Origin of the sequence: Ornithinimicrobium pekingense DSM 21552, assembly GCF_000421185.1 — a bacterium.
Classification (GTDB): domain Bacteria; phylum Actinomycetota; class Actinomycetes; order Actinomycetales; family Dermatophilaceae; genus Ornithinicoccus; species Ornithinicoccus pekingensis.
Genome location: NZ_ATWJ01000008.1, coordinates 396,834 through 454,504, shown reverse-complemented (window position 1 = coordinate 454,504; position 57,671 = coordinate 396,834). Strand labels below are relative to the sequence as shown.

The following is a 57,671-nucleotide window of genomic DNA, read 5'->3' as shown; positions in this document are numbered from 1 at the left end:
CAGGGGGTTAGGGGTTCGAGTCCCCTCGCCTCCACCCATGACGAAGGCCCACCCGGTGATCCGGGTGGGCCTTCGTCATGCGGGTCAGGTCAGCACACGGCGTGACCGGCGGGCCACTCGAGCACGCCCGGGCCACCGGCCAGGCGGGACAGCGTGATCCCGAGCTCCTGGTAGGCGGCGTCGACCTCCGAGGGCCGGCACGAGGAGCGGGCGAGGACGACGGGGCCACCGTGCCGTGCGGCGAGCTGTGTGCCCACCATGGCGTCGACGGGGGCGTCGCCCGAGGCCACGACGGCGCTGCGGGCGCCGTCGAAGGCGTGCTGCGCCAGCTGCCCGCTGGTGGCGAAGCGGTTGGTCCCACCGACCCGCTCCACGGCGGCCTGCGGGAGCAGCGTGACGATCTGTTCCATGACGGCGGGGCTCAGGACCCCCTCGCCTCCCAGGACGACGACCCGGGAGGGGGCGAGGGCGAGCAGGGCCTTTCCGGTGGTGATGGGAAGGCGTCCGGACCGGGCGAGGAGCACGGTGCCGTCCTGCTCGGCCGCGGCCGCGGCGCCGCCCAGCGCGTCGATGAGCCCGACGCCGTCGGCGACGTAGACCGTGCCGCCGGGGCGCGGGTGCTGCGCCGCGAGCTGGGCGGCGGTGGCGTAGCGGTCCTCCCCCGTCACCCGGCGCACCGTGTAGCCGCGCGCCGTCAGGTCGTCGGCGATCGCCGGCGGGATGACGCCCTCACCACCCACCAGGGTGATGTCGCGTACGCCGAGGTGCTGCAGGGCCTGGAGGGTCTCCCGCGGCACGGCGGTGGGACGGGTCAGCAGCACGGCCGCACCGGTCGCGTCGGCGACCGCACCCACCCCCAGCGCGTCGGGCAGGGCGTGCCCCGAGACCAGGTATGCCGAGCGCGTCCCCTCCAGGAACGCCTCGCGCGCCAGGGCGGCGGACACGGCATACCGGTCCGCCCCGCCGATCCGCTGGACGGCGTCGGAGGACTCCCGCTGGTCGGTGACGACCCACGCCCGCAGGGTGTCCATGAGGGCGTACATGCTGTAGCCCGGGCACAGCGTCAGCCCGACGTCGCGGTGGGCGTGCACGACCGGCAGCGTGCGGGTCCAGCCCTCGTAGGCGTTGGTGTAGCGCACCGTCGTGCCCGCCGTGACCCCGTGGGTGTCCAGCGTCCAGGCGGTCAGCTCCGACAGCGCGTCGAGCTCGGTGCGCCAGACCTGCGCCGTCTCGTGGTTGCCGAGCACGGCGATGCCGGCCCAGTCACGGTTCATGCCGAAGGCGTGGGCGAGCTGGAGGTTCTCCTCCACACCGCCGGCCCGGCCCTCCCAGGTCCGCCCGTACTTGTCCACGAGCGCCGCGTAGCCGATGTCGCCCCACCCGAGGGTCTGCCCGTGGTAGTAGAAGATGCCCCGGATGATCGAGGGCACGTCGACGGCGGCGTAGTCGTTGATCCCCGCCGTGTGGTGGACCGTCACGCCGAGCTGGGGGGTGTCGTGCACCAGGTGGCGTGGCTTGGTCCCGCGCATCGACTCGTCGACGCCCCAGTCGGCGCGGGTGCCGATCGCGATCTCCTCGGTGGTGATCGGCAGCGCCTGCACGGAGGCGACGTCGGCGGAGGTGCGCTGGGTGGTCCACGCCTCCAGCGAGGCGTCGGTCGCCTCCCCCACGAGGCGCACCTGCACCTCGGCGGCACCCACCACCACGTCGCCGGTGGTCGCGCGCGGCGCCTCCTGGGTGCCGTCGACGGGTGCCCCCGAGGCACCCGTCGCGCTGCCCTGCGTGGCGGTCTCGACCTCGACGGTGAACGGCTCCGTGGGCACCACGTCGTCGAGCTCGGCCCAGTCGCCCCACTCGGCGCCGGGCTCGCGCACGCGCAGCTCGGCGGCCTCGGGCTGCGGGCCCTCCCAGCGCAGGCCCAGGACGTGCACGCCCTCGCCCAGGCTGAGGGTGGCCGTGCTGACCGGCTCCGCGGAGGCGGTCGCCGCCGCGTCGTCGGTGCCCGGCAGCTGGCGGGCGGACGAGGCTGCCAGGTCCTGCGCGAGCGGCACGCTGCGGTGGGCGGCCTGCGGGTCGGCGTCGTCCACGACCGGGGCGGCGGCCGCCCCGGAGACGGTGAGGGCGGCCGTGAGCAGCGTCACGGCCGGGAGGGTGAGGGCGGCCAGCAGGGGCCGGCGGGACGGGGGGTGGCTGGAAGTGCGCATCGGTCATCTCCGTCGGACGGCCCATCGGGACAGGAAGGGCCGGGGAAGGTATGGGACGAATGCACTGTAGTCACACCAGTCACACCGATGGCCACCCTTTCGGGTGAGTCGGAGTGTGCTGTCGCTCACCCCCGCGACACGGGGCAGCCCGTCCTCAGAGGAACTGGACCGGGTCGAACTCCTCGATCGGGATGATGCGCAGACGCGGCAGCGGGGCGTTGAAGGCGAGCGTGTCGTGCTCGAGGTCGTAGAACTGCATACCCCGGGCGACCAGGGCGGAGAAGCCGGAGTTGCGGAACTCCTCGAAGGCGATGAGCCCCACCCGCCGGCGGCCGTCGACCAGCGGCTCGACCGACTCCAGGAAGTCGCCGTCGTGGCTGACCAGCATCACGTCGTCGTCCCGCTCCAGCAGGGCGTCGAGGGTGCGCTGGATGGCGATGTCGACGACCTTCTCCTCCGCGGTGCCCGACAACGGCACGGGGGTGTAGCCCAGTGCCCGCAGCGCCTGGACGAAGGCCATCGGCAGCCCGCTGCTGGCGTTGAGGAAGAACAGGCCCTTGGCGGGCTGTCCCCAGGTCTCCTGGGTGAAGGTGAGCAGCCGGTCCCAGCGCGGGCGCTCGTCGGGGTGCGGGCGCCGGCCCAGGATCGAATTGCCGAGGGTCGCGTCGATGTTCTCGCCGTCGACCAGCAGGTATGACGTTGCCATGGTGGTGCTCCTAGTCAGATATTCGGGTGTATCGGATTATTCATAGACAAGCTTCTGCGGACCGGGGAAGATCCACGACAGGCCGTCCCGCAGCCGGTCCCGCCAGTTCTCCCACGAGTGCCCGTCGCGTGACTCGACGTAGCGCACCTGGGCGCCCGTGGACTCGAAGACCGGCACCATGGAGCGGTTGGGCACGATGAGCGGCTCGTAGATGCCGCAGTGCACGTACATCCGGTCGGCGATGCGCCGCGGCCTGGCCCGGTAGCGGTTCATGAACTTCACGACCGGGTCGAACGCCGGCCCTCCGCCGTGGTCGCTGCCGATGTCGGTGAAGACGAACGAGCCGGACTGCAGCAGCAGGTTGCCCCACGTGTCCGGGTGGCGGGCGGCCGTGGACAGCGAGGCGACGGCGCCGAAGCTGGCGCCCATCAGGCAGCGGGCCGCCGACCGGCGCACCACCGGCAGCTCCTCCTCGATGGCCGGCAGCAGCTCGCGGGCCAGGTGCCGCGCGTGCGGGGCGTAGTTGGGGTACTCGCGCAGCCGGTCGCCCGGGTTGGAGAAGACGACGATCGTCTCGGCCATGTCCAGGTCGTGGATGATGTTGTCCAGGACGGTCTTCATCGCCGCGTAGGTGATGTAGTCGTCGCCGTCGTGCACGACCAGCAGCGGGTAGGCGCTGCTGCGCCGGAAGCGCGCGGGCAGGTAGATCCGGTTGTGGACGGTGCGTCGCAGCGCCTTGGACTGCATCGTCCAGTCGACCAGCTCGCCGGGGCGGGCCTCGGGCCGGGGCTGCACCCAGTCCGGCGTCTCGTAGCCGGCCGCCTGCAGCACGCTGGAGGAGCCGACCGGCGAGTGCGCGACGAGGGGGTTGAGCGGGTCGTTGAAGGTCTCGACGGCACCGCCCGAGCGCACCTCGATCTGGTACTCCACCCGCGACTGGGCCGGCAGCTCGATGGTGACGTACCACAGGTCGGTGCCCTCGAGCCGGCGCATCGGCACGTGCTGGGGCTGGTTGACGATGCGGTGGCGCACCGCGACCGCGTCGACGTGGCCGCGGTAGAGGAAGGTGCACTTGGCGCCCTCCACGATCGGGACCTGGTGGCGCGCGAGGAACTCGTCGACCTTGGGCCCGTCCAGCGGGGCCGTGGCCTTGAGCGCGTTGATGGCCAGCTTGCCCTTGTGCCGGGGCGGGGCGGGGTATGACGTGGGCAGGCTCATGCGCTCTCCTCCTCCCGGGCGGACGCCTCCCCGTCCCGGGCCGGCGGTGCCGGCGGGGCGTAGGTCGTGACCGCACCGTCGGGGCCGAGGATCCGCGCCCCGGCCGGCAGGTGCCCGCCCGCGGTGAGCGTGACCTCGGCCTGCTCGTCGAGCAGGAGGGCGTGCGCCGGGGCGGCCCGGCGGACCAGGACCGACATCCGGTCGGGGTCGCGCATGGCCAGCCGCTCCTTGGGTGAGGGCAGAGCCACGATGCCCCGGGTCAGGCCCAGGCCGTTCATGAGCAGCTCGGAGACCGACGGGCTGGAGACCGCGTGGTCGTAGAAGAGCAGGACGCGCTCGGTCAGCACCATCGCCCCGGCCCCCCAGGCCAGCACCGGGCGCAGCAGCACCGGCGTGCCGTCTGCCCCCGCGTCCGTCACCGGAGGCGGCGCCGCCAGCGCCGGTGCCAGATTGAACAGGTGCAGCGCCCCCATGAGCACCCCGACGTGCCCGCCGGTGACGGCGATCGCCTCGCAGTCGGCGACCAGCCGGCCGACGTGGAAGCGCCCGTCGACCACCGCGTCGCGGTGCTGGGGCTCGTAGCGGGCGTAGAAGGAGTGGTTGAGGTCGGCGACGCGTTCGAGGTGGCGCGCGTCCATGCGGCGCATCACCTCCAGGACGTCCTCTACCGCCATGTCGACCACCCGCTCGTCGCGGGGGTTGTGCTCCCGGATCCGCCGGATGGCCACGACCGCCTGCTCCAGGCCGATCAGGTAGAGCTCCTGCATCTCGGTGTGGATCAGCCGCCGTCGGCGGTCGCCCTCGGCGAGCTCGGGGTCGCGCTCCCACACCCGTTGCATGAGGCTCCACAGCCCCAGGTTGACGGTGTTGCCGCCCAGCAGGTCGGTGAGCAGCTCGTCCTCGGACTCCCGGTCGCGCCAGCCGGCGGTGATGATCGCGAAGCGCCGCCCGCGCAGGCCCAGGCGCTCGGCCACCTTCGGGACCCGGGGCTCGCGCTGCGGCCCGAGGAGGGTGATGCGGGGGTCGGCGAACGGGTCGTCAGCCGGCATGGACCTGCACGGTGCGGCCGACGTCGTCGAGCATCTCCCGCAGGTGGTCGTAGTCCGGGTGCCGCATCCGGATCCACGCGTTGGCCATGAAGCCGGCCTCGACCGGCTGCGTGCCGGTGCCCTGGGGCGGGACGTGGGCGTCGATGATCCAGCGGCCGTAGCGGTTCTCGACGTCCTCCAGGCCGGAGTAGCCGGTGATCACCCCGTCGCGGTCCGGGCGCAGCGCGATGATCCCGGCGGAGTGGCTGCGGCTGGGATGCGAGGAGATGTGGCCGTGCACGATCGCCTCGGCCCAGGCGGCGTAGACGTCCATGTCGTTGGCCGCGCAGTAGAGGTCCCAGCAGCCCACGCCCGGGGGCCGGCAGCCGATCTCGCTGAACACCAGGCCCTTGGGGCCGTGGAAGAACTCCATGTGGGTGGCCGAGGTGCCGATGCCCAGCGCGGCGTTGACGCGGGCCCCCATCTCCCGCAGCTCGGCGTAGAGCGGGCCGGAGTCGATGCGGTTGGTCGCGACGAACTGGGGCGAGATCCAGCGGGTGCGCATCGCCTCCAGGACCCCCGGGTAGTAGTGGGAGGCGAAGTCGAGGACCGGCTGGCCGTCGATCGAGATCGTGTCGTAGAAGCCCTCGTGCCCCTCGATGAACTCCTCGACCGCGATCGAGCCGTGGCTGCCCAGGCCGGCCAGCGCGACGTCGAGCTCGGTGTCGTTGTCGACCCGGAAGGTGCCGGCGGCCCCTGCCGCGTCGCGCGGCTTGAGGATGAGCGGGTAGCCGACCTGGCGGGCGAAGCTGAGCACCTCGTCGGCCGTGTCGGCCCCCGTGGACCGGGCGACGGGCACGCCGGCCTGGCGCAGGGCGTCCTTCATGGACGGCTTGTCGCGACACAGCCACGTGGTCCGCACGGAGGTGCCCGGGATGCCCAGCGCCTCACGGACCTGCGCGGCGACCATCTGGTGGGACTCGATGGTCGACTCGAGCCGGTCCACCCAGACCATGCCCTGGACGCGGCGCACGGCGTCGGTCATCTGCTGCAGGTCGGTCACCGACCCCACCTGCTCGTAGTGGGTCATCCAGTCCCTGAGCTGGTGGTCGAGGTAGTCCAGGGGGGTCTCCCCGATGCCGATGACGTTGGCTCCCGCCTCGGCGAGCGCGCGCGGGAACTCGCGCTGGTTCCGGGGGAAGTGCGGCTCGACGAACACGATGTTCACGAGGTCGAGCCTGCCACAGAACGCCCCCGCCCACCTGTGCACGGGGACCTGGCGGGTATGGCGTGCACCCGCTCAGCGCCCGCGCCGCGCGAGCTCGTCGAAGGCGCGCGCGACGACCTCGGCATACACGTGCATCCCGTCCATGTCGGGGTGCACCTTGTCCGCCTGCAGCACCTGCGGCTGCTCGCTGATCGTGCCGTGCCAGTCCCCGACCACGGCGTTGGGGTGCTCGGCGACGACCGCCTCGATCGTCGCGTTGGAGCCGGCCGTGAAGCTGGCGTTGACGAAGAGGTTCATCACCACCACGTTGCGCTCGGGCCCGAACGCCTCGAGGGCGGCGCGCAGGCCCTGCTCGTCCACGCCGGCGTTGGTGCCCAGGTGCAGCACGACGTTGTCGCGCACGGCGCCCTCCGCCAGGGCCTGCTCGAGGACGGCGGGGGCGTCGCGCCACTGCCGGTTGGACTGCGCGACGTAGCCGATGCCCGGGAAGCGGTGGGTGAGGCCGTCCGCGCTCGTCACGACCAGCGAGTCGCCGAAGGCGGTGATCGTCTCGCCGGAGGGCACCAGCAGCCCGTCGACGTCGGGGGAGAAGGCCGAGCCGTTGACCTCGACCGCGTCAGCAGGAGCAGGTGCCGCCGGCTCCTCGGCATCGGCACCCTCCTCGGTCGGCCGGGCGTCGTCGGCTGCCGTGTCCTCGGACCCCTGCTCGGACCCTGCCTCGCCCCCCTCGGCGTCCACCTGGCCCAGCCCGAGGCCGGCGCCCGCCGCCCGGGACCCCTCCTCGGCGGCCGCCGCGTCGCCGGGCGCCTGTCCGAGCTCGGCCCCCGACCCGATGCCGTCGGTGCCGGCCTCCACGGCGGAGCCGGCACCCGAGGCGGCGGAGGTGCCGTTGAGGCGCGACTCGGTGTCCTCGATCTGCTGCTGGGTGCTCGACTTCTCCGGCGCGGTGGCCACCGCGACCCCGGTGAGCACGAGCATGAGGGCGACGACGGAGGCGACGACGCGGGGCGTGCGGCTCACCTGCCACGGGGTGCGCAGCCACCGCCCGAGGGACCGGACCGAGGCCCGCAGCCCGTGGCGGCGCACCGGCCGCTCGACCACCCGCAGCGAGAGCTCGGAGAGCAGCAGCGTGGTCACCAGGGCCGAGCCGAGCACGACCCAGCCGCGGGTCGTCCCGACCGCGTAGGGCACGAGGGCACCGGCCAGGATGAGGACCGGCCAGTGCCACAGGTAGATGCCGTAGGAGCGCTCGCCGAGCCAGCGCAGGGGGGCGAGCTGCATGGCCGTGCGCCACGGGCCCGGTGACTCCAGCAGCCCGGCGACGAGCACGACGGTGGCCAGCGACGCGAGCAGGATGCCGCCCCGGAAGGTCAGCGGCGACGACTCGTCCATCCAGCGCATGAGCGCCCCGAGGACCAGCAGCGAGCCGAGGACGGCCGCCCAGCGCCAGCGACGCCATACCGCGCTGCGCAGGCCGGCCCGGTGCGTCGGGTCCGCCCAGGCCAGCGCGAGGACGGCACCGGCCATCAGCCCCATGAGGTGGGTGTCGGTGCCGTAGTAGACGCGCGTGGCGTCGGTGCCGGGCGTGTGCAGGACCGCCATCGCCACGGCCGACGCCAGCCCGATGCCGCCCACCGCGTAGAGGCGCTGCCGCGTCGTGCGGGTCAGCGCCAGCGCCACGACCAGGGTCAGCGGCCAGAGCAGGTAGAACTGCTCCTCGACGGCCAGGGACCAGAAGTTGATGAAGAGGATCGGGGAGGTGGTGTGGAAGTAGCTGGCACCCGCCGCGATCTCGAGCCAGTTGGTGGTGAAGGTCAGCGCCCCGAGCGTCTGCCGGCCGATGCCCACGAGCAGGTCGCCACCGACGAGCCGCGCCGCGGTGACGCTGACGAGGACGACCACGGCCAGCGCGGGCAGCAGCCGTCGGGCGCGCCGCTTCCAGAAGCCGGGCAGGTCGACGCGGCCCCGCTGCGCCAGCTCGCGCAGAAGCAGCGTGGTGATGAGGAACCCCGAGACCACGAAGAAGACGTCGACGCCGAGGTAGCCACCGGGCAGGGCGGCGGGCACGAAGTGGAAGACCAGCACCGAGACGATCGCGATGGCCCGCAGACCGTCGAGGCCGGGGATGTGGCCCGGGCGGGGGTCGATCCCCTCGGGACCGCGGCCGCCGCGCCGGGGCCGCCTCCTGCCGGGCTGGCCGGCAGCAGCGGGTGCCGTGACGTCGACGGCTCCGCCGCGGGCGACGGCGGGCCGGTAGGTGCGGCTGCGTGCGGAGCGGTCGGGGTCGACCAGCGCGCGCTCCCCACGTCGGGCGGTGGCGGTGCGGGCGCGCGGTGCCGGGACGGGGTCGAGCACGTCCTGCCACGCCGCGTCGAGCGGGGCGCCGGTCCCGGGGCTCGGCTCGTTCGTGGGCTGCACCGACACAGGCGACCTCCTCCTGTGACCGCGCGTGGAGGACCTGCGTCGGACTCGCAGGGCTCGCGCACGCCGACGGTCGCCCTCAGCGTAGGGTCGCACCCCGCCGTCGACGCCCCGCTGTCGCGGTGTGTCGCCAGATGACCCTGTGCCGGATGTGACGGGAGGGGTTAGGGCGAGGCCGTCCGGGGAACGCCGACGGGCGCCATCCCCGGAGGGAGGACGCCCGTCGACGGTGCTGCGTCAGGCGCGCGGCGTGCCCGCGTCGCCGTCCTCGCCCGCTTCGCGGATCTCCTCGGTGGGGGACTCCCCCGGGGTCTGCTCCTCGGTGGTGCTCGGGGTCTCGGCGGCCAGGGCGTCGATCTCCTCCGACTCCAGCATGTGCGGCCCGTCGGTGGAGGAGGTAGCCGCACCGGTCGTCCCGGTGTCGGTCACCGCGGTCCCGGCGGCGGTGGTGCCGGCAGTGGTGCCCGTGGTCGCGGGGGCGGTGGGAGTGGCAGGGGCCGCCGAGGTGGCGGTCGTCGCCTCCGCCAGCGGGTCCGCGGCGCTCGTGGGCGTGCGGCTGGCCCACGGGTCGGCCCCGCCGGCCTTGCTGGCCCACGGGTCGGTCGCGCCCTCGCGCTGCTGCTGGTTGAGGTACCAGGCGATGCCGGCACCGGCCGCGGCGAGCACGCCGAGGGTGATCAGCACGCCGCCCTTGCGCCGGCGCTTCTTCAGCGTGCCGGTCAGCGCGGCCACGACGCCCTCGTCCTGGGTGAGGAGACGGTCCTTGCCGTGCTGCACGTCGCCGAGCATCTCCTGGATCTTCGGCAGCAGCTCGTTGTTGATGACGTCGCGCAGGTGGTCGACACGGGGCCCCATCGCCGCGACGCCCTCCTGGGCGCGCGGGACGGCCGAGTCGATCCCGTGGTCCATGCCCAGCAGGGCCCGGGTGCGGGTCTCGTCGGCCTTCTCCCGGGCGGCGGCGGCCAGGGCCGCGACGAGCGCCGCGCTGGCGCCGGCCTTCTCCTTGGCCGAGCCGGCCAGCGGTGCCGAGCGCTCCGCGGCGGCCTCCCGCACATGGGCCGCCTGGGCGCGCGCCTTGTCGGTCAGGTCGGCCGAGGACACCTTGTGCGCCAGCTGCGACCCGGCGACCTTGGCGGTGCCGGCGGCCGTCGCGGCGGCCCCCGCCACCGTGTGCCCGGCGGTGCCCGCCAGCGCGGCGAGGGTGCCCCCGGCGGCGTCGGCGCGCTTGTCGGCGACCGCGCGCCCGTGCTCGGCAGCCTTGCGGCTGTGCCCCGCGGCCTTCGAGGCGGCCTTGGACGCCGCCTCCCTGTCCTTGCGGGCTGCCTGCACGGCCTTCGCACGCGCCTTCTTCGCGTGCTTCTTGCCCTTGCGGTCGTCGGCGGGTGCGGTCACCTCGGCCAGGGTCGCGAGGACCGCCGCACCCAGGTTGCGCGCCCCCAGCGCGGCGTTGCTGCCGGCCTCCCCGGCGTCGTGGCGGGCCTTGGCCGCCTGGGCGGTCGCTCGATCGGCTTCGGTCTTGAAGAACACGTCAGGCTCCTCCTTGTAGTGGTCTGCTCCCCATCCTGCCCTGTCCCGCCGGTCGTCTCTACCGGGGGGCGCGGGCACCGCACACCCGGGGTATGCCGTGCGCCCGCCCTGCCCCGGGCGGACCCGGCCGTGCGCGGGCCCGTGCGAGACTGTGCCGCATGAACGTGACGCTTCACACCAACCACGGCGACATCCACCTCGAGCTCTTCGAGCACGCCGCGCCCAAGACCGTCGACAACTTCGTCGGCCTCGCCACGGGTGAGAAGGAGTACCGCGACAACGCCGGGCGGACCAACCCCCAGCCGTTCTTCGACGGGCTGACCTTCCACCGCATCATCCCCGGGTTCATGATCCAGGGCGGCTGCCCGCTCGGTGAGGGCGTCGGCGGCCCCGGCTACACCTTCGACGACGAGATCAGCCCCGACCACACCTTCAACCAGCCCTACATGCTCGCCATGGCCAACGCCGGCAAGCGCATGGGCAAGGGCACCAACGGCTCGCAGTTCTTCATCACCGTCGACTCCACGACCTGGCTGCAGGGCAAGCACACGATCTTCGGCGAGGTGTCCGACCAGGCCTCCCGCGACGTGGTCGACGCCATCGCGGCGGTCAAGACCGGCGCCAACGACAAGCCCGTCGAGCCGGTCGTCATCGAGCGCGTCTCCGTCGAGCGCTGACCCGGCACCCGTGAGCGCGACCCCACCCGGGCCGCCCGGGGGCGGGCCCGGCGGCCCGGGCGACCCGGGTCGCCCGGGCGGTGGCGCCGACCCGTCCGCCCCCTCCGCCGCCCAGCCCCCCACCTGCCCGCGCCATCCCGACCGGGTGTCCTACGTCCGGTGCCAGCGGTGCGGCCGCCCGACGTGCCCGGACTGCCAGCGGCCGGCCGCCGTCGGCATCCAGTGCGTCGACTGCGTCAAGGAGGGCTCACGGACCGCGCCGACCCCGCGGACCCGCTTCGGCGCGCCGGCGACGGCGGGCACGCCCTACGTCACGTGGACGCTCGTCGGCCTGTGCGTGCTGGTCTACCTCGGCCAGCGCGTCGTCCCGGGGCTGACCCGCGACCTGGCGTTCGTCGGGGTCCTGGCGGGCAGCGAGCCCTGGCGGTTCCTCACCTCGGCCTTCGTGCACTCACCGGTGAGCCTGCTGCACATCCTGTTCAACATGTACATCCTGTGGGCCTTCGGCCCGGTGCTCGAGCGCACGCTGGGGCCGGCCAAGTTCCTGACCGTCTACCTGCTGTGCGCGGTCGGGGGCTCGGTGGGGGTGCTGCTGCTGGCAGGCCTCGAGCCCGGCTGGTTCGTGCCGGTGGTCGGGGCGTCCGGGGCCATCTTCGGCCTGCTGTTCCTCTACGTCGTGCTGCTCCTGCGCCAGGGACAGGTGCCCACCAGCCTGCTGGTCATGATCGGGATCAACCTGGCGCTGCCGTTCTTCGTCGGCGGCATCGCCTGGCAGGCCCACCTGGGCGGGGCCGTCACCGGCGCCGCCGTCGGAGGGCTGCTCCTGCTCACGAGCACGCCGGGGCGCTCGGCCGAGGCGGTGCGCCGCCGCCGTCTCATCTGGCCGGCGCTGGCCGCCACCGGCGTCCTGCTGGCCGCCCTGGCGGTAGGGCGCATCCTGCAGGTGCTCGGTCCCACGGCGCTGGGTCTCGGCGTCTGACGACCCCGGCGCCCGCCCCACATCGATCAGCCCCTGCCGGGACACCGGCGGGGGCTGATCTGCGACCGGGGCGCGGCAACCTCCACCGGTTGTCCACAGAAACGAGTTACATCGGTGTGATTTGTCCCCAGCCTGGGGACAGGGTGTGGATAACTCCGAGGGTCAGCGCCACCGGGTGGCCATCACGAAGCCGGCCATGATCAGGCCCATCCCGATGGCGAGGTTCCAGTAGCGCAGCGCCTCGACGGGCCACTGGCCGGAGGTGATGTAGAAGGTTGCGACCCACAGGACGCCGACGATCATCAGCGTGCACATCACGGGGACGAACCAGGACGGGTTCGAGGGCAGCTTCTGGGTCTGGGGGGCGAGCTCGCTGGCGCGCTGGGCGCGCTTCTTGGCACCCTCGCGTCCGCGTGATTCGGGCACGGCTGTCTCCTTCGCAGTCGGTGCGGTCAGGATACGCGGATACCCTTGCGCCCATGTCCTCCGCACCCGAGACCGGTCGCGCCTCCGGCGCCTCCGGCTGGCGCGCCCGCAAGGGCGTCGTGGGGGTCACGGCCGTCAGCCTGCTGGCCGGCCTGCTCTTCGGCACGAGCGCGTCGCTGGCCAGCGACCGCCCGATCGGGGGCGGCGCGACGGACCTGGTCGGGCTGATCACCGCCCGTGACGACCAGGTGCGCGAGCTCAGCGAGCAGGCCGAGGAGCTGCGGGCAGAGGTCTCCACGCTGCAGGAGGCGGTGGACACCAGCGAGACGCGCCGGCTCGCCCGACGCGCCGACGCGGTGGCGCCCGCGGTGGGCCTGGCCCCGGTGACCGGGGCGGCCGTGCAGGTGACCCTCGACGACGCGGGCTACAGCCTCGACACGCTGCCGGAGGGCTACTCCGTCGACGACGTGGTGGTGCACCAGCAGGACCTGCAGGGCGTCGTCAACGCGCTGTGGGCCGGTGGCGCCGAGGCGATCATGGTCCAGGACCAGCGCATCGTCTCCACCAGCGCCGTCCAGTGCGTGGGCAGCACCCTCTTCCTCCAGGGACGGGTCTACTCCCCTCCCTACACCGTCACGGCCATCGGCGACCCCGCCGCGCTGCGCGCCGCGCTCGAGGCGGACCCGGTCGTGAGCACCTACCGGCAGTGGGCCCGCGCCATCGGCCTGGGGTATGTCGTGCAGGACGTCGGTCAGGTGGAGATGCCGGCGTTCACCGGCGTGTTCCGCCCGAGCTACGCGCGCGTCGCGGACGACGTCGTCCCGGGCACCGTCTCGCTGCCCGACTCCGGCTGACCTCTCGGTCCCTCAGCCGTTCCCCGGAGGGTCCTCCGGCGGGCCGCGCCGGTCGCTGGGCTCCGCCGGGTCGGTCCCGGTCGGTGTCGGCTCGTCGGTCGGGGTGGGCTCGGAGGTGGTGGGCGCGGGGTCGCTCGGCGGTGGCGTCGGTGAGGGGGCCGGCGCCGGCGGCGGCTGCACGGTGACCGTCTCGGTCGCCGTCTCGACGACGACCGGCTCGGCCGCCACGACGAGGGCGATCTCCTCGCCGACCGCGACGCGCTGCCCGGGCTCGACCGACTGCGTCAGCACCGTGCCCGGGTCGGCAGCGGCCGTGCGCTCCTCGGTGATGGTCCACTCCAGCCCTGCCTCGTTGAGCAGGACCACCGCGGCGTTCTGGTTCTGCCCGACGAGCTCGGGCATGTCCACCTCGCCGCTGGCGATGCTCAGCACGATCTCGCGGTCGGGCTCGACCTCCTCGCCCGCACCGGGGTCGGTGCTGACGACGTGGCCGCGCTCGACGTCCGGGTCGTCCACCTCCTCGGCGTCGTCGCGCACGTTGGTGAAGCCCTCCCGCTCCAGCAGGTCACGGGCGGCCTGCTCCTCCATGCCCGCCACGTCGGGGATCTCCCTGGCCTCGGGCCCGGCGGAGACGACGAGGCTGACCGTGCCCCCCTCCTCGAGCTCACCTGCCGGCGGGTCCTGCTCGATGACCTGCCCCAGCGGCTGGTCGCTGTTGCGCTCGGTCGCCTCGGGCACGGTGAAGCCCAGCGTGGTCAGCTCGGTCCGCGCCTGCGGCTCGGTCATGCCCACCGTGTTGGGGACGGTGACCATCACCGGCTCGTCCGCACCGCCGGGCCCCAGGACCTGGAAGAGGACCCAGGCCACGCCGGCCACGGCCAGCAGCGAGAGCGCGCCGAGCAGCAGGGCCGCCCCGCGGTGCCGCCGCTCGCGCACCGGCATCTCGTCGGTGCGCTCCCAGCTGTCCTCCTCCTGCGGGTATCCCGGGCCGTCGTCGTCGAAGGGGAGCGGGTCGCGCCGGCCGGAGGCCGCGTAGGCACCCGCAGCACCGGCCGCGGCGGGGCCGGCACCCCCTGCCCCCGCGCGGGGGACCGCCTGGGTCCGCTCGTCGGTGCCCCGCGACCTGGCGATCGCGGCGGCACCCGCCCCGGCCACGCCGAGCACCGCGTTGTAGCTCGCCAGCGCCCCGGCCGAGACCGGCTCGTCGGCGCGTGCGGCGTTGAGGTCGGCGCGGAAGTCGGCGGCCGACTGGTAGCGCTCGTCGCGGTTCTTCTCCAGCGCGTGCAGGGTGATCGCGTCCAGGGCCTGCGGCAGGTGCGACTGGTGGGTCGACGGCGCCTTCGGGGTCTCCCCCAGGTGCTGGTAGACGAGGGAGACCGGGTCGCCCTGGAACGGGGTCCGGCCGGCGAGCAGCTCGTAGAGCAGGCAGCCGACCGAGTAGAGGTCGGAGCGGCCGTCGACGTCCAGGCCCTGGGCCTGCTCGGGCGAGAGGTAGCGCGCGGTGCCCATGACCGCCTGCGTCTGGGTCATGGTGGCGGCGGTGTCCGCCAGGGCCCGGGCGATGCCGAAGTCCATCACCTTCACACCACCGGAGGGGGTGACCATGACGTTGGCGGGCTTGATGTCGCGGTGGACCAGGCCCCGTTCGTGCGCGTACTCCAGCGCCGAGAGCACCGCCGCGGTGATCCGGGCGGCCTCGTCGGGCAGGAGCTGGCGCTGCTCGTTGAGCAGCTCGCGCAGGGTCTTGCCCTCGACATACTCCATGACGATGTAGGGCACGTGCAGCGGCGCACCGCCGGGCTCGCGCATGAGCTCCTCGCCGGAGTCGAAGACCCCGACGATCGAGGGGTGGTTGAGACCGGCCGCGGCCTGGGCCTCCCGGCGGAAGCGGGCCAGGAAGGAGGAGTCGCGGGCGAGGTCGGTGCGCAGGATCTTGATCGCGACCGCCCGCCCGAGGCGCAGGTCGTGGCCGGCGTGCACGTCGGCCATCCCGCCACGGCCCACGAGCTCACCGACCTCGTAGCGGCCGCCGAGCACGCGTGGCTCCTCCGCACCCGGGGTGGCCGCGGGGTTGGCCTGGGTCGGGTCGTCGGTCATGGTTGCACTCCTGCCTCGAGCATGGCCCGGGCGACCGGCGCGGCCACCAGGCCGCCGGTCTCACCCGTCCAGTTGTCGGTCGCGGACTCCACGATCACCGCGACCGCGATCCGGGGGTCGTCCGCGGGGGCGAACCCGGTGAACCAGGCGTGCGCGCCCCCGCTGGCGCCGTACTCCGCGGTCCCCGTCTTGCCGGCGACGTCCACCCCCGGGAGCTGGGCACCCGTCCCGGACCCGGACTCGACCACCGAGACCATCATGTCCGTCAGCGTGTCGGCGGTCTCCGCCGACACGCTGCGCGACATCGTGCGCGGGTCGGTGTCCTCGATCACCTCGAGGTCGCGGTTGCGCACGGCCTCCACCAGGTATGGCGTCATCAGCTCGCCGTCGTTGGCGATCGCCGCGGAGACCATCGCCACCTGCAGCGGGGTGACCCGGACCTCGTGCTGGCCGATGCCGGTGAGCGCTACCTGGGCGTCGTCGGGGTCCTCGGGGTAGGAGGAGGGGGTGACGGTCATCGGCACCTCGAGCTGCTGGCCGAAGCCGAACCGCTCGGACTGCTCGCGCAGCGCGTCGGCGCCCAGCTGGTCGGCCAGCCACGCGAAGGAGGTGTTGCACGAGACCTGCACCGAGCGCGCCAGGGTGGGCCGGCCCTCGGGGTCGCAGGCGGCGCCGCCGAAGTTGGGCAGGCTGGTCTCCGTGCCGGGCAGGGTGTAGGTCAGGCCGCCCTCGAGCTCGGTGTCGGCGTCGTAGTCGCCGCTCTCCAGCGCCGCGGCCGCCACGACCAGCTTGTAGGTGGACCCGGGCGGGTAGAGGTCACCGGCGATGGCCCGGTTGACCAGCGGCTGCTCAGGGTCCTGCGTCAGCCGGGCGTAGGCATCGTCGACGGCCGACAGCTGGTGGCTGGAGAGGGCGTTGGGGTCGAAGCTCGGCCGGCTGACCATCGCCAGGATCGCGCCGGTCCGGGGGTCGATGGCGACCGCGGCCCCCCGCCGGTCGCCGAGCGCGTCCGCGGCGGCCGCCTGCACCTCCGGGTCGATGGTGAGCTCGAGGCTGGCGCCCTGGGGCGGCCGCCCGGTGACGACGTCGACGAGCCGCTGGTAGAAGAGGCTGTCGTCGGTGCCGGCCAGCACCGCGTTGCGCGCCCGCTCGAGCCCGAGACCGGCGCCGTAGGTGAAAGACCAGTAGCCGGTGACGTGGGCGTAGCGGGTGGCCTGGTCGTAGCGGCGCACCCACTCCAGGTCGGTGTCGGTGCGCTCGGACCGGGCTATCGCCGTGCCGTCGACGAGGATGGCGCCGCGCTCGCGGCTGTAGGCGTCGATGAGGGTGCGCCGGTTGCCGGGCCGCTCGCGCAGGTCGTCGGCGGAGACGAACTGGATCCACGTGGTCGCCAGCAGCAGCGAGGTGAACATCGCGATGACCACGTAGGCCAGCCGACGGATGGGGGTGTTCATGTCAGCGGACCTCCCGGGTCCGGGTGGTGGCCTCGTCCTTGGCGGAGCGCTGCTGCTCGGCGCGCCGCTCGGAGACGGGCCGCCGGGCGTGGTCGCTGATGCGCAGCAGCAGCGCGACGATGATCCAGTTGGCCAGCAGCGAGGAGCCTCCGGCGGACAGGAAGGGCGTGGTCAGGCCGGTGAGCGGGATGACCCGGGTGATGCCGCCGACGATGACGAAGACCTGCAGGGCGAGGGTGAAGGACAGGCCCGCGGCGAGCAGCTTGCCGAAGCCCTCGCGGGCGCCGATGGCCGTGCGCAGCCCGCGCTCGACCAGCAGGGCGTAGAGCATGAGCATCGCGAACAGCCCCACCATGCCCAGCTCCTCGCCGAAGCTCGCGACGACGTAGTCGCTGTTGGAGAAGTAGGTGATGTAGGGGAAGCCCTCCCCCAGCCCGGTGCCGAAGATGCCGCCGTGGGCAAGACCCATCAACCCCTTGGCCACCTGGTCGGACTGGTCGGGGGCGAAGGGGTCCAGCCAGAGCGTCACGCGCCGCTGCACGTGGTCGAAGAGCTGCCAGGCCAGGATCGCACCGCCGACGAAGAGGGTCAGGCCGATGACGATCCAGCTGGTCCGCTCGGTCGCGACGTAGAGCATGGCGACGAAGAGGCCGAAGAAGAGCAGCGAGGAGCCGAGGTCGCGCTGGAGCACCAGCACCATGACCGAGAGCATCCACGCCACGAGGATGGGACCGAGGTCGCGGGCCCGCGGGAGCTGCAGCCCCAGGATGCGCCGGCCGACCAGCGACAGCGCGTCGCGGGTGCTGACCAGGTAGCCGGCGAAGAACACGGTCAGCGCGATCTTGGCGAGCTCGCCGGGCTGCAGGCTCAGCCCGCCGACGCTGATCCACAGCCGCGAGCCGTTCACCTCCCGGCCGATGACCGGCAGCATCGGCAGCAGCAGGAGGACGAAGCCGAGCGCCATCGCCAGGTAGGTCCACCGCTTGAGCACGCGGTGGTCACGCACGAGCAGGAGCGTGCCGGCGGCCGCGGCCACCGCGAGCCCGGTCCACAGCAGCTGGCGCGTGGCCACCGAGCCGGTGCCGCCGCCGAGGTCGATGCGGTGGATCATCACCAGGCCCAGCCCGTTGAGGAGGGTGGCGACCGGGAGCAGGAGCGGGTCGGCATACCGCGCGCGCCAGCGCAGCACCAGGTGCAGGCCCAGCGCGGCCGCGCCGAGGATGCCCAGGTGCCACCACAGGTCGGGGGGCAGCTGCTCGCGCACCGCGAGCTCGACGTTGACGTAGGCGAGCCCCACGATGAGCAGGGCGAAGACGGTCAGCGCCAGCTCGACGGTGCGACCGCTGCGCACGCGCAGGCTGGTCACGGTCGAGGGGCTGGGGTTGGCGGTGCCGGCGCTCACGGGCATCCCTCCGGGTAGAGGACCTGCACGGTCGGGCGGGCGTCGTCCGCGGTGGCGGCGACGGAGTCGTCGGTGGCGCCGGCGGAGTCGTCGCCCAGGCCCACCCCGGCGTCGAGGGGATCGCGCAGGCCACCGGCCCCGGAGGTCGCCGGCTCCCCGGCGGTGGCGGTGGCGACGGCGTCGTCCGCGCCGTCACCGGCCGCGCCCGTCGGCACCGGCAGCGCGGCGCGGGCGGCCTCGTCGGGGTCCAGCGTGACGGCGACCGCACCCGGGGGGACCTGCGAGGTGCGCGTGCCGTCGGGCAGGACGACGACGGGGACGCACCGGCCCTGCGCGAGCTGGCGCAGCTCGGTGACGATCGTCTCGGCGCCGGCCCGGTCGTCCGCGGACAGCGTGCGGCGGACCTGGTCCTGGTAGAAGGCGGGCAGGGCGTCGACGCGCAGGTCGGTGAGGTCCTCGGCCGTGCTCAGCGAGACGGGCCCGAGGTCCTGGGAGACGCCGCGGTAGATCGTCACCACGCCGTCCTGCTCGCCGACGAAGTACTGCTGCTGGCTCCAGGCCCACGCCCCCCAGCCGGCGGCCCCGAGCACGACGACGAGGGCCGCGGCGACCAGGGAGCGTCGCAGCCAGCGCAGCACCGGGCTGGAGGGACCCTCCTCGGCGAGCACGGGAGGGTCGGCCAGGGTGGTGCCCGTGGCCTCCCGGGTGAGCTGGGCCGCCTTCTCGGCCGGGGTCAGCTGGCCGATGGTCTGGGCGCGGCGCCGTTCGCTGGCCGCCCCGACCACCTGCGGCTTGGTGGTGCCCTCCCGCGCGTGCACGAGGTCGGCGACGACCACCGTGACGTTGTCGCGGGTGGCGGCGCGCAGCGCCACCTGCACCAGCTCGTCGGCCACCTGCCCGGGGCTGCGGTCGTCACGCCGCAGCAGCTCGGCCACCGTGTCCTCGGCGACGTAGTCGGTGAGGCCGTCGCTGCACAGCAGGAGGCGGTCGCCGACGCGCAGCTCGCGCAGCGACAGGTCGGGAGTGTCCTCGGGACGGCCCGTCAGCACCCTGGTCACCAGGGAGCGCTGCGGGTGGTGCTGGGCCTCGTCCTTGCTGATCCGACCCTCGTCGAGCAGCTTCTGCACGAAGGAGTGGTCCTTGGTGATCTGGGTGAGGCGCCCGTCGCGCAGCAGGTAGGCGCGCGAGTCGCCGATGTTGGCGACCGCCAGCTTGGTGCCGGTCCGCATCATCGCGATGCAGGTCGTGCCCATCCCGTCGGAGTCGGGGTAGACCTCCATGACGTCGGCCAGGCGGGAGTTGGCCTCGTCCAGCGCGCGCTCGAGGATGTCCAGGGAGTCGTCGGCCCCGTGCGACTCGCCGTCGAGGTGGACGAGCTCGCTGACCACCAGGGAGGAGGCGACGTCGCCCGCGGCGTGCCCGCCCATGCCGTCGCAGAGCACGAGCAGCTCGGGCCCGGCGTAGGCGGAGTCCTCGTTGCGGGACTTGCTGCCGAGTCCGACGTTGGTGCGGGCTGCGTAGCGGAGGGCGACCATGGGTCAGCGGCGCAGCTCGAGGACGGTCTGGCCGATCCGGATCTGTGCACCCGGGTCGAGCCGCGCCCCCTCGTCGATCTTCTGGCCGTTGACGATCGTGCCGTTGGTCGACCCCAGGTCGTCGACGTACCAGGCGTCGGCGCCCGGGTAGATGCGTAGGTGGCGGCCGGAGGCGTAGTCGTCGGTGAGCACCAGCGTGCACTCGGGGTTGCGGCCGACGAGCAGGCCGCCCTCGTGCAGCGGCACCGAGGTGCCGCGCAGGCTGCCCTCGGTCACCACGACGTGCGTGGGGACGTTCTTGCGCGTGCGGCGGTCGCTGCGTGACTCCCGGGAGCGGGTCGGGCCGGCGTTGCGCGAGAGGACGCGGGTGCCGTAGAGGTCCCCGCGCAGCACGCCGACCACCGAGAAGACGAACGCCCACAGCAGGACGATGACACCCAGGCGGATGAGGTTGAGGGTCAGCTCACCCATTCACCCCTCCAGCCGGAAGATCAGGCTGGAGCGACCCATGGTGATGCGGTCGCCGTCGCGCAGCTCCTCGTCGCCGACCTGCTCGCCGTTGAGGTAGGTGCCGTTGGTCGACCCGAGGTCGCGCAGCAGGACCTGCAGGTGGGGCCCGTCGTGGCTGATGCGCACCTCCGCGTGCCGGCGCGAGACGCCGGGGTCGTCGACGACGACGTCGGCGGAGTCGTCGCGGCCGATGGTCGTCACCGCGGCCGAGAGCGGCACGGCACGGCCGTCGACGTCCAGGACGGGACGAGGTCCGCGTCCCCGGGGGGTGCGGCCGGCGGGCACCTCACGCGTCGCGCCCGCCTGCGGACGGGGCTCGGGCCGGGGGCCGGCCTGCCGGTCCGGACGGTATACGGCGTGCTCGTCGCGGTCCCGGCGCTCCGGGGCGGGCCGGGGCTGCGGGGCGTGCTCGCGGGGTCGGGCCTCAGAGGAAGGGCGGGCGCTGGCGGAGGCGCGACCGGCCCGGCCGTCCTTGGCGGCCGGACGCACCCGGAAGATGCCGGTCTCGAGGTCGTCGCCCGAGACGAGACGGACCTCGAAGGGGCCGGGCGCCACGTAGCGCTGGGCGTCGGCGTGGTCCTCCGCGGCAGCCACCAGCTCGTCGGTCAGGGCCGAGGAGTAGGACGAGAGCCGCTCGTAGTCGGTCTCGGCCAGCTCGATCGTGAAGACGTTGGGGACCATCGTGCGTCCCGGGCCCAGGACCGCGGCCCGGTCGTCCATCGCGCCCCGCATGGCCGAGGCGATCTCCACCGGCTGGACCTCGGCCTTGAAGACCCGGGCGAACGGCTGCTTGACGGCGCGCTCGAGACCACGCTCAAGACGGTCGAAGACTCCCACAGCCTCTCCTCTCCATTCCATCGAGCAGCGGACGAGCATGCGCCTTGCCCGCCGATCGTACTTGTCCGGACTGGCAGGACTCTGGAGGAAGGAGCGGCGGAGCGGCGACGGGTTCCCTTCTGCGCGCCGTCACGCGGGGACGTCGTGACCCTGTCTCGGTGATTTCGGCCCCACCGAGCCCCCGTGCTAGTCTTGCCCGGCACTCGCGCGAGTGGCGGAATAGGCAGACGCGCACGGTTCAGGTCCGTGTGCCCGAAAGGGCGTGGGGGTTCAACTCCCCCCTCGCGCACGCGATGTGATGACAGAAGCTCCCGGCCGGACGGCCGGGAGCTTCTGTCATGCTCCCTCAGTCGCGCAGGACCGTCCACATCCCGGTCAGGTCCGCGTCGTCCCAGCCCAGGCTCCGGTAGAGCCGGTCGGCAGCCGGCGTGGCGAAGAGCCCGACGAAGCAGTGACCGGGGGCCAGGTGCCGCACCTGCGCCGTCAGCGCCTCGACGATGTCGCGGCCCAGCCCGGCCCCCTGGTGGTCCGGGCGCACCACGACGTCCTGCACGTAGAAGTAGAAGGCTCCGTCACCGACGACCCGGCCCATCCCGACCAGCTCACCGCCGTCGTCATGGACGACCACCCCGCAGACCGAGCCGGCCAGCGAGGTCGGCACGGCGTCCCACCAGAACGCATCGCCCCAGCCCACCGACTCCGCCAGCTCGCGGTGCTCCTGCGGTGTGGGGGTGCGGGCGGTGATGGTGCACGACATACGAGGCCTTCCGGGGCGGGGGCGGGGCGGACCAGCGCAGTATGCAGCGCCGGCCACCTGACCTGGACGGGGGCGTCAGGCGGCGAGGAAGCCGTCGATCTGGTTGATGGCGGAGGTGGCGCCCTCCTCGACGCCCATGTCCAGCACCTGCTGCAGGGCCTCGGCCGAGGAGTAGGTCGAGGTGAAGACCGCACGGGTGCCCCCGTCGGCCGGCTCGAAGGAGTAGACGTTGTGCGAGACCGGCATGTCCGCCAGCGGCCGCAGGTCGGGGTCGGCGAAGCCGTCCTCGAAGGTGAAGCGGCGCGGTGCGTCGACCTCGCTGATCTGCCACCAGCCGCCGTAGCGCTCGCCGTCGGGGGCGGTCATGTAGTAGGTCATCCGTCCGCCGGCGCTCAGGTCGTGCTCGACGAACGTCGCGGGGTAACCCGGGGGGCCCCAGACCTGCTCGAGCTGCCGGGGGTCGGCGTAGAGCTCCCACACCCGCTCGACCGGTGCGGCGAACTGCGCGGTGATGGTCAGGGTCAGGGTGTCGGGGTCGGTGGTGAAGGCGGTGACGGGCATGGTCGGTCTCCTTGCAGGAAGGTGTCGATGCGGTCGATGCGACCGCGCCAGATGTCCTCGAGCTCGGCGAGCATCGAGGTGACGGAGCGGACGGCCTCGACGTCGCCGCTGGCGAGCTGCTCGCGCCCGCTGCGGCGCTTGGTGAGCAGGCCCGCCCGCTCCAGGACGGCGACGTGCTTCTGGACGGCGGCGAAGCTCATGTCGTAGCTCGCGGCGAGGGCGGAGACGGAGTGCTCCCCGGCCAGCACGCGGCGCAGGATGTCACGCCGGGTCCGGTCGGCGAGCGCGTGGAACATCGCGTCCGCGCGGTCCTCCCTCGTCCCGTCCACGCCACCAACATACAACCAATCAGTTGTATGTTGTCAAGGGGCACGTTGAAGGGCCCCGCCGCTGGGTGCGGCGGGGCCCTTCGGTCATGCCCTCAGGCGGTGCTCACGGAGCACCCGGCCTCACGGGCCGGCGGCCTCGGCGGCTGCCACCGCGGCGGTCGGGTCGGAGGGGTACGTTTCGACCGTCCCCTGGTCGTCGGTGTAGGTGACGACCACCCGGATGTAGCGGTTCAGGTCACCGTCCTGGACCGTGTAGCCCAGCTGGTTGGTGCCAGGGGTGACCCTGGTGGCCACGGTCACGACGCCGGACGTGAAGGCGGCGTCGGTCGCCGTCTGCCACTCGTACGTCATACCGGCCTCCACGGCCTCCTCCAGCCCGTCGGCGTCCGAGAACGGGCTCGGGACGATCGACTGGCCCACCCGCGGCGAGGTGTTCGACAGGGTCAGCCCCGTCGGGTCGTCGTTGATGTTGACGACCGCCAGGTTGGCCAGGTCGGGGTCAGCCTCGCTCCCGACCACCGGGGACACGACCTGCCGCAGCACGCCGTTGTCGTCCTCGAAGGTCACGACCAGCCGCAGGATCGCGCCTGCGTCACCGTCACCGGGCGTGAACGTCTGCTGCCAGGTGTTCGTCCCGGCCACCCGGGTGACCGGGCCGCCCTCGGTTGAGGACGGGTCCCAGGCCTCGGCGACCTCACCGGCCTGCCAGGAGAACCGCATGCCGCGCGGGGTGGTGACCGACGGGTCCAGGGTGACCGTGGCCGTGATGGCCGCGTCCTCCGTGGGCGGGTTGGTCTGGCCCGTGAAGGACACGGTCCCCAGCGAGGGGCACGGCGTGAGCTCGGTGGAGAGCTCGAAGCACCCACCGTCGCCGAACTGCAGCATCTCGATGTTCACCAGGATGTCGGCACCCTCGGACTCCTCGAACTCCGCTCCACCGATGTGGACGACCTCCCAGTAGCCGTCAGGCAGCTGGTTGATCTCGTAGTTCGGGGCGCCAGCCTCGTTGACGAAGGGGTCGACGTAGACCGCGGTGTCGATGTCACCCTCGGCCGACTCGTCCACCAGCTCGCGCACGATGTCGATGTCACCGGGGTTGATCGCACCGGAGAAGACCCGAGCCCGCAGCTGGGCCGCGCTGGAGAACCGCTCGCCCGTGGGGACGTGCACCAGCTGGACCCGGAGCGCCTTGTCACCGTCGATGAAGTCGTCACCGAACCGGCCTTCCATGATGTCGTCGCCGGCACCACCGAAGAGCAGGTTGGAGACCCCGTCGGTGTCCTGGAGCAGCGGGTTGTCCGACCGGACCCGCATCGAGTAGTCCTGCTCGTGGCCCGCCGGGCTGAGCAGTTCGCGCAGACCGTCGACCAGGTCGAGGTTCTCCGGGTCCATCTTGTTGACGGCGTCGGCGTCGAGGTCGTCCGGGGCTATGCCCAGACCACGGATGACGTCGTCACCGCTACCACCGGACAGCGACTCCACCTGGGTGAAGCGGTCCCGGATCGCCGTGACGTCCGGGGGCTGCAGCAGGTTGAAGTTGAGGTCCGCGTCGACGCCCGTGCTCGTCCCGTCGTAGGTGACGTAGTCGAAGCCGAACATGCCGTGGTACCTGTCCGTGCCGCCGGAGGTGGCGACCATGATGTCGTCACCGCCCTCGGCGTCGTGGTCGTCGGAGCCGGTGCCGCCGATGAGGACGTCGTCGCCGCCGTCCACGTCGTTCTGGAACTGCTGACCGTTGTCACCCATCAGCAGGTCCGCGTGCGGGCCGCCCTCCATCCAGTCGTCTCCCTCGTTGCCGAACGGGTTGTCCCGCCCGGTGCCACCGATGAAGATGTCGTCACCGGTGCCGAAGAAGCCGGTGGCTCCGTCGGAGTTGTCCGAGGGCTTGGCCACGAAGTCGTCACCGGCCCCGGCGAGGAGCAGGTCGATGCCGGGTCCGCCGTCGATCGCGTCGTTGCCGTCACCGCCCTTGATGTTGTCGTCGCCGAAGGCGTCGGTGAGGATGTCGTGACCCGGGCCGCCGACGATCGAGTCGTTGCCCGACCCGCCCTCGATCCGGTCGTCGCCGCCGTAGCCCCACAGTGCGTCGTCACCCTGACCACCGCGGATGCGGTCGGCCAGCGTCCGGTTGCCGTGGATCTCGACGTGCTCGTCACCGTCCCAGCGCCACGTGCCGTCCGCCATCTGGGTGAGGCCGGCCGGCAGCGGGGTGGGCAGGTTCTCCAGGTCGAACGTCGGCTCCTGCGAGCGGAAGATCTCCGCCGGCAGCAGCGAGGCGTCCGTGTTGCGCTGGATCAGCGAGGAGAACGAGTTGGCCTCGAGCGCCGCGAACAGCTGGTTGCCCTGGTTGCGGAACAGGTAGTAGAACCGGTCACCGAACTGCAGGTCCTCCAGCTGCTGCTCGAACACGTAGTTGAACGTGCTGCCGAGCATGCCGCCGAACGGGTCGAGCGCCTCCGCGAGACCGCCGACCCAGAAGTCGACGTCCTCCAGACCGGTGGTGCTCAGGCCCGACTGGTTGGCCCAGTCGCCCGTGCTGGTCATGAACGCCACCGCGTCGGCCGGAGCCTCCTGCGGCGGGAACAGCGCCTCGACCTGCGCCAGGGTGGTGTCCGACACCGCCCCGGGGCCGCCGAGGATGACCACCCGGCTGGGCTGCAGGCGCAGGAGCTCCGCCTGGACCGCGGCCGGGACCCCGGTCGTCTGGATCAGCAGGATCGGCGACTGCCGCAGCCCCGCGGGGGAGCCTGCGGCCAGGGCGTCCGGGAAGTTGGACCCCGTGGAGAGGTAGACCGTGCCACCGGGGGTGGCGAAGTCCTGGCTCACCGCGACGCTCGTCTCGTAGCGGTTGGTGCCGTTCAGACGGGTCACCGTCGCGCCGGAGACGAGCGACTGCAGCTCGGTCATCACCGCGTCGCTGACCGCGCCCGGCCCACCGAGGACCGTGATCTGGCTGGGTGCCAGACGCTGGAGCTGACCCGCGATGGCCGCCGGCACGCTGTCCGGACGGACCAGGAGCAGCGGGGCGCCCGCGGCCGCCGCGGCGGCGCTGCCACCGAGGGCGTCCGGGAAGGTCGCACCGCTGGCGATGTAGACCCGGTCCACGGCCGAGGCGTCGGTGAAGGCGCCCGCGACCACGGCGGCCGCCGTGCCGTACCGGTCGGTGCTCGACCGGCGCTCGACGATCGGTGCGTAGGTCCGCAGCGAGTTCTCGACCTGGGTGCTGACTGCACCCGTGCCACCCAGAACGACGACCTTCTGCGGCGCCAGCCGCAGGATCTCGAGCACGGTGTCGGCCGGGATGGCGTTCTGCTGCACCAGCAGGACCGGGCCACCCTCGTAGGCGGCCGCGGGGCCACCCGCCAGGGCGTCGGGGAAGTTGGTGCCGTTGGCCACGTAGACCGTGTCGGCCGAGGTGAAGCTGGCCGCGCTGATCGCCGCGGCGGTCGCGTAGCGGCTGGTGCCCGCGATCCGCTCCACCATGTCCATGGTCGGCGTGCCGTTGACCAGCAGGTCGGCGGCGGCGCGCTTGGCGTCCAGGGTGGGGGCGTCGACGATCGACGGGTGCTGGCCGTAGGCCGCGACGAAGTTCACCAGCGAGCTGGTGCTGTCACCGCGCCCGAAGTTCTCGCCGTTCTTCAGCGACAGACCGAAGTCGCGCCAGCTGGAGTAGGGCTCGAGCTGCGGGTTGCCGCTCTCGGCGAAGAAGGTGCGGCGAGCCTGCTGCAGACCCGGCACACCGGTGTCGCGACCGCGCAGGATGTTGATCGTCGCGAGGTCGAGCGGCAGGCCGAGCAGGTTGTTGCGCAGCGTGCTGGTGACCAGCTCGTCGACCTGGTTGGCGACCTGGTTGGTCGTGCCGTTGACGATCGCGCCGGCCGCCTCGTCCGGGGTCAGCAGGTCGGCCTCGGCGCAGCCGTTGTTGATGTCCGGCTGCACGCGGCAGTGGAAGGCCACCGGGTTGAGGAAGCCGTCGAGCAGGCTGGCCGACTCCGCCCCGAAGCCCTCGCGCAGGATGTCCTCGGTCAGCATCGAGTGGCCGAACCGGTAGACCACGTGGGCGAACTCCGCACGGATGGCGGCGTCGATCGTGCTGTCGTAGGCGTTCTCGTTGAACACGACGGCGTCGATCTGCGGCTGCACGGTCCGCGCGAACTCCTCGAACACGAGGTGCTGGTACTGCATCTCGTTGGCGAAGCGGGCGGCCTGGAAGACACGCTCGTTGTAGCTCCAGTCGTCGGCCTCGCCGCTGGTCTGGTACCTGGCCTGCAGGTCCGGGTTGGCCGCGAGGACCTCGTTGACGTGGTCCACCAGCCGGTTGTGCTCGCTGTGGAAGACGTGGTGCACGGCGGTCAGGCCGATGTTCTCGTTGCCGCGGCCGTCACCGGTGATGAAGTGCTGCCCCAGGGCCACGTTGTCGTAGCCGGGGATCAGTGGGCAGTCGCCCTCGGTGCACGTCGGGTCCGGCTCCGGGGGAGCGGGCGTCGCGCCGTGGGCGATGTCGTCCAGGAACGACTGGTTGAGCTTGATCGCCTCGGTCGACGCGACCGGTGCGGAGGGGTTGCCCTCCACCGAGCCGGACTCCGTGATGAGCTGCGGGAAGCCGTTGTCACCCGGGATGAAGTTGCCGTAGAGGTCCACCCCGACCTGCGGGACGTTGAGGACGTTCTCGTCGAGCAGGTCGATACCCAGGACGGTCCGGGCCTGCTCCTGCACGTCGTCCCAGGTGGCCAGGCCACCGTTGTCGCCGTCGAGCAGGTGTCCGGTCGCCTGCGGCCGGCCGTCCACGAGCTCGTACTCGCGGATGAAGACCTGGTGCGCCGGGTGGGAGGTGTAGGTCTGGTTCTGGTCGACCCACGGGGTGGTCCGGTTGGCGTGCTCGCGCACGTCGTCGGAGGTGCCGACGACGTTGTCGGGCCCGGCCTGGTTGGTGGCACGGCTCATCGCCAGCCAGCGCATGCTGGGCGGCGTCTGGGCCCACAGCGGGTCGTCCGGGCTGAGCGGCACGATGACCGCGTCGTCGGCGCTCTTCTCCACCAGGTCCAGCCCGTGGTCGAAGAACTGCCCGAAGAAGACGAACCACATGTTGACCGGGGCCGACAGCGCCTCGTCAGCCATCTGGTTGGGCAGGTAGAGCTCCCCGGTCACCGGGTCGATGACCGCACCCGGGTTGTTGGCGGCGGCGTCGGCCACCGTCGGGTTGTTGGTGCTGTTGTCGACGATCAGGTTGCTGATCTGCCGCGGCGAGGCGTCGTAGACGATGCCGTCGTGCTGCTCGTAGCAGGTGCCGGCGGGGTCCTCGCACATCGAGGTGTCACCGGCCGACGGCGCCTGTGCCGGAGCGGCCTCACCCTGGCGCCACCGGATCGGCAGCAGACGGGGCATGGTCTTGTTCGACTTGCCGATGGTGGTGTCGAACTCGATGTTGTTGAACGAGCCGTCGACGGTCCGCAGGCCGTGCGGCAGCTGCGGGTCACGGACGCACTTGCCGCTGGTGTCGGCGGTCGACTGGCACAGCAGCGAGTAGCTGTCGTCGCCGGTCTCGATCGCGTGGGCGTGCGCCTCGGAGATCTCGATCTGCTTGAGGATGAAGTCGAGGTCGCTGGGGATGAGCCGGAACGTCGGCTCGGTCTCGGTCGCCAGCGGCTCGAAGTTGAGGTGGTCGTCGGTGACCAGCGGCCCGGCGTTGCCGGCCGCGGCCGTGGAGACCACGACGGCGGCCGCGGCCCCCATCGCGGCGTGCTGGCGCCAATGACTTCGGCGCAGCGTCACTGCCAGTAGTAAGAGAAGGATCACGGCGCACACGGCACCCCAGATTGCAACCATTGAAGAAGCACCCCTGCTTGTGGTTGGTTCCCAGGCTCTTGCCAGGTAGGCCATTCATAGCGTGCGGCCCTCTACCACACAAGGCCCTGAGGGACGAAAATTTGACCGACACTTGACCTTTCCTTTGCCAAAGGTTGGTCAAAGGTGTTGCAGAGGTCACATTTCGGGGTGCTGACGCCCAGGCGACCGCCCTACGCACCCAGCGGACGGGTGCGACCGAGCACGGGCAGCGCCCGGGTGAGACGCCCGCGCCACCGCTCCGGCACGGAGGCGCCGGTGGCGGCGACGCCAGGGAGCTCTGGCGTCTCGACGTCGAGCAGGTCGTCGAACCAGCGCCGTGCGAGCCCCACCGCGGCGAAGGCCGTGCCCCGGTGGTCCACCGGGCCGACGTCGACCACCTCGGCGCTGCCGCCGCGGGCCCGGATGAGCCGGGCGGTCCGGGCGGCGTCCACCGGAGGTGCGTCGACGTCGCGGCTGCCCACGAAGAAGCGGACGGGGGCGACAGCGGCCACGTCACCGACGCTGTTGGCGGCCAGCCGCTGCGCGAACCATCCCTCCCCCGGGCCGATGAGGTCCTCGACCGTCTCGCGCGTGAGGACCTGCGTGGGGTCCCGGGGCAGCGCCTGCTCGATCTGCGCCATCCCGTGCGCGCCGTCCATCAGCAGGGGCAGCCGGCGGGCCCACCGCGGCCGCACGATGGAGGACAGCGGCTGGCGGTGCAGGCGGGCATAGGACGTGGCCAGGTAGGCCAGGTAGGTCGAGTGGTGGGCGGAGGCGCCCGAGAGGGTGTGCGGGCCGGCGCTCTCGAGCAGACGGTGCACGCCGGCGACGGATGCCACCCCGACGAGGTCCAGGTCGAGGTCCTCCGCCGTGGCCGACAGCGACTCCAGGGCGGCGAGCGAGGCGTGCCCGCCCTGCGAGAAGCCCAGCAGTGCGGTGCGGCGCGGCACCGCCGTGCCCGTCCGCTCCAGCACCTGTGGCAGGACCGCGAGCAGGTCGGTGACACTGGAGGCCTCGGTGGCGGCGTGCAGGTAGGGGTGGTGGCCGGTGCCGCTGCCCAGGCCCTGGTAGTCCGGGGCGGCCAGCGCGTAGCCCGCCCCGGCGAAGACCACCGAGGTCAGGACTCCCTCCAGCCGGTGCGGGGTGGACGGGACGTTGACCCGGTGGCTCTGCGTGGCGTGCTGGTAGCAGACGACGGCGTGCGGCTCGGCGCCGACCGGGGTCGCGACCAGCGCGGAGGCCACGGTGGGACGCCCGTCCGGACCGGCCGTCACGTAGAGCACGCGGCGCAGGGCCACACCGTGCCGGATCCCCAGGTCCCCGAGGCCGAGCAGGCGCAGCGCGGTCCGGGCCGCGGGCAGCGGGAGCCACCGCAGCCTGGACACGACCGGCAGACCGACCGGGTCCGCCCTCCCTGCCTTCATCGATACAGACGCGCTATCTGGTCACGGTGCGCCCGGCCCGTCACCGCTGTCAAGGGCTGCGCAGCACCGCCCTCGGGAGGGTGCGCGCCGGGGCGTCAGGAGCGTGGGATCGCCTGCAGCATCGCGGGCGTGGCCCGGTCCAGCAGGTCGGCCCACCCGTCGTGCTTGCGCACGTACCGGCGGACGTAGGGACAGACGGCGACGATCCTCAGCCCCTCGGCCCGCGTGGCCTCCAGCGCTCCCCGGACGAGGGTGCCGGCCAGGCCCTGGCCGGCGTGGCCGTCGTCGACCTCCGTGTGGAAGAAGACCCGCCGGCCGTCGACGTCGACGAAGCGGGTCAGCCCGACCGGCTCACCCTCCAGCGTGATCTCGTAGCGGTCCGGCCCCGACCTCCTGCTCACCTCGGTCTGCATGCGTCCACCCTGCCACCACCCTCCCGCCGGCGGCACCCGCGGAGGGCCGATCCCTGCCATGATCGAGCATGCGCAACGTGCTCGGACGGGAGCTGGAGGAGTGCGGCAGCGACCCGGTGACGGGCTTCACCAGGACGGGCCGCTGCGAGGTCACGCCCGAGGACGTGGGGGTCCACGGCGTCTGCGTGGTCATGACAACCGACTTCCTGAGTCACCAGACCGAGCTCGGCAACGACCTGGTCACCCCCCGCCCCGAGTGGGGCTTCGCCGGGCTGCGCCCCGGGGACCGGTGGTGCGTGGTCGCGGTCCGTTGGCTGCAGTCGGCCCGGGCGGGGCACGCCGCTCCCGTCGTGCTGGCGAGCACCTCCGACGCGGTGCTCGGCGTGGTGCCGCTGGAGCTGCTGCGCAGGTATGCCGTGGACGTGCCCGACGACGCGTCGCAGCTGCTCGAGTGAACAGCGGGCGGCTGGACTTGCCGCCGTGCTCCCCCGCGGGCACGGTGGGGGCATGACCGACCAGCCCGAGGACCGCCAGCCGATCACCTACGACGAGGACATCCAGGCCCTCGACCTCGACGCCGAGCAGCAGGAGCGGGCCGAGAACGACCTCGAGATGCCCGAGTCCGTCGACGACGTGCCATGGACCCCGCCGGAGCAGCGCCCCATGGGGGCCGAGCTCCTCGACGACGGCGACGACTCCGAGGGCGAGACCATCGACCAGCGGGTGATGCAGGAGGAGCCGGAGGCCGGCACCGCCTACGGCGCGCCGGAGACCGGCACCCAGGAGCGCGCCGAGCGGGGCGAGACCGAGATGGTCGGCGGCGACGACCCCGACGCCATCCCCGCCGACCGCGACGTGCTCGAGGGCCCCGCCTGACGCTGCGTCGCCCGGTACCGCATACCCTCGGCCGGTGCTGCGCATCGCGACCCTGAACATCAACGGCGTCCGGGCCTCCCACCGGCGCGGCTTCGGTGACTGGCTGGACACCCGGGGGTGCGACGTCGTCACCCTGCAGGAGGTGCGGGCGCCGATCGACGCGCTGCCCCCGCAGGCCTTCGGCGACTACCACGTCGTCTACGAGCCGGGGCAGATCCCGGGCCGCAACGGGGTCGCGGTCCTGACGCGCCGGCGGCCCGTGGCGGTCCGGACCTGGGACGCCGAGGTGCTGATGCGGGCGCCCGGGGAGGAGCACCTGCACACCGAGCCGGCGCCCGACGAGGTGCCGCTCGCGCGCGGCCTGGGCCGGTACGCCTCCGAGGGCCGCTACGTCGAGGTCGACCTCGCCGAGGCGCCGGTGACCGTCGCGAACCTCTACCTGCCCAAGGGCGGCCTGCCGGCGCACCTGCAGGTCCCGTCGCGGATGGGTCGCGACAAGCCCGACGGTGGCGCGCGCTACGAGCGCAAGATGCACTTCCTGACGGCCTTCGCCCGGCACCTGTCCCGGACCCGGCGCGCCGCGGCAGCCCGGGGCCGGCACTTCCTGCTCACGGGTGACCTCAACGTGGCCCACACCCGGCTCGACGTGGCGAGCTGGCGACGCAGCCAGACCTCCGAGGGGTTCCTGCCCGAGGAGCGGGCGTGGATCGCCGCCCAGCTCTCCCCGCGCACGCTCGTCGACGTGGTCCGCGCGCTGCACCCGGACGTCGAGGGGCCCTACTCGTGGTGGAGCTGGCTGGGCAGCACCTTCGAGCGCGACGCCGGCTGGCGCATCGACTACCAGCTGGCCACGCCCGGGCTGGCCCGCACCGCGGTGCGCGCCGAGGTCGACCGGGACCACCGCGGCGTCCGCCTGTCCGACCACGCGCCGGTGGTCGTCGACTACGACCTGTGATGAACCTCTCTGTCACCGGGGAGCCGGAGGCGCTAAGGTCGGGACGAGGAGAGGGGGCGAACGTGGCGGAGAAGGTGCTGGGCGCACAGGGCCTGGTCAAGAGGTTCGGGCCGGTGACCGCGGTCGACGGCGTGAGCTTCGAGATCGCCGCCGGTGAGACGTTCGGCCTGCTGGGCCCCAACGGCGCCGGCAAGACCACGACGATCTCGATGGTCGCCGGCCTGCTGGTGCCGGACGCGGGGAGCGTCACGGTGGCGGGGGTGCCGATGGGCGGCTCGTCGGTGGAGGCCAAGCGGCACATCGGTCTCGTGCCCCAGGACCTGGCGATCTATCCCGACCTGTCGGCGCGGGCCAACCTGGAGTACTTCGGGCGGCTGCAGGGCCTGCGCGGCTCCACGCTGCGGCAGCGGACCGCCGAGGTGCTCGAGCTCATCGGGCTCGCCGACCGCGCCAAGGAGCCCAGCAAGAAGTTCTCCGGCGGGATGAAGCGCCGGCTCAACATCGGGGTCGGGCTGCTCCACCGGCCCACGCTGCTCATCCTGGACGAGCCGACCGTGGGCGTGGACCCGCAGTCCCGCAACTCGATCCTGGAGTCGATCGAGGCCCTGTCGGTGGAGGGCATGGCGGTGCTCTACACGACCCACTACATGGAGGAGGCCGAGCGCCTCTGCGACCGGATCGCCATCATCGACGACGGACGGCTGCAGGCCGAGGGCACCCGTGACCAGCTCATCGAGCTCACCGGTGGTGTGGACACGATCCGGCTCACCGGCTCCGGGTCGCTCGACGCCGGTGCCGCTGCGGTGGAGCAGATGCCCGCTGTCCGACGCGTGGTCCGCGACCACGGCACGCTCGTCCTCACCGTCTCCAACGCACCCACCGCCATCGCGCCGATCGTCAATGCCGCGACGGGGGCCGGGCTGTCGCTGGCCGACGTGGAGATTTCCCGACCCGACCTGGAGTCGGTCTTCCTCCACCTCACCGGCAAGGCGCTGAGGGACTGACGTGCCACGCCTGCTCGTCATGGTCGGCACCGACCTGCTGCGCCACCTGCGCAACCTCTCGGCGCTGATGTATGCCGTCGTGGTGCCCCTGGCGCTGATCTACGTCATGAACCTGCTCATCGGCAGCGTCGACGAGCTGGAGATCAACCCCGTCACCGTCGCGGTGGCGGTGCCGGAGGGTGACGAGCTGGCGGCCGTCCTGCCCCAGGTGCTCGAGGCGGCCGGGGAGGGACTGGACCTGACCGTGCGGGCCGCCCCGGCGGAGGAGGTCGTCGGGCTCGTCGACGACGGCTCCGCGGGCGTGGGCGTCGTGGTGCCGGAGGGCTTCGGCGCCGACCTGGTCGCGGGGGCCGGCCCCCAGGTGCAGGTGACGCTGGCCGACGGGCTCGGTCTGGAGGGGACGGTGGTCACCTCGATCGTCGACGGTGCCCTGGCCGACCTGACCGCCGGCACCCGCACCGCGGCCGCAGCGGCCACCCTCGGCGTGCCGCCGACCGAGCTGCCCGGGATCGCGCGCTCGCTGCAGGAGACGACGGCCCCGGTCACCTGGCGGGAGGGTGAGGCGGCCGACGAGCAGCTGACGCTGTCGGAGAACATCGTGGCCGGGCAGGCCGGCATGTTCCTCTTCTTCACGGTGGGCTTCGGGGTGCTGGCCCTGGTCGAGGAGCGCGAGCAGGGGACGCTGCGCCGGCTGCTGTCGATGCCGGTGCGGCCGTGGACGGTGGTCGCCGCCAAGGCGCTCGGCAGCTTCGTCCTGGGACTGCTGTCTATGGGGGTGCTGCTGACGGTGTCGAGCCTGCTCTTCGACGGCGTCGAGCTCGGCTCCCCCGTGGCCGTCGGCGTGCTGGTGGTGCTCATGGTCGCCGCCGCGACGTCGCTCACCTTCGTCGTCGCCACGGTCGCGCGGACCGCGGAGCAGGCCAACATCGCCCAGTCGATCATCGCGATCGCGCTCGGGATGTTCGGCGGGGCCTTCTTCCAGCTCAACCTCAGCGGGCCGCTGGGGGCCCTCCTGCTGGCCAACCCGGTGACCGCCTTCGTCCGCGGGCTAGGGATCACGGCCGGAGGGGGCGGGGTGGGCGACCTCGGGGTGCCGGCCCTGGTGCTCCTCGGCTTCACCGCCGTCTGCCTGCTCGCCGCGTGGCTCCTGCCCGGGCGCAAGGAGCTGCTGTGAGGACCGGGGCGGTGCTCGCCATCACACTCGTGGAGATCCGTCGCTTCCTGGCGGACCGCTCCAACATCTTCTTCGCGTTCGTCTTCCCGCTGGTGCTCGTCCTCGTCCTCGGCATCCAGAACTCCGGCGACCAGCCGGCGGGCCGCGTCGCCGTCGTCGGCGACGACTCCTCGCTGCAGGCCGCGCTCGTCGACGCCCTGGCCGGCTCGGACCTGGAGGTCGAGGAGACCGACGCGGAGACGATGCGCGCCGACGTGGCGCAGGGCCGCCGTCAGGTGGGGGTGCTGGTCAGCCCGGAGGCCGCCCGGGCCTTCGACGACGGGGATGCCGTCGAGCTGGAGATCGTCACCGGTGGCCAGACCGCGGCGCTGGCCGTCGCCCAGGTCGTGCGGACCGCCGCCGCCACGGCGATGCTGCGCGGTGGGCAGGAGACGGTGCTCGCCGGGACGGGAGCCACCGAGCAGGAGGTCGACGAGGCGCTCGCCGGGGCCGACGAGCGCATCGCGCCCGCCTCCCTCGCGGTCCAGGACACCAGCGAGGTGGCCCAGGAGTTCAGCAACGTCACGGGGATCCAGCTGGTCGCCGGCAGCATGCTGCTGCTGTTCACCTTCCTCAACACCCTGGCCGGGGGTGCGGCGACCCTCATCCAGGCCCGCCGCGACGGCATCGTGCGACGCACGCTGGCGGCGCCGGTGACGGCGGGCCAGGCGATCACCGGCATCGCGCTGGGCCGGCTGGCCATCGCCGGGTTCCAGGCGGTCTACATCGTGGTCGCCACCCGGCTCCTCTTCGGGGTGGACTGGGGCGACATCGCTGCCGTCACCGTCCTGCTCCTGCTCTTCGGGCTCGTGGGGGCCGGCCTGTCGATGATCCTGGGCACCGCGTTCGACAACGAGGGCACGGCCACCGGGCTCGCGGTGGGGCTGGGCCTGGTCCTGGGCGCTCTGGGCGGCACCATGTTCCCGCTGGAGTTCTTCCCCGACACCCTGCGCAGGGTCGCGCACATCACCCCCCACGCCTGGGGCTACGAGGCGATCGCGCAGATCCAGCGGCACGGGGCGGGCGTCCTCGACATCCTCCCCCAGCTCGGGGTCCTGGCCGGGATGGCGGCCGTCACCCTCCTGCTCGGCAGCTGGCTGCTGCGCCGCAGCCTGTCGCGGGCGATGTGAGGTGACGGACGGCGGGGCGCCCTTCGACGCGCACGCCGCCGACTGGCGGTCGCACACCTCCACGCCCTGGGGACGGGTCCGGTATGCGGTGGTGCGGCACGTCCTGGCCGACCACCTGGGGGACGTGCGGGCCGGTGCCCCGCGCCGCTCGGTCCTCGACGTCGGAGGAGCCGACGGCCTGGACGCCGCGCCGCTGGCGGCGCTCGGGCACGACGTCGTGGTGCTGGACCCTGCGGAGGGCCTGCTCGCCGACGCGGCGGCCCGGGGTCTGAGCGTGCGCTCTGGAGGCCTGGACGACCTGCCGGGCGTTGACCCCGTGGACGCCGTCCTGTGCCACTACGTCCTGCAGTACCGCCCGGACGAGGTCGCCGACGTGGCGCTGCTCGCGGGGGCGCTGCGGCCGGGCGGGCTGCTCAGCGTCGTGCTGCCCAACCCCGCCCACCGGGTCCTCATGGCCTTCCTGAGGCAGGGCCCGGAGGCGGCGCTGGCGCAGGTCGACGCCCCGACGGCGCGGACGGTCACCTTCGGCACGACCGTCCGCGCGGTCTCGTTGGAGGACACGCTGCACGCCGTGCACGCCGCCGGCCTCGAGGTCGTGGAGGTGTTCGGGCTGCGCATCGCCGGTGACCTGATGCTCGACAACGCTCCCAAGTCCGACCCGGTGTTCTACGCCGCCTGGGAGCGACTCGAGGTCGAGCTGTCCCGCAGGGAGCCCTTCTGCCGGCTGGGCCAGTCCTTCGGGGTCCTCGCCCGCCGTCCCCCGGCCCTGACACCCGCCCCCTCCTGACCGGGGACGCGGCGCGTACGCCAAACCCGCGACCGGGGACGCGGCGCGTACGCCACACCCGCGACCGAGGACGCGGCGCGTACGCCACACCCGCGACCGAGGACGCGGCGCGTACGCCATACCCGCGACCGGGGACGCGGTGTGTCAGCCGACCTCGACGGCGTCGGCGCTGTCCACCTCCACCGCGGCGCCGCGGAACTGCGCCGCGTGCAGCCGGGCGTAGGCACCGCCGGCCTCGAGCAGCTCCTCGTGCGTGCCCTGCTCGACGATGCGCCCCTGCTCCATCACCAGGATCAGGTCGGCGTCGCGGATGGTGGACAGCCGGTGGGCGATGACGAAGCTGGTGCGGTCGGTCCGCAGCCGGGCCATCGCCTCCTGCACGAGCAGCTCGGTGCGGGTGTCGACCGAGGAGGTGGCCTCGTCGAGGATGAGCAGCGAGGGCTGGGAGGCGAAGGCCCGGGCGATGGTGATCAGCTGCTTCTCACCGGCGGAGACGGTGGACCCCTCGTCGTCCAGGACCGTGTCGTAGCCCTCGGGCAGGTGCTGCACGAACCGGTCGACGTAGGCGGCCCGTGCGGCGGCGAGCACCTCCTGCTCGGTCGCTCCCGGCCGTCCGTAGGCGATGTTGTCGCGGATGGTGCCCTCGAAGACCCACGCGTCCTGCAGCACCATCCCGATGCGCGAGCGCAGGTCCTGCCGCGTCATCGTCGTGATGTCCCGGCCGTCGAGGGTGATGCGGCCGCCGTCCAGCTCGTAGAACCGCATCACGAGGTTGACCAGGGTGGTCTTGCCCGCACCGGTCGGCCCGACGATGGCGACGGTCTGCCCGGGCTCGGCGACCAGCGACAGGTCCTCGATCAGCGGCTCGGGCCCGTAGGAGAAGACGACGTCCTCGAACTCGATGCGGCCGCGCGGCGCCCGCACGGGGGCGGGGTCCACCGGGTCGGGCAGCTGCTGCTCGGCGTCCAGCAGCTCGAAGACCCGCTCGGCCGAGGCCACCCCCGACTGCATGAGGTTGGCCATGCTCGCCACCTGGGTCACCGGCTGGGTGAACTGCCGGGAGTACTGGATGAAGGCCTGCACCGACCCCAGGCTGAGCTGTCCGCTCGCCACCCGGAGCCCGCCGACGACGGCCACCAGGACGTAGCCGAGGTTCCCGATGAAGAACATCGCCGGCATGATGATGCCGCTGACGAACTGCGCCCGCCAGGTCACGTCGTAGAGCTGGTCGTTGGTCTCGCGCATCGCGGCGGTGACCTGCTCGCGCCGGCCGAAGACGGTCACCAGCTCGTGCCCGGTGAAGGCCTCCTCGACCTGCCCGTTGAGCGTGCCGGTGTGCGCCCACTGGGCCTTGAACAGCTTCTGCGACCTGGAGGCGATGGCGACCGTCACGAGCACCGACACCGGGATCGTGGCGAGGGCGATCAGCGTCAGGGTGGGGCTGATCCACAGCATCATCGCCAGGATCGCCAGCACGGTCACCAGGGCGTTGAGCAGCTGGCCGAAGGTCTGCTGCAGCGTCTGCTGCAGGTTGTCGAGGTCGTTGGTGACCCGCGAGAGGATCTCGCCGCGGGGCTGCCGGTCGAAGTAGGACAGCGGCAGCCGGTGCAGCTGGTCCTCGGCCTCGCCGCGCAGGTCGCGCACGGTCCACATCGAGATGCGGTTGACGATGCGGACCGAGACCCACATCAGCAGGCCCGCACCCAGGTAGAGCGCGATCACCTGGCCGATCACGACCGCCAGGGCACCGAAGTCGATGCCCTGGCCGGGCACGAGGTGGGGCGTGCCGGCGACCAGGTCGGCGAAGGTGTCCTGGCCCTCGGCGCGCAGCCCCGCCACGACGTCCTCCAGCGGCACCCCGGCGGGCAGGTCGCGCCCGAGGAAGCCGGCGAAGACGATGTCGGTGGCCCGCCCCAGGACGCGCGGTCCGAGCACCCCGAGGACCACCGAGACCAGCGTGAGCCCGACGCTGGTGCCGATGAGCGCACGGTATGGCGCGAGGCGGCCGAGCAGGCGCCGCGCGGACGCGCGGAAGTCTGAGGGCTTCTCCACGGGGGCGCCGAAGCCGTGCGGCCCGCCGCCCGGGCCGCGCCGGGGCGCCGGGGGCGGTGCCGCCTGCGGCCGCTCGTCGCCTGCCGCGGCCGGCCGGTCCTGGTCGCGCACGGTCATACCGCCACCGCCTCCTGCGAACGGACGATCTCGGCGTAGGTGTCGTTGCCGCGCACCAGCTCGTCGTGGGTGCCGACACCGACCACCCGTCCCTGGTCGAGGACGACGATCTGGTCGGCGTCGATGATCGTGGACACGCGCTGCGCCACGGTGATGACCGTGGCCTGCCGGGTCAGCGGGCGCAGCGCGGCGCGCAACCGGGCGTCGGTGGCCAGGTCGAGCGCGGAGAAGCTGTCGTCGAAGAGGTAGATCTCCGGCCCCGCCACCAGCGCCCGGGCGATGCAGAGCCGCTGCCGCTGCCCGCCGGAGACGTTGGTGCCGCCCTGGGCCACGGCGTGCTCCAGCCCCTCGGGGAAGGCCCGCACGAAGTCCTCGGCCTGGGCGACCCGCAGCGCCTCCCACAGCTGGGCGTCGGTGGCCTCGGGGTTGCCGAAGCGCAGGTTGGAGGCGACGGTGCCGGAGAAGAGGTAGGGGCGCTGCGGCACCAGCCCCACGCGCGACCACAGGTCGGCGGGCGCCAGGTCGCGCACGTCGACCCCGTCGACCAGGATCTGCCCGCCGGAGACGTCGGCGAGCCGTGGCAGCAGCCGCAGCAGCGTCGTCTTGCCCGAGCCGGTGCCGCCGACGACCGCGGTCGTCGTGCCGGGGCGGGCGGTGAAGGTGATGTCGTGGAGCACGGGCGCCTCGGCACCGGGGTAGGTGAACCCGGCCGACCGCACCTCGACCACGCCCCGGACGTCGCCGACGGCCACCGGTGCCGTGGGCGCGACGACGCTGGTCGTGGTGCCCAGGACGGCACCGATCCGCTCGGCCGAGACCGACGCGCGGGGGATCATCGTGGCCACCATCGTCGCCATCATGATCGACATGAGGATCTGGATCAGATAGCTGATGTATGCGGTGAGCGAGCCGACCTGCATCTCGCCGGCGTCGATGCGCTGGGCGCCGAACCAGATGACGCCGACGCTGGAGAGGTTCATCACCAGCATGACGAAGGGGAACATCATCGCCATCAGGTCGCCGACCCGCAGGCCGACGTCGGTCAGCTCGGTGTTGGTCCGGCGGAACCTGGCCCGCTCGTCCTCCTCCCGGGTGAAGGCCCGCACGACCCGGATGCCGGAGATCTGCTCGCGCAGGACCCGGTTGACAGCGTCCAGCCGGGTCTGCTGGGCCCGGAACAGCGGGACCATGGCGCGGATCACCAGCCCGACCCCGGTGAGCAGCACCGCGACGCCGACCACGATCAGCCAGGAGAGACCGGCGTCCTGGCGCACGGCCATGATGACGCCGCCCACCCCGGTGATCGGCGCGGCGACGAGCATGACCAGCGACATGAAGGTGAGCATCTGCACCTGCTGGACGTCGTTGGTGCTGCGCGTGATCAGCGTCGGTGCCCCGAACTCCCCCAGCTCGCGGGAGGAGAAGCTGAGCACCCGGTCGAAGACGGCCGAGCGCAGGTCGCGGCCCACCCCCATCGACACCCGCGCGGCGCCCCAGACCGCGGCGATCTGCGCGGCGGCCTGCACCGCGCTCGCGGCGAGCATGACCGCACCGACCCGCCAGATGTAGCCGGTGTCCCCCCGGGCGATGCCGAAGTCGATGATGTCGGCGTTGAGGGTCGGCAGCCACAGGCTGGCGACGGTCGCGACGAGCTGGAGCCCGAGCACCAGGCCGACCAGCGCGGCATAGGGCCGCAGCCGGGCGCGGAGCAGTTTGCGGAGCACCCGTGCATTCTGCCCCCACGGGCTGACAGGGTCACGGGCTTTGTCCTGGCCTCACCCCAGGATGCGGTCGCGCAGCTCGGCCATCCGCCCGATCTCGGCGGTCTGCTCGACCGACATCTCGTCGGCCATCTCCCGCGCCCGCACGTCGAGGCCACCGGCTCCGTGCTGGTCGATCATGTCGAGCGCGCCCTCGTGGTGGGCGGTCATCAGCTCGAGGAAGAGCAGGTCGGCCTCCTGGCCCCGGGCGGACCCGAGCCGCTCCAGCTGCTCGGGCGACGCCATACCCGCCATGGTCTCCTGCCCGCCCGTGGCGTGGGCGTGCCCACCTCCGCGGGGTCGGGCCCCGAGCTCCCCGCCGAGGGCCTCCACGTCCACGCCGACGTCCGCGGCCTCGGGCGGGACGAGCTCGTCCTGTTCCGCAAGCCAGGCCGCCATCGCGCCGACCTCCGGACCCTGCGCCGCGCGGATCCGCTCGGCGAGCGCGACGACCTGCCGGTCCTCCAGGCCGTCCTCGGCGAGGTCGACCATCTCGATGGCCTGGGCGTGGTGCACGATCATCGACTTCACGAAGAGCACGTCGGCGTCGGTGGGCTGCTCGACGGGTATGGCGATCGGTCCGGTGTGGGTGGTGCTCGCCTCCCCCGGCGCACCCGGCTGGATGACCGGCCGGTCGGGGGTGACGGTGGTCGCGGAGGGCTGCTCGGTGGAGGAGCAGGCGGACGCGCCGAGGCCGACCAGGGCGGCCACGAGCAGCGTCGGGAGGGGGCGTGCGGGCATGGGCCCAACCCCATCACGGCACCCGCAGGAGCGACAGAGGGCGCAGGTCAAGGAACCGTTCTGATCGCGTAAGAAGTTGGCAAAGCCGGGTCCGCGGGCCGTTCACGCTGCCTACTGTCGGGCGCACCGGACGTCGACCCTGCGCCCCTGGAGGGTCCCGGAGAGGAAGGACCCCGCATGACGAAACGCCCGCAACGACGCGGACGCCGCACCGGCCTCGCCCTGCTGGGTGCGGCCGCGCTGACGCTCACGAGCGCCTCGACCGGCCTGGCCCTGCCGGGCCAGGGTGAGGCCACCGCCGAGAACGCCGCGGCGGCCACCCTGGAGCCCGGTGAGATCTCCAAGAGCGACAACATCACCTACCTGGCCAACCTGCCCAAGCCCGCCGTCTTCGAGGGTGAGTTCGGCTCGGACATGGCCTTCCAGGACGACCTGGCGTTCGTCGGCAACTACAACGGCTTCTGGGTCGTCGACATCGCCGACCCGGCCGACCCGGAGATCATCACCGAGGTCTACTGCCCCGGCGGCCAGGGTGACATCAGCGTCGAGGGAGACCTGCTCTTCCTCGCGGTCGACTACGCCCGCACCGACAACACCTGTGAGAGCGAGTCGTCCAGCACCGCCAACCCGGACGCCTGGGAGGGCGTGCGCGTCTTCGACATCAGCGACGTGCGCAACCCGCAGTACGTCGCGGGCGTCCGCACCGACTGCGGCTCGCACACGCAGACGCTCGTGCCGAGCAAGAACAAGAAGAACATCTACGTCTACGTCAGCAGCTACAGCCCGAGCGCGAGCAACCCCAACTGCCAGCCCCCGCACGACTCGATCTCGATCATCGACGTCCCGGTGGCTGACCCGGGCGCGGCCGCGGTTGTCGCCAAGCCGAACCTCTTCGCCGAGGACGGCGGCGGGAACCCGGAAGGCACCGGGTCACGCCAGACGACGGGCTGCCACGACATCACCGCCTACCCCAACCGCAACATCGCGGCGGGTGCCTGCATGGGTGACGGGATCATCCTGGACATCAAGGACCCGGTGAACCCCAAGGTCGTCGAGCGGGTCCGCGACACCGAGAACTTCGCCTTCTGGCACTCGGCGACCTTCAACCAGGACGCCACCAAGGTCGTCTTCACCGACGAGCTGGGCGGTGGCGGTGCGGCGACGTGCGTCGACAGCGTCCCGGACACCAAGGGCGCCAACGCGATCTACGACCTGGACCGGCGCGGCAACCTGTCGTTCCAGTCCTACTACAAGATCCCGCGCACCCAGTCCACGACCGAGAACTGCGTGGCCCACAACGGCTCGCTGATCCCGGTGAAGGGCTCGGACATCATGGTGCAGGCGTGGTACCAGGGCGGCCTGTCCGTCCACGACTTCACCGACTCGGCCAACCCGGAGGAGTTCGCCCACTTCGAGCGCGGCCCGCTCGAGCCCGCGGCCCTCGGCGGCGCGTGGTCGTCGTACTACTACAACGGCCACATCTACTCCTCGGACATCACCGAGGGCCTGGACGTGCTCAGGATCGACGACCCGCGGACCGACCCGGCCGCCAAGGTCCGGATGAACACGCTCAACCCGCAGACGCAGCCCCGCTACGTCGGCAACGGCAACTGACCCGACCCGCGTCCGCACGAGGGGGCGTCGGCACCGCGCGAGCGGGGCCGGCGCCCCTCGGCGCGTGCCCCGGGACACGGGGTATGCCGTGAGACACCGTCAGGGGCGGCGGGCCAGGACGTAGGGGACGTCGGTCTCGCGGGAGAGCCGGTCGAGCAGGCGGACCACCTCGACGCCGTGCCGACGCCCCGCGCCGTCGTCGCGGCCGAGGACCGCGTCGGCCTCCTCCAGGACCAGCACCGTGCCGGCATGGGCGGCCGAGTCGAAGACCCGCGCCAGCCGGCGCTCCGTCTCCTGCAGGTGGCCCGACGTCAGGGCGGCCAGGTCTTCCCGGCGCACGACCGTGAGGCGCTCGCGGGCCAGGTCCGCCGCGCGGGCGAGCGCGACCGGTGGCGCGAGCACCTCCGGCCCGTGCCCGCCCGCGGTGCTGAGCACGAGGTCGTGCACCTCGAACTCCGACGGCCGCACCGTCGCCAGGCCCAGGCGCAGCACCATCCGGCCGGCGGCGAGGTCGGCGGCGGGGGTGGTGGTCCCGTCGCAGCGCACGAAGAACGCCTCCTGCGCGCTGACGCCGGCCAGCGCACCGGTCCGCCACAGCTCGGTGAGGAAGTCCTCGGCACGCACCCGGACAAGGTCGGCCAGGCCCGGGTCCGTGCGGCGCCCGGCGACGAACGCCATACCCGCCTCGAGGGAGGACAGGACGTGGTCGGTCAGACGCCGCACCGCCAGGAAGCGCCCGGACGGCTCGGTCGCCTCGGTCGCCGCGAGCAGCCGGCCGCCCCAGACGACGCGTCGTCGGTCCGGGAGGTCGCGCAGGGCGTTGACCCCGTGGGCCGCCAGCAGCTCGGCGCCGGCCGCCGCCAGGTCGAGGGCGAGCCCGTCGGCACCACGCAGCTCCGCCTGGTCCCCCGCGGGGGTGTCGGCCACGCCACGACGGGCGGAGGTGCTGGCGACGACCCCGGCCACGGCCCCGCTGGGGGCCACGGTGGCACCGCCGGCGAGGAGCCAGGGGTGGTAGACGGCGACCCGGTCGCGGGGCCCGTCCACCCGGTCCGCGCGCAGCCCGGCCGTGCGCGCGTCGGAGTCCGCAGGCAGGTCGAGCAGCAGCACCGCCCGCTCCTCCTCGCAGCGCGCGAGGGCCGCGGAGACGGCGCGGCTCGCGGCGGTCGTCAGCCCGGGCAGGACCAGGAGCGAGAAGGGCTCGCGCAGCGCGGCGAGACCGCCGACGCCGCCCGGCGGGACGACGTGGCCGGCCGTCGGGCCGGACGCACCCACCACGACGGCGTCGGTCCCCCCGCCTGCGAAAAAGAGCTCGACCGCACGGTCCAGGGGGGAGGCCTCGGGGTCGCCCGGCCGGGTGCCGAAGCTCGCCCGGTAGTCCTCCACGCTGGTGACCCGCACGGGGGTGTCCACGGGCCCGGCGGCGGTCCAGCCGACGAAGGCCGCGGGTGCCTCGGGCACGGGCTGGACGGGGACGCGGGACGGGTCGGGCTGCATACCGGCATTCAAGCGGCTGGCGCGACGGCCCGCCAGGGGACCCGCCGGTGCCGACCGGGCGCCGGGCGCCCCACCGTGTCTACGATCCGGAGGATGAGCGACCTCTGCCCGTGCGGGACCGGACGACTCCTCGACGCCTGCTGCGGTCCGCTGCTGTCGACCGAGCGGCTCGCCGGCACCGCCGAGGAGCTCCTGCGCAGCCGCTACACGGCATACGCCCTGGGGGACCGCGAGCACCTGTGGCGGACCTGGGACCCGCGCACCCGGCCGGAGGAGCCCTATCTCGGCGACGACCGCTGGACCGGGCTGCGGGTGCTCGAGGTCGTCGACGGCGGACCGGACGACACGGCGGGTGTGGTGGAGTTCGTGGCCTCCCACGTCGGTGGCGAGCTCGCCGAGCGCAGCCGTTTCACGCGGCGCGCGGGCCGGTGGTTCTACACGGGGGCCGAGGACCGGGAAGGGCGGACCTGAAGGTCCAAGTGTTGTCCGCCCGTGTGCCGCCATCGTTACCCGATCGTAACCTGAATGCGCCCTGTGGGCCGACAAGTTACGTAGGCTCGTGGACTGCGTGCGCCAGACCGGGCGCCCGCGCGTCATCAAGGGAGATATCGCGTGACATCAGCACACCGGGGACTACCCCCACGCCGTGCTCTTGCCGGTGTCGCCGCGCTGGCCATGACGGGTGCGTTCCTCGCGCCCCTGTCCGCCAGTGCCGACGACAAGCAGATCGCGCCGGGATCGCCGGCGCCGGAGAGCAAGATCCAGGGCAACCAGATCACCGGGGCGGAGATGGCACCCAACGCCTTCTTCGTCCAGTTCGCCAGCGAGCCCACCACCCTGGGCGGGTCCATGGCGACGATCCAGGCCGAGCGCCAGCAGTTCCTGGCGGACGTCGAGGATGCGGGCGTCGAGGTCGAGGTCCGTCAGGAGTTCGGGTCGCTGTGGAACGGCGTGTCCGTCAACGTGGCCGAGGCCGACCTGCTCGACGTCGCGGGCTCGGGGGTCGTCGAGGCGATCTTCCCGATCGGCATCATCGACGCACCGGAGCGGCCCGAGTCGACCACCCTCGACCCCGAGCTGTTCAGCGCCATCACGATGACCGGCGCGGACGTGGTCCAGAGCGAGCTGGGCTACGACGGCACCGGCGTGCGCGTGGGCATCATCGACAGCGGTGTCGACATCGACCACCCCGACCTGGGCGGCAACGGCACCCCGGGCAGCACCGCGTTCCCGACGGAGCGCATCGCGTTCGGCTACGACTTCGTCGGCGACGACTACAACGCCGACCCGAGCACCGACGCCTACCAGCCCAAGCCCATGCCCGACCGCAACCCCGACGACTGCGGCGGCCACGGCACGCACGTGGCCGGCATCGTCGGTGCGGACGGCGAGGTCACCGGTGTGGCCCCGGGCGTCACCTTCGGCGCCTACCGCGTCTTCGGCTGCGACGGCTCGACCGAGGGCGACATCATGCTCCGCGCGATGGAGCAGTCGCTGTCCGACAGCATGGACGTGGTCAACATGTCCATCGGCTCGGCGTTCTCCGCCTGGGCCGAGTACCCGACCGCGCAGGCCTCCGACGCGCTGGCCCGCGAAGGCGTCGTCGTCGTCGCCTCGATCGGCAACAGCGGCGCGGACGGCCTGCACTCGGCCGGCGCCCCCGGCGTCGGCGTCGACACCATCGGTGTCGGCTCGGTCGACAACGTCGAGTACATGGCCAACGTGTTCGTCGACGAGTTCGAGAACAACGTGCCCTACACCGTCGGCACCCCCGCCCCGGAGCCGCCCACGTCGGGCACCACGCCGGCCGTCGCGGTGGCCACCCCCGGGACGGTCGAGGCCCAGGCCTGCGGCGCCGACCCGTTCACGGCCGAGCAGAAGGAGATCATCGCCGGCAACTGGGTCCTGATCCAGCGCGGCGTGTGCACCTTCCACGAGAAGGCCCGCAACGGCCAGGCCGCAGGTGCCACCGGCGTCATCATCTACAACAACGTCGCCGGGATGATCAACCCCAGCGTCGCGGGCGACCCGGCGATCACCGTCCCGGTGGTGGCCGTCTCCCAGGCCGACGGCACCAGGCTTGCCGAGGCGGCCCTGGCCAACGGCAGCACCGACATCACCTGGGTCGAGGGCACCGAGGCGATCGCCAGCCCGACCGGTGGCCTGATGAGCTCCTTCAGCTCCTTCGGCACCACCGCCGACCTGCGCTACAAGCCGGACGTCTCCGCCCCGGGTGGTCAGATCTACTCGACCTACCCGCTGGAGATCCAGCCGCACGCCACCCTCTCCGGCACCTCGATGGCCTCCCCGCACGTCGCGGGCGCGGTGGCCCTGATGCTGGAGGCCGACCCGAGCCTGTCGGTCTCCGACGTCAAGACCCGGCTGCAGAACTCCGCCGAGCAGGTGCCGCTGAGCATCGCCCCGGCGGCCGGTATGGAGGTCGTGCACCGTCAGGGCGCCGGCATGATCCAGGTCGACAAGACGATCCTGACCGACGTCGTGATCGAGCCGTCGATGCTCGACCTCGGGCAGCAGCTGCCCGGTGAGTCCAGCACGCACACCCTGACCCTGCACAACACCACGGGTGCGACCGAGGTCTACACGATGTCCTACGAGTCCGCGGTGGCCACCTCCGGCACCGCCAACGACTGGGGCTACTACCTCGACGGTGCGACGGCCACCTTCTCGGCCCCGACCGTCACCGTGCCGGCGGGCGGCCACGCCACCGTCGACGTGACGATCGCCTCCCCGGAGTTCGACTACCTGTTCGGCGGCTACGTCTACGCCACCGGCAGCGACGCGAGCGTCTACTCCGTGCCGGTCGGCGGCGCGTCCTTCGACCTGCAGGACGTCGAGGTCCTCGCCGACATGATCAACGCCGACGGCACCACCGCCCTCGAGCTGCCCGTCCTGGGCAAGCTCGCCGAGTGCGGCCGCTTCCTCGGCCACGAGTGCGTCGACCCGGAGGGCACCTGGAACATCGCCGGTGAGGACACCACCTACACGATGGACCAGGGCGACGTCCCGACGGTCCTGGTGCACTTCGAGCACCAGGCGCGCGCGATGGACTGGGAGGTCTTCTCCGCCAACCCCGACGGCACCAAGGGTGAGTCCCTGGGCACCGTCCTGGAGTACGACTACCTGGCCCGCAGCGCGAGCCGCAACGGCATCTCCGCCTACACCTGGGACGGGATGTACGTCAACGAGACGGGCGCCCGCGAGCGCGTCGCCTCCGGTGACTACATCATCGAGATCGACGTGACCAAGGCCAGCGCCTGGAACGACGACCGCGAGCCGGGTGTCGAGACCTGGACCAGCCCCGCCTTCGGCGTCGAGTGGGCCGGCACCGGCCTCGTCGACACCCCGGCGGTCAGCCGCGCCCAGGGCCCGAACCGGTACTCCACCGCCGCCGAGCTCGCCGTCGAGAACTACGAGACGGGTGTCGAGACGGTCTACATCGCCAGCGGTGTGGACTTCCCCGACGCGCTCTCCGGCTCGGCGCTGGCCGGTGTGCAGGACGCACCCGTCCTGCTCGCCAAGGACGGCAGCCTTCCCGCCCCGACCCGGATGGCCCTGCAGACGCTGGCCCCGGAGCGGATCGTGATCCTGGGTGGCCCCGGTGCCATCGGGACCACGGTGGAGCAGCGGCTGGGCGACTACTCGCCCGTCGTCGAGCGCCTGGCCGGCACGAACCGCTACGGCACCTCCGCAGCGGTGGCCCAGGAGTACGGCTCCGCCGACGTGGTCTTCCTCGTCAGCGGCCAGCAGTACGCCGACGCCATGTCGGCAGCGGCCCCGGCCGGGATGGAGGGCGCCCCCGTCCTGCTGACCAAGCCGGACAGCGTGCCCAACGCGGTGGCGGCCGAGCTCGACCGCCTCAACCCCGCCCACATCGTGGTCGTGGGTGGCGACGGCGCCGTCTCCTCGGACGTCGCGGACGCGGCTGCCGCCTACGGTGACGTCGTCCGGATCGCGGGCACCAACCGCTACGAGACCTCGGCGGCCGTGGCCGCGGAGTTCTTCGCGAGCCCGGCCGACCACGCCATGCTCGCGACGGGTCAGAACTACGCTGACGCGCTCGCGGCCGGCCCGGTGGCGGCGCTGCACAACAGCCCCGTCCTGCTGACGAAGTCCGACGCCCTCCCGGCGGCGGTCCTCGAGCAGATCATGGACCTGCGCGTGCAGGAGATCACGATCGCCGGTGGCTACAACTCCGTGACCCTGGCCGTCCAGGAGCAGCTGGAGGCTCTCGTCTACCCGTGAGGTCCTCGATGACCTCGTGAGAAGCGAGACGCACGAGGAGGGCCCCCGCACCAGCCGGTGCGGGGGCCCTCCGCGTGCAGCGTCCTGCCCGTCAGCCGCCGGGTCCGTCAGCCGTCGGTGACCAGCACCGACCCGACGCTGGAGCTGACGTCCACCGCATACGGCGACGTGGTCGAGGTCTGGACCTGCACGACCGGCTCGTCCACGGCGGACACCGCGTCCACGTCGTAGGTGACACCTGCGGGCAGCCGCAGGGTCACGTCCCCCACGCTCGAGCGCAGGCGGACCGTCCCGACGGGCTCGTCGAGGGTGACGTCGATCTGACCGACCGAGGTGCTGGCGTCGAGGCGTGCGGGGGTCCCGCTCACGCTGACGTCACCGACCGAGCCGCGCACCGTCACCGCACCGGTGACGTCGGCGATGTCGACGTCGCCGACGCTGGCACGCATCACGACCGCCATCCCCTCGGGCACCAGGACGTCCCAGTCGGCGTAGCACTGGCCGAAGCGCGCCAGGCGGGGGCAGTCCAGCGAGACCGAGGTGACGGCGTCGGTGGTGGAGACCTCCACGGTCGGCTCCCGGAAGGACCAGTGCTTGCTCGCGGTGACCGACGGCTCCTGGCCGGCGGCGACCTCACGCACGGAGACGTCGCCGACGTCGCCGCTCAGGTCGAGCTCGACCGTCCCCCCGGGCAGCGCGTGGACCTCCTCCTCGGCGTCCCGGACCATCTCGGGCACCGTCGAGGCGGCGCCGGCCAGGACCAGCAGCCCGACGACGCCCAGTCCGGCGATCCGCAGGCCGCGGTGACGCCGGTGGTAGGTGGGCGCCGGCAGCGGGGGCGGGGCGCCGGGCCGCGTCAGGTCCTGGGGCGGGGGCGCGTGCCGGTATGCCGTCGCGCCCGGGACGGGTGAGTCCTGCGGCGGGGCGGTCATCATGCGTCGCTGCCGTGCTCGAGCCACTGCAGGACCGCGAGCACCCGACGGTGGTCGTCACCGGTGGGGGCCAGGTCGAGCTTGCCGAAGATCGAGGAGACGTTCTTCTCCACCGCGCCCTCCCCGATGTAGAGCTCGCGGGAGATCGCGCTGTTGCTGCGGCCCTGCGCCATCAGCCGCATGACGTCCTGCTCGCGCGGGGTCAGCCGGGACAGGGGGTCGGTGTGGCGGGCGCGCGACATCAGCTGCGAGACGACCTCGGGGTCCAGCGCCGTGCCCCCGGCGGCGACCGTGCGGATGGCCTCGATGAACTCGCCGGTGTCGGCCACCCGGTCCTTGAGCAGGTAGCCCACGCCCCGCGGCCGGCCGGCCAGCAGCTCGGTGGCGTAGGTCTCCTCCACGTACTGGCTCAGCACCACGACGGAGGTGTCCGGCAGCTCGGAGCGCACGACCAGCGCCGCCTGGAGCCCCTCGGCGGTGAAGGTGGGGGGCATCCGCACGTCCACGACCACGATGTCGGGGCGGTGCTCGCGGACCGACGCCAGGAAGGTCTCGGCGTCCGGGCAGGCGTCGACGACCTCCAGCCCCGCGGCCTGGAGCAGCCGCACGAGGCCGTCGCGCAGCAGCACGGAGTCCTCGGCGAGGATCACCCGCAGCTGGTCGGGCCGGTGCTGGTCGGGGGGTGAGGTGGTCATCGCGTCCTTCCGGGTCGCATGGGCAGGGTGATCGCCAGGGTCGTGCCGTGGCCGGGAGGTGAGGAGACCTGCAGGTCGCCGTCGACGGAGGTCACCCGCTGCCGCAGGCCGGTCAGCCCGGTGCCGTGCCCGACGACCGCTCCGCCCCGGCCGTCGTCGGTGACGATGACGCTCAGCTGCTCCCCCGCCGGTCCGGGCACGACGCGCAGGTCGACGCTGACGTGGCCGGCGCCGGAGTGCTTGGCGGCGTTGGTGAGGGCCTCGGAGACGCAGAAGTAGGCGATCGCCTCCACGGTGGGGTCCGGTCGCTGCGCCGAGGGGCCGGGCAGGTGCACGGAGACCGAGACGGGTATGGGGCTGCGCGCGGCGAGGGCGGACACGGCGGCGTCCAGCCCGCGGTCGGCGAGGATCGGCGGCACGATGCCGCGGGCGACCTGCCGCATCTCCACGATCGCCTCCTTGGACGCCGCGTGCGCCTCGTCGATGAGCGCCCGGGCGCCCTCGGGGTCGCTGTCCAGGGTGGAGCGCGCCAGGCCGAGGTTCATCGCGATGGCGACCAGCCGCTGCTGCGGGCCGTCGTGCAGGTCGCGCTCGATCCGGCGGCGCTCGGCCTCCACCGAGTCGACCGTCTCGGACCTGGAGGTGGCCAGGGTCTCCACGCGGCGGCTCATCTCCCGCAGCTGACGCTGCGGGTCGTCGCCGAGCAGCCAGCGGGCCAGCGCCACGTCGACGCTGGTCAGGCCGCGGGCGACCCACGGCACGAGCAGCAGCACCAGCACGCCGGCGAGCGTGCCCACGGCATACCCGGTGGTGGTGGAGACGGTGAAGAGCCAGCCGACGCGGGCGCCGTCGTCGGGCGCGACGGCGGAGAGCAGGGGCAGGGCGGCGAGCGCGAGGGCCTGCGTGAGCAGCACGAGGACGACGGAGCCGGCGAGCAGCCCCCACAGCCCGTGCAGGGCGGCCCACCCCGTCGCGCGCAGTCGGGGCTCGTCCAGGCCGGCCACCCTGCGCCAGGTCGGGGCGCGGCTGGCCGGCGGGGGTCCGACGTCGACGCCGGCGAAGACGACGAGGACGCCGCGGTGCACCCGGCCCAGCAGCCAGGCCCCCCACAGGCCCAGGGCCAGGAGCACCAGACCGGCGCCCATGGCCGGGGTGGAGAACAGCCCGGCGACCGCCAGGCCGACGACGGCAAGCGCCAGCGCGGCGGTGGCCAGGCTGAGCACGAGCCCGACGGCGGCCCACCAGCCCTCGACCCACCTGCGGCCCAGGCTGCGCCGGGGCGGTGGCGTCGGGGCGGTCGCGGCGCTGTCCCCTGCCCGCCCGGGCAGCGGCGGGGGGCCGGTGTCGGAGGGGCCCTCGAAGGGCAGGGCGGGAGCCGTCATGTCCTCAACGGTAGTGAGCGGCACCGGCCGCGGCGAGGGTGTCGTCCTCCGAGGTGCGACGGGGGACAACCCCCGTGACCCGGGTCACCGCAGGCACCCCTTGCCTTCCGCCGGAACGGGCGTAGCGTCGGAGCCATGATCGTCAACGATGACACCTCTGTAGACACGGCCACCGAGATCGGTCACGGACCCAAGACCGTCATCTGCCTGCCCGGGTGGTTCGGGTCCTCGACCGGCTGGGGGCAGGGTTTCGTGGACACGCTCGACCGTGAGCGGCTCCGCTACGAGTTCATGGACTACCGCGGCTACGGCGAGCGGCGCGGCTCCGGCGGTCCCTACACGATCGACCAGATCGCCGCCGACGTCCTCGAGCTCGCGGACGACCTGGGTGTGCAGACCTTCTCCCTCGTGGGGCACTCGATGGGAGGGACGGCGATCCAGCGCGTGCTGGCCCTGGCGCCGGAGCGGGTCGAGTCGATCGTGGGCATCGCGCCCTGCCCCGCCTCCGGCACGCCCCTCGACACCGAGGGGCGTGCGCTGTTCGAGGCGGCGGCCTCCGACGACTCCGCCCGTCAGGCGATCATCGACATCACCACCGGCAAGCGGCTGTCCTACGTCTGGATCGACAAGATGGTCCGCCACAGCCGCGCGCGCTCGGACCAGGAGGCGTTCGCGGCCTACCTGCCCGCCTGGTGCGACACCGACCACGCCGGCGAGGTGCCCGGCGACACAGTCCCGGCGCTGGCGATCGTCGGCGAGCACGACGCCGCCATCACCGAGGAGGTCGTGCGCAGCACCTGGTGCAGCCTGCATCCCAGCTCGCAGGTGATCGTGCTGCGCAACGCCGGGCACTACCCCATGTTCGAGACGCCGGTCCGGCTGGCGACGGTCATCGAGGAGTTCATCGAGGCCCAGCACGCCGCGGAGAAGGACCGGCCGCTCGTCGCGACCACCTGAGACGGGGACGGTCGGGCAGAGCGGAAAAATTGACCAAATCCTGACCAACCTCATACCCCGTCTTGACCGGACGGGCGATAACGTCGATCCCAGATCGACGTCGACGGGATCACCGACCGCAGGCCCCCTACCCCTGGCCCGCGGACCCGGCCCCCGAGAAGTTGGTCAGCGCGCACGTCGCCACCGTCGGCCGGACCCCCCTGCACCCGGCTGATGACTCGGGGGGAAGGCGTGCATCGCGCCGAAGGGCGCGCCGGCTGTCACGGGCCCGGCGCGCCCTTCAACGCGTCCGGGGTCTGTCCCCGGGGCGCGACGACGACCGCTGGGGCAGACTGGGCGCCATGCGGCTGACCCGGGTGATCGAGACCTCCGCCGCGGTCGCGGCGACCCGGGCGAGGAACGCCAAGACCGCGCTGCTGGCGAGCACCCTGCGCGAGGCGGCGCAGCCCGACGAGGGGGTGTCGACCGACGGGCGGGCACGTCTGGTCGCCGTCGTCGCCGACTACCTGGCCGGGACGCTGCCGCAGCGCACCGTCGGCGTCAGCTGGCGGGGGCTGCGCGACCTGCCCCCGGCCGCCGACCTGCCCAGACTCGGCGTGCTCGAGGTCGACGACGCGCTCAGCCGGCTGCGGGGCCTCACCGGCGCGGGGTCGCTGGCCACCCGCGCCGCCGCGGTGCGCGACCTCTTCGCCCGCGCGACCTCCGACGAGCAGCGCTGGCTCGTCGGCCTCATCACCGGCGAGCTGCGCCAGGGCGCCTCGGACGGTGTCCTGCTCCCCGCGATCGCGCAGGCCGCCGACGTGCCGGAGACGCTGGTGCGCAGGGCGGTGATGCTCGCCGGCTTCCCCGGGCCCGTCGCGGCCGCCGCGATGCTCGAGGGCCCCGCCGCCCTGGAGGCGGTCCGTCTCGAGGTCGGCCGGCCGCTGCGCCCGATGCTCGCCGGCTCCGAGCCCGACGTCGACGCGGCGGTGGACGGCAGCCGCGAGCTCGCCGTCGACGCCAAGCTCGACGGCATCCGGCTGCAGGCGCACGTGGACCGTGCCGCCGACCCCCAGGTGCGGCTGTTCACCCGCAGCCTGGAGGAGATCACCGACCGGCTCCCCGAGGTGGTCGCCGACCTGCTCGCCCTGCCCGCGACGACCGCGGTCCTCGACGGCGAGGTCATCGCCCTGGACGGCGAGGGGCGGCCGCTGCCCTTCCAGGTCACCGGCGCCCGCACGGCCTCCAGCGCCGACCCGCAGTCCATGGCGCGCACGACCCCGGTGACCACCGTCCTCTTCGACCTGCTGCACCTCGACGGCACCGACCTCGTCGACGAGCCGGCCTCCCGGCGGTGGCAGGCGCTCGCCGACCTGGCGCCGGCCCTGGCGGTGGACCGGGTGGTGACCGCCGACCCCACCGTCGCCCGCGACTTCTTCGCCGACGTGCTGGCCTGCGGCCACGAGGGCGTGGTGGTCAAGGACCCGGCCGCCCCCTACGCCGCGGGGCGCCGCGGGGCGGGGTGGGTCAAGGTCAAGCCGCGCCGCACCGCCGACCTGGTCGTGCTCGCGGTGGAGTGGGGCAGCGGGCGGCGCTCGGGGTGGCTGTCCAACATCCACCTCGGCGCCCGCGACCCGCGGACCGGCGAGCTGGTCATGGTCGGCAAGACGTTCAAGGGGATGACCGACGCGATCCTGACCTGGCAGACCGAGCGCTTCCTGGAGCTGGAGACCGGCCGCGAGGAGCACGTCGTGCACGTGCGCCCCGAGCAGGTCGTCGAGATCGCCTACGACGGCGTGCAGACCTCGCGGCGCTACCCTGGCGGCATCGCGCTGCGCTTCGCCCGGGTGCTGCGCTACCGAGACGACAAGCGCCCCGAGGAGGCCGACACCCTCGACGCCCTGCGCGGGACCGGCTGAGGCCATGTCGACCCTCGACCTGTTCCGGCTCGACGGCAGGGTGGCGATCGTGACCGGCGCCTCCAGCGGCCTGGGCGTGGCCTTCGCGCGCGCCCTCGCCGAGGCCGGGGCCGACGTCGCCCTCGGCGCCCGGCGCGTGGAGCGGCTCGAGGAGACCGCCCGGCTGGTCCGCGACGCCGGCCGGCGCGTGCTGGTGCACCAGACCGACGTCGCCGACCCCGGGCAGTGCCGGGCGCTGGTGGACGAGACGGTCGCACAGCTCGGCGGGGTCGACGTGCTGGTCAACAACGCCGGGGTGGGCACGGCCGTGCCGGCGACCCGGGAGACGCCCGAGCAGTTCCGGGCCGTGCTCGACGTCAACCTCTCCGGCTGCTACTGGATGGCGCAGGCCTGCGGCCGGGTGATGCGGCCCGGCTCGAGCATCATCAACATCTCCAGCGTGCTGGGCCTGACCACCGCCGGGCTCCCGCAGGCCGCCTACTCCGCGAGCAAGGCCGGGCTCATCGGCCTGACCCGCGACCTGGCCCAGCAGTGGACGGGGCGCAGGGGCATCCGGGTCAACGCCCTGGCCCCCGGGTTCTTCGCCAGCGAGATGACCGAGCAGTACCCGCCCGGCTACCTCGAGTCGCAGCAGGCCCGCATCCCGGCCGGCCGCCAGGGCGACCCCACCGAGCTGGCGGCGACCGTGGTCTACCTCGCCTCGCCCGCCGCCGGCTACGTCACCGGGCAGACGCTGGCCGTGGACGGCGGGCTGACGATCACCTGAGCCGCGCCACGACGCAGCAGCGGCCGTCGGCCGGCTCCAGGCACGCCTGCACGCCGCCGCACCCCCGTCCGTCGGCGACACCCTGGACGAAGTGCTGGTTGAGCCCGCAGACCAGCTCCGTGTGCTCCTGGGCGAGCGCGTGGTAGGGGCAGTTGGCCAGGAGCATCGCCGTGCCGGCGTCGGCGCCGTCGGCGTCCGTCCGCGGCTCGTAGCCCAGCGGTCGCAGCGCGTCGGCCAGCGCGGCCAACGGCAGGGTGCTCGCGGCCGCACCGTCCCCCGTCCGCGCCGTGGGCTGCTCGTCCGGCCCTGGCGCGTGCTCGAGGTCGTGAGCCGCCGCCTCACCGACCTGCACCCCGGCCTCCCGGGCGGCGTCCGCGACAGCCTCGGGCACCGCCGTGCCCGCCATCGCCCGGGTCACGGCCGCCGCGAGGATGTCGCCCACGAGGTCGTAGCGGCGCGGCGGCAGCGACACGGCCAGCTCACGGTCGGCCCGTCGGTAGAGCTTGCTGGGCCGCCCCGACCCGGGGCCGTCGCGCCCGGTCAACCGGCGGTACTCCACGTCGAGCAGCCCCTCCCGCGCGAGCCGGTCCAGGTGGAAGCTGACCGTGTGCAGCGCCACCCCCAGCTCCCGCGCGGCCTGCTCGCGGCCGACGGGTGCCGGTTGCTCCACCACGTAGTCGTAGAGGCGCCGACGCGTGCCCTCGGCCAGCGCGCCGATGCCCGCGGCTGTTGCTCCCAGGTCCATACCCCCATTCTAAAACATAGATCCGTTGACACAAGAGGGTTGTGGGTCTACGGTCGAAGAGTCCTGGTCCGCACGAGGGAGGTCCTGCGTGAACGCCATCGCCGTCGCCGAGGAGACCGGCGCGAGCACGACATACCCGCTGCGTCCCCGTGTCGTGCCCGACCACGGGCGCGGCGACGTGGACGTCGAGGCGGCCGAGCGCGCCGCGGCCGACCTGCTCACGGCGCTGGGGCTGGACCTGACGCACGAGAACCTCGTGGACACCCCCGGACGGATGGCGCGGGCCCTGGCCGAGCTGACCCGGCCCGAGGAGTTCGACCTGACCACCTTCGCCAACGACGAGGGCTACGACGAGCTCGTCCTCGTCCGCGACATCCCCGTGCGCTCCCTCTGCGAGCACCACATGCTGCCCTTCGTCGGTGTCGCGCACGTGGGCTACCTGCCCGACCGGCGCATCCTCGGGCTGTCGAAGTTCGCCCGGATGGTCGAGCTGCACGCCCGCCGCCCGCAGACCCAGGAGCGCCTCACCAAGACCGTCGCCGACCATCTCGAGCGCGAGCTGCGGCCCGCCGGCGTCGGGGTCGTGGTCGAGGCCGAGCACACCTGTATGACGTTGCGCGGCGCCCGGGCGCCCGGGACCCGCACCCTGACGTCCACCGTCCTGGGCCGGCTGCGGGAGGACCCGAGCAGCCGCGCCGAGTTCCTCGCCCTCGCCAGGAGGCCCTGATGGCCGACCCCCAGCACATCGTCGTCGTCGGAGGCGGGCTCGCCGCCGCCTCGGCGGTCACCGAGCTGCGCGAGCGCGGCTTCGACGGCGCGGTCACGCTCGTGGGCGCCGAGCCGCACGTCCCCTACGAGCGACCGCCCTTCTCCAAGGCGGTGCTGACGGGCGACGCCGAGCCGGAGTCGGCGTTCGTCCACCCGCAGGAGTGGTATGCCGAGCACGACGTCGAGCTCCTCCTCGGCAGCCGGGTGGACGCCCTCGACCTGGCGGGCCGGACCGTGAGCGTGGCCGGCCGCCGGATCGGCTACGACAGGCTCCTGCTGGCCACCGGTGCCGTGCCGCGCCGCCTGCCCGTGGTGGACGACTCGGGCGTGCCCGCCTCCTACCTGCGCACGCTCGACGACTCGCTCGCGCTGCGGTCGAGGCTGAGGGACGGGGCCCGGGTCCTGGTCGTCGGCGCCGGCTGGATCGGCCTGGAGGTCACGTCCGCGGCGCGACGGGCGGGGGCGGAGGTGAGCGTGGTCGACCCGGCCGAGGTCCCCCTCGCGGCGGCGCTGGGGGAGCAGATGGGCGGCCTGTTCGCCGACCTGCACCGCGGGCACGGCGTCGACCTGCGGCTGCGTACCCAGGTCACGGCGGTCCGGCAGGCCGACGGGCGCGCCGTGGTGGAGCTGTCGGACGGCGAGCAGGTGCGACCGGACCTGGTCGTCGTCGGCGTCGGGGCCCGGCCGGACACCGCGCTGGCGGAGGAGGCCGGCCTGGCGACCCACGACGGGATCCTCGTCGACGCCACGCTGCGCACGAGCGACCCGCACGTGTGGGCTGCGGGCGACGTCGCCAACCACGACCATCCCTCGCTCGGGCGGCTGCGGGTGGAGCACTGGGACACCGCGATCAACCAGGGCCGGCACGCCGCCCGGGGGATGCTCGGCGAGGAGGAGCCCTACACCGCGCAGCCCTACTTCTTCACCGACCAGTACGACTGGGGCATGGAGTACGTCGGGCGCGGCGGGCCCGAGGACGAGCTGGTCGTCCGGGGTGCGCCGGCCGAGGGCCTGACCGCCTTCTGGCTCCGGGACGGGGTCGTCACGGCCGGGATGCAGATCAACGACTGGGACGCCTCCGACACGCTGCGTGCGCTGGTGGGGGC

General features: G+C 73.1%; 46 protein-coding genes and 1 tRNA gene (1 of these 47 only partly in view). 19 read left to right on the top strand and 28 right to left on the bottom strand.

The features are described from left to right. Nucleotides 1-89 precede the first annotated feature (89 nt). From K330_RS22575 to K330_RS0107435, 7 genes are all read right to left on the bottom strand, one after another. Nucleotides 90-2,204 (bottom strand): cell wall-binding repeat-containing protein, encoded by a 2,115-nt coding sequence (locus tag K330_RS22575; protein WP_022921217.1) that lies wholly within the window; start codon nt 2,202-2,204, stop codon nt 90-92. Between the two features lie 154 nt (nt 2,205-2,358). Then, the gene (locus K330_RS0107460) at nt 2,359-2,910 is read right to left on the bottom strand and encodes an NYN domain-containing protein (protein WP_022921216.1); all 552 of its coding nucleotides are present in this window, start codon (nt 2,908-2,910) and stop codon (nt 2,359-2,361) included. A 36-nt stretch (nt 2,911-2,946) separates the two neighbouring features. Next, on the bottom strand, nt 2,947-4,128 hold the full coding sequence (locus K330_RS0107455) for an alpha/beta hydrolase (protein WP_022921215.1): 1,182 nt from the start codon (nt 4,126-4,128) through the stop codon (nt 2,947-2,949). Continuing rightward, nucleotides 4,125-5,177 carry a hypothetical protein gene (locus K330_RS0107450; protein ID WP_022921214.1) on the bottom strand — a complete coding sequence of 351 codons (1,053 nt, stop codon included), beginning with the start codon at nt 5,175-5,177 and terminating at the stop codon, nt 4,125-4,127. The genes K330_RS0107455 and K330_RS0107450 overlap by 4 nt, the downstream gene beginning before the upstream one ends. Continuing rightward, on the bottom strand, nt 5,167-6,384 hold the full coding sequence (locus K330_RS0107445) for an ATP-grasp domain-containing protein (protein WP_022921213.1): 1,218 nt from the start codon (nt 6,382-6,384) through the stop codon (nt 5,167-5,169). Before K330_RS0107445 ends, K330_RS0107450 begins: the two co-directional genes overlap by 11 nt. A 72-nt stretch (nt 6,385-6,456) precedes the next feature. Further along, on the bottom strand, nt 6,457-8,802 hold the full coding sequence (locus K330_RS0107440; protein WP_169448518.1) for an acyltransferase family protein: 2,346 nt from the start codon (nt 8,800-8,802) through the stop codon (nt 6,457-6,459). A gap of 240 nt (nt 8,803-9,042) precedes the next feature. Continuing rightward, entirely contained in the window at nt 9,043-10,332 is a 1,290-nt protein-coding gene (locus K330_RS0107435; RefSeq protein WP_022921211.1) for a hypothetical protein, read from the bottom strand. Between the two features lie 158 nt (nt 10,333-10,490). On the opposite strand from K330_RS0107435, the gene K330_RS0107430 reads away from it, so the two are divergent. Together K330_RS0107430 and K330_RS19890 are read left to right on the top strand one after the other, a co-directional pair. After that, nucleotides 10,491-11,009 (top strand): peptidylprolyl isomerase, encoded by a 519-nt coding sequence (locus tag K330_RS0107430; RefSeq protein WP_022921210.1) that lies wholly within the window; start codon nt 10,491-10,493, stop codon nt 11,007-11,009. Nucleotides 11,010-11,019: 10 nt separating this feature from the next. Continuing rightward, nucleotides 11,020-11,988 carry a rhomboid family intramembrane serine protease gene (locus K330_RS19890; protein ID WP_022921209.1) on the top strand — a complete coding sequence of 323 codons (969 nt, stop codon included), beginning with the start codon at nt 11,020-11,022 and terminating at the stop codon, nt 11,986-11,988. Nucleotides 11,989-12,150: 162 nt separating this feature from the next. Here K330_RS19890 and K330_RS0107420 read toward each other — a convergent pair whose 3' ends face one another. After that, nucleotides 12,151-12,414 (bottom strand): cell division protein CrgA, encoded by a 264-nt coding sequence (locus tag K330_RS0107420; protein ID WP_022921208.1) that lies wholly within the window; start codon nt 12,412-12,414, stop codon nt 12,151-12,153. A 53-nt stretch (nt 12,415-12,467) separates the two neighbouring features. On the opposite strand from K330_RS0107420, the gene K330_RS19885 reads away from it, so the two are divergent. After that, a complete protein-coding gene (locus K330_RS19885; RefSeq protein WP_022921207.1) occupies nt 12,468-13,268 on the top strand; it encodes a DUF881 domain-containing protein in 801 nt (266 codons plus the stop codon). 12 nt (nt 13,269-13,280) lie between these two features. Here K330_RS19885 and pknB read toward each other — a convergent pair whose 3' ends face one another. The 6 genes from pknB to K330_RS0107385 are packed head-to-tail and all read right to left on the bottom strand — an operon-like array spanning nt 13,281 to nt 21,103. After that, nucleotides 13,281-15,365, bottom strand: a complete 2,085-nt coding sequence (gene pknB, locus K330_RS19880) for a Stk1 family PASTA domain-containing Ser/Thr kinase (protein WP_022921206.1) — start codon at nt 15,363-15,365, stop codon at nt 13,281-13,283. Beyond that, on the bottom strand, nt 15,362-16,819 hold the full coding sequence (locus tag K330_RS0107405; protein ID WP_022921205.1) for a peptidoglycan D,D-transpeptidase FtsI family protein: 1,458 nt from the start codon (nt 16,817-16,819) through the stop codon (nt 15,362-15,364). The genes pknB and K330_RS0107405 overlap by 4 nt, the downstream gene beginning before the upstream one ends. A 1-nt stretch (nt 16,820) precedes the next feature. Continuing rightward, nucleotides 16,821-18,227 (bottom strand): FtsW/RodA/SpoVE family cell cycle protein, encoded by a 1,407-nt coding sequence (locus K330_RS19875; RefSeq protein ID WP_022921204.1) that lies wholly within the window; start codon nt 18,225-18,227, stop codon nt 16,821-16,823. Then, the gene (locus K330_RS24525) at nt 18,218-19,756 is read right to left on the bottom strand and encodes a PP2C family protein-serine/threonine phosphatase (protein WP_022921203.1); all 1,539 of its coding nucleotides are present in this window, start codon (nt 19,754-19,756) and stop codon (nt 18,218-18,220) included. Before K330_RS24525 ends, K330_RS19875 begins: the two co-directional genes overlap by 10 nt. A gap of 3 nt (nt 19,757-19,759) precedes the next feature. Then, nucleotides 19,760-20,227 (bottom strand): FHA domain-containing protein FhaB/FipA, encoded by a 468-nt coding sequence (locus K330_RS0107390; RefSeq protein ID WP_022921202.1) that lies wholly within the window; start codon nt 20,225-20,227, stop codon nt 19,760-19,762. Further along, on the bottom strand, nt 20,228-21,103 hold the full coding sequence (locus K330_RS0107385) for an FhaA domain-containing protein (RefSeq protein WP_022921201.1): 876 nt from the start codon (nt 21,101-21,103) through the stop codon (nt 20,228-20,230). A 205-nt stretch (nt 21,104-21,308) separates the two neighbouring features. On the opposite strand from K330_RS0107385, the gene K330_RS0107380 reads away from it, so the two are divergent. Continuing rightward, a tRNA-Leu gene (locus tag K330_RS0107380) sits at nt 21,309-21,392 on the top strand. Between the two features lie 57 nt (nt 21,393-21,449). On the opposite strand, the gene K330_RS0107375 is transcribed toward K330_RS0107380, so the two are convergent. From K330_RS0107375 to K330_RS0107350, 6 genes are all read right to left on the bottom strand, one after another. Next, the gene (locus tag K330_RS0107375; RefSeq protein ID WP_022921200.1) at nt 21,450-21,860 is read right to left on the bottom strand and encodes a GNAT family N-acetyltransferase; all 411 of its coding nucleotides are present in this window, start codon (nt 21,858-21,860) and stop codon (nt 21,450-21,452) included. A gap of 75 nt (nt 21,861-21,935) precedes the next feature. Then, nucleotides 21,936-22,421, bottom strand: a complete 486-nt coding sequence (locus K330_RS0107370; RefSeq protein ID WP_022921199.1) for an SRPBCC family protein — start codon at nt 22,419-22,421, stop codon at nt 21,936-21,938. After that, a complete protein-coding gene (locus tag K330_RS0107365; RefSeq protein ID WP_022921198.1) occupies nt 22,382-22,750 on the bottom strand; it encodes an ArsR/SmtB family transcription factor in 369 nt (122 codons plus the stop codon). Before K330_RS0107365 ends, K330_RS0107370 begins: the two co-directional genes overlap by 40 nt. 120 nt (nt 22,751-22,870) lie before the next feature. After that, the gene (locus K330_RS22570) at nt 22,871-28,522 is read right to left on the bottom strand and encodes a peroxidase family protein (protein WP_169448516.1); all 5,652 of its coding nucleotides are present in this window, start codon (nt 28,520-28,522) and stop codon (nt 22,871-22,873) included. A gap of 245 nt (nt 28,523-28,767) precedes the next feature. Further along, nucleotides 28,768-30,000, bottom strand: coding sequence for an alpha/beta hydrolase (locus tag K330_RS22565; protein WP_022921196.1), 1,233 nt, complete (start codon nt 29,998-30,000; stop codon nt 28,768-28,770). A gap of 95 nt (nt 30,001-30,095) precedes the next feature. After that, nucleotides 30,096-30,413, bottom strand: a complete 318-nt coding sequence (locus K330_RS0107350) for a GNAT family N-acetyltransferase (protein ID WP_022921195.1) — start codon at nt 30,411-30,413, stop codon at nt 30,096-30,098. A 68-nt stretch (nt 30,414-30,481) separates the two neighbouring features. On the opposite strand from K330_RS0107350, the gene K330_RS0107345 reads away from it, so the two are divergent. The 7 genes from K330_RS0107345 to K330_RS19845 all read left to right on the top strand — a co-directional run bounded on the left by K330_RS0107345 (nt 30,482) and on the right by K330_RS19845 (nt 36,378). Continuing rightward, the gene (locus K330_RS0107345) at nt 30,482-30,868 is read left to right on the top strand and encodes a DUF2237 family protein (protein ID WP_022921194.1); all 387 of its coding nucleotides are present in this window, start codon (nt 30,482-30,484) and stop codon (nt 30,866-30,868) included. 52 nt (nt 30,869-30,920) lie between these two features. Next, entirely contained in the window at nt 30,921-31,289 is a 369-nt protein-coding gene (locus K330_RS22560; protein ID WP_022921193.1) for a hypothetical protein, read from the top strand. A 34-nt stretch (nt 31,290-31,323) separates the two neighbouring features. Then, complete coding sequence (locus tag K330_RS0107335; RefSeq protein ID WP_022921192.1) at nt 31,324-32,244, top strand: exodeoxyribonuclease III; 921 nt, start codon at nt 31,324-31,326, stop codon at nt 32,242-32,244. Between the two features lie 62 nt (nt 32,245-32,306). After that, nucleotides 32,307-33,248 carry an ABC transporter ATP-binding protein gene (locus K330_RS0107330; RefSeq protein WP_022921191.1) on the top strand — a complete coding sequence of 314 codons (942 nt, stop codon included), beginning with the start codon at nt 32,307-32,309 and terminating at the stop codon, nt 33,246-33,248. Between the two features lies 1 nt (nt 33,249). After that, a complete protein-coding gene (locus K330_RS0107325; RefSeq protein WP_022921190.1) occupies nt 33,250-34,422 on the top strand; it encodes an ABC transporter permease in 1,173 nt (390 codons plus the stop codon). Further along, on the top strand, nt 34,419-35,591 hold the full coding sequence (locus K330_RS0107320) for an ABC transporter permease (protein ID WP_022921189.1): 1,173 nt from the start codon (nt 34,419-34,421) through the stop codon (nt 35,589-35,591). The genes K330_RS0107325 and K330_RS0107320 overlap by 4 nt, the downstream gene beginning before the upstream one ends. Nucleotide 35,592: 1 nt before the next feature. Then, nucleotides 35,593-36,378 (top strand): methyltransferase domain-containing protein, encoded by a 786-nt coding sequence (locus K330_RS19845; protein WP_022921188.1) that lies wholly within the window; start codon nt 35,593-35,595, stop codon nt 36,376-36,378. 144 nt (nt 36,379-36,522) lie between these two features. Here the strand turns inward: K330_RS19845 and K330_RS0107310 are convergent, their stop codons facing one another. From K330_RS0107310 to K330_RS19840, 3 genes are read right to left on the bottom strand one after another with little or no spacing between them, the layout of a single operon-like run. Further along, nucleotides 36,523-38,547 carry an ABC transporter ATP-binding protein gene (locus tag K330_RS0107310; protein ID WP_022921187.1) on the bottom strand — a complete coding sequence of 675 codons (2,025 nt, stop codon included), beginning with the start codon at nt 38,545-38,547 and terminating at the stop codon, nt 36,523-36,525. Continuing rightward, a complete protein-coding gene (locus K330_RS0107305; protein ID WP_022921186.1) occupies nt 38,544-40,271 on the bottom strand; it encodes an ABC transporter ATP-binding protein in 1,728 nt (575 codons plus the stop codon). Before K330_RS0107305 ends, K330_RS0107310 begins: the two co-directional genes overlap by 4 nt. A 51-nt stretch (nt 40,272-40,322) precedes the next feature. Further along, nucleotides 40,323-41,048, bottom strand: a complete 726-nt coding sequence (locus K330_RS19840; protein ID WP_022921185.1) for a DUF305 domain-containing protein — start codon at nt 41,046-41,048, stop codon at nt 40,323-40,325. A 177-nt stretch (nt 41,049-41,225) separates the two neighbouring features. Between K330_RS19840 and K330_RS0107295 the strand changes: the two genes are divergently transcribed. After that, on the top strand, nt 41,226-42,662 hold the full coding sequence (locus K330_RS0107295) for an LVIVD repeat-containing protein (RefSeq protein ID WP_022921184.1): 1,437 nt from the start codon (nt 41,226-41,228) through the stop codon (nt 42,660-42,662). Nucleotides 42,663-42,761: 99 nt separating this feature from the next. Here the strand turns inward: K330_RS0107295 and K330_RS24520 are convergent, their stop codons facing one another. Further along, nucleotides 42,762-44,159: a phage tail sheath subtilisin-like domain-containing protein gene (locus K330_RS24520; RefSeq protein ID WP_022921183.1), complete on the bottom strand. Its 1,398-nt coding sequence runs from the start codon at nt 44,157-44,159 to the stop codon at nt 42,762-42,764. Nucleotides 44,160-44,252: 93 nt separating this feature from the next. Here K330_RS24520 and K330_RS0107285 point away from each other — a divergent pair, with 93 nt between their 5' ends. Both K330_RS0107285 and K330_RS24515 read left to right on the top strand, forming a co-directional pair. Then, complete coding sequence (locus tag K330_RS0107285; protein ID WP_022921182.1) at nt 44,253-44,630, top strand: YchJ family protein; 378 nt, start codon at nt 44,253-44,255, stop codon at nt 44,628-44,630. A 141-nt stretch (nt 44,631-44,771) separates the two neighbouring features. Continuing rightward, entirely contained in the window at nt 44,772-48,422 is a 3,651-nt protein-coding gene (locus tag K330_RS24515; protein WP_022921181.1) for a cell wall-binding repeat-containing protein, read from the top strand. A gap of 107 nt (nt 48,423-48,529) precedes the next feature. Here K330_RS24515 and K330_RS0107275 read toward each other — a convergent pair whose 3' ends face one another. From K330_RS0107275 to K330_RS0107265, 3 genes are read right to left on the bottom strand one after another with little or no spacing between them, the layout of a single operon-like run. Beyond that, nucleotides 48,530-49,357, bottom strand: coding sequence for a DUF4097 family beta strand repeat-containing protein (locus K330_RS0107275; protein ID WP_156875722.1), 828 nt, complete (start codon nt 49,355-49,357; stop codon nt 48,530-48,532). Further along, nucleotides 49,354-50,049: a response regulator transcription factor gene (locus tag K330_RS0107270; RefSeq protein WP_022921179.1), complete on the bottom strand. Its 696-nt coding sequence runs from the start codon at nt 50,047-50,049 to the stop codon at nt 49,354-49,356. The genes K330_RS0107275 and K330_RS0107270 overlap by 4 nt, the downstream gene beginning before the upstream one ends. After that, on the bottom strand, nt 50,046-51,431 hold the full coding sequence (locus K330_RS0107265) for a sensor histidine kinase (RefSeq protein WP_022921178.1): 1,386 nt from the start codon (nt 51,429-51,431) through the stop codon (nt 50,046-50,048). The genes K330_RS0107270 and K330_RS0107265 overlap by 4 nt, the downstream gene beginning before the upstream one ends. Nucleotides 51,432-51,566: 135 nt before the next feature. On the opposite strand from K330_RS0107265, the gene K330_RS19825 reads away from it, so the two are divergent. From K330_RS19825 to K330_RS0107250, 3 genes are all read left to right on the top strand, one after another. Continuing rightward, nucleotides 51,567-52,388, top strand: coding sequence for an alpha/beta fold hydrolase (locus tag K330_RS19825; protein WP_022921177.1), 822 nt, complete (start codon nt 51,567-51,569; stop codon nt 52,386-52,388). A gap of 341 nt (nt 52,389-52,729) precedes the next feature. After that, entirely contained in the window at nt 52,730-54,286 is a 1,557-nt protein-coding gene (locus K330_RS0107255; RefSeq protein ID WP_022921176.1) for an ATP-dependent DNA ligase, read from the top strand. A 4-nt stretch (nt 54,287-54,290) separates the two neighbouring features. Then, nucleotides 54,291-55,052, top strand: coding sequence for an SDR family NAD(P)-dependent oxidoreductase (locus K330_RS0107250; RefSeq protein WP_022921175.1), 762 nt, complete (start codon nt 54,291-54,293; stop codon nt 55,050-55,052). Here the strand turns inward: K330_RS0107250 and K330_RS0107245 are convergent. Next, nucleotides 55,045-55,797, bottom strand: a complete 753-nt coding sequence (locus tag K330_RS0107245) for a helix-turn-helix transcriptional regulator (protein WP_022921174.1) — start codon at nt 55,795-55,797, stop codon at nt 55,045-55,047. The two genes, K330_RS0107250 and K330_RS0107245, sit on opposite strands and share 8 nt — an antisense overlap. A gap of 88 nt (nt 55,798-55,885) precedes the next feature. On the opposite strand from K330_RS0107245, the gene folE reads away from it, so the two are divergent. Then, nucleotides 55,886-56,524, top strand: coding sequence for a GTP cyclohydrolase I FolE (folE, locus tag K330_RS0107240; RefSeq protein WP_022921173.1), 639 nt, complete (start codon nt 55,886-55,888; stop codon nt 56,522-56,524). Next, nucleotides 56,524-57,671, top strand: the 5' portion of a protein-coding gene (locus tag K330_RS0107235) for an NAD(P)/FAD-dependent oxidoreductase (protein WP_022921172.1). The gene runs 55 nt beyond the window's last position; 1,148 of the gene's 1,203 nt are visible here — the first part of the coding sequence; it begins with the start codon at nt 56,524-56,526; its stop codon lies beyond the right edge, outside the window. The genes folE and K330_RS0107235 overlap by 1 nt, the downstream gene beginning before the upstream one ends.

What these genes read in the sequence shown, in the direction of transcription:
- K330_RS0107370 (WP_022921199.1), bottom strand. Translation starts at nt 22,421, where the DNA reads ATGCCCGTCACCGCCTTCACCACCGACCCCGACACCCTGACCCTGACC.
- K330_RS0107430 (WP_022921210.1), top strand. Translation starts at nt 10,491, where the DNA reads ATGAACGTGACGCTTCACACCAACCACGGCGACATCCACCTCGAGCTC.
- K330_RS19840 (WP_022921185.1), bottom strand. Translation starts at nt 41,048, where the DNA reads ATGCCCGCACGCCCCCTCCCGACGCTGCTCGTGGCCGCCCTGGTCGGC.
- K330_RS24525 (WP_022921203.1), bottom strand. Translation starts at nt 19,756, where the DNA reads ATGGTCGCCCTCCGCTACGCAGCCCGCACCAACGTCGGACTCGGCAGC.
- K330_RS0107350 (WP_022921195.1), bottom strand. Translation starts at nt 30,413, where the DNA reads ATGCAGACCGAGGTGAGCAGGAGGTCGGGGCCGGACCGCTACGAGATC.
- K330_RS0107255 (WP_022921176.1), top strand. Translation starts at nt 52,730, where the DNA reads ATGCGGCTGACCCGGGTGATCGAGACCTCCGCCGCGGTCGCGGCGACC.
- K330_RS22575 (WP_022921217.1), bottom strand. Translation starts at nt 2,204, where the DNA reads ATGCGCACTTCCAGCCACCCCCCGTCCCGCCGGCCCCTGCTGGCCGCC.
- K330_RS22565 (WP_022921196.1), bottom strand. Translation starts at nt 30,000, where the DNA reads ATGAAGGCAGGGAGGGCGGACCCGGTCGGTCTGCCGGTCGTGTCCAGG.
- K330_RS0107270 (WP_022921179.1), bottom strand. Translation starts at nt 50,049, where the DNA reads ATGACCACCTCACCCCCCGACCAGCACCGGCCCGACCAGCTGCGGGTG.
- K330_RS24520 (WP_022921183.1), bottom strand. Translation starts at nt 44,159, where the DNA reads ATGCAGCCCGACCCGTCCCGCGTCCCCGTCCAGCCCGTGCCCGAGGCA.
- K330_RS0107250 (WP_022921175.1), top strand. Translation starts at nt 54,291, where the DNA reads ATGTCGACCCTCGACCTGTTCCGGCTCGACGGCAGGGTGGCGATCGTG.
- K330_RS19825 (WP_022921177.1), top strand. Translation starts at nt 51,567, where the DNA reads ATGATCGTCAACGATGACACCTCTGTAGACACGGCCACCGAGATCGGT.
- K330_RS0107310 (WP_022921187.1), bottom strand. Translation starts at nt 38,547, where the DNA reads ATGACCGTGCGCGACCAGGACCGGCCGGCCGCGGCAGGCGACGAGCGG.
- K330_RS0107245 (WP_022921174.1), bottom strand. Translation starts at nt 55,797, where the DNA reads ATGGACCTGGGAGCAACAGCCGCGGGCATCGGCGCGCTGGCCGAGGGC.
- K330_RS0107390 (WP_022921202.1), bottom strand. Translation starts at nt 20,227, where the DNA reads ATGGGTGAGCTGACCCTCAACCTCATCCGCCTGGGTGTCATCGTCCTG.
- K330_RS19875 (WP_022921204.1), bottom strand. Translation starts at nt 18,227, where the DNA reads ATGCCCGTGAGCGCCGGCACCGCCAACCCCAGCCCCTCGACCGTGACC.
- K330_RS0107375 (WP_022921200.1), bottom strand. Translation starts at nt 21,860, where the DNA reads ATGTCGTGCACCATCACCGCCCGCACCCCCACACCGCAGGAGCACCGC.
- K330_RS0107295 (WP_022921184.1), top strand. Translation starts at nt 41,226, where the DNA reads ATGACGAAACGCCCGCAACGACGCGGACGCCGCACCGGCCTCGCCCTG.
- K330_RS0107345 (WP_022921194.1), top strand. Translation starts at nt 30,482, where the DNA reads ATGCGCAACGTGCTCGGACGGGAGCTGGAGGAGTGCGGCAGCGACCCG.
- K330_RS0107285 (WP_022921182.1), top strand. Translation starts at nt 44,253, where the DNA reads ATGAGCGACCTCTGCCCGTGCGGGACCGGACGACTCCTCGACGCCTGC.
- K330_RS0107265 (WP_022921178.1), bottom strand. Translation starts at nt 51,431, where the DNA reads ATGACGGCTCCCGCCCTGCCCTTCGAGGGCCCCTCCGACACCGGCCCC.
- K330_RS19885 (WP_022921207.1), top strand. Translation starts at nt 12,468, where the DNA reads ATGTCCTCCGCACCCGAGACCGGTCGCGCCTCCGGCGCCTCCGGCTGG.
- pknB (WP_022921206.1), bottom strand. Translation starts at nt 15,365, where the DNA reads ATGACCGACGACCCGACCCAGGCCAACCCCGCGGCCACCCCGGGTGCG.
- K330_RS0107450 (WP_022921214.1), bottom strand. Translation starts at nt 5,177, where the DNA reads ATGCCGGCTGACGACCCGTTCGCCGACCCCCGCATCACCCTCCTCGGG.
- K330_RS22560 (WP_022921193.1), top strand. Translation starts at nt 30,921, where the DNA reads ATGACCGACCAGCCCGAGGACCGCCAGCCGATCACCTACGACGAGGAC.
- K330_RS0107405 (WP_022921205.1), bottom strand. Translation starts at nt 16,819, where the DNA reads ATGAACACCCCCATCCGTCGGCTGGCCTACGTGGTCATCGCGATGTTC.
- K330_RS0107275 (WP_156875722.1), bottom strand. Translation starts at nt 49,357, where the DNA reads ATGATGACCGCCCCGCCGCAGGACTCACCCGTCCCGGGCGCGACGGCA.
- K330_RS0107460 (WP_022921216.1), bottom strand. Translation starts at nt 2,910, where the DNA reads ATGGCAACGTCATACCTGCTGGTCGACGGCGAGAACATCGACGCGACC.
- K330_RS0107455 (WP_022921215.1), bottom strand. Translation starts at nt 4,128, where the DNA reads ATGAGCCTGCCCACGTCATACCCCGCCCCGCCCCGGCACAAGGGCAAG.